This window comes from Streptomyces sp. NPDC048664, assembly GCF_040650555.1.
GTDB lineage: Bacteria > Actinomycetota > Actinomycetes > Streptomycetales > Streptomycetaceae > Streptomyces.
This window is the reverse complement of the sequence record NZ_JBEZHK010000027.1, coordinates 1-56,027: the sequence shown is the minus strand read 5'-3', so window position 1 is coordinate 56,027 and position 56,027 is coordinate 1. Positions and strand designations below refer to the sequence as shown.

The window sequence follows — 56,027 nt, the reverse complement described above, 5'->3', positions numbered from 1 at the left end:
ACCAGAACCCGCAGAACCCGAACCCCTACCAGCAGCCGGGGTACCAGCAGCCGAATCCCTATCAGCAGCCCGCGTACCAGCAGCCGAACCCGTATCAGCAGCAGGCGCCGTGGGGCGCGCCCACTCCCATGGGAGCACCGCAGCCGCCGAACGGTCAGGGAGGCGGAAACCGGACGAAGTTCATAGCCATCGGCGCGGCGACCGCCGTGGTCGTGGCGGCCGGCGTCACGGGTGCCCTGGTGCTCGGCGGCGGCAAGGACGACAACGCCGGCGGCGACAAGCCCTCGGCGCCCGCCAGTTCCGCACGGTCGGCGCCGGCTTCCGCCGCCACCGGCGACGACTCGCGCTCGGCACAGGGCGACAAGCCGACCGTCCCCGGATGGAAGGTCGTCGTCAACCCCAAGTGGGGCACCGCCTTCGACGTGCCGCCGGAGTGGGCGGTGCAGTCGCCGGACACCATCATGGGCTTCGACGACACCAAGAAGAAGTCCGGGAACTCCGCCATCGTCATGTCGGCGCCCGCGGTGCTCAAGGAGAAGTGGTGCACGTCCGACGAGGACAAGGACGGGCGGCTCGACAACACCGCGCTGGCCGTCACGGGCACCAAGGGCGCCGGCGGCGCCAAGGACACCGATCAGACCGCCCTGGTCACGGTGCCATGGTGGGTGTACGGCGGCTACACGCAGCCCGACACGAAGAGCATCACCGTCGACAAGAAGGCCAAGCCGTACACGACGGCGGCCGGTGTCAAGGGCAGTGTCGCCTGGGCCCGTTCCAGGAACACGCCGCAGAAGGGCAAGTGCGACAGTGACGGCAAGGCCATCACGTTCGGCTTCCGCAACTCCACCGGCGACTTCGTCTCCTGGAGCTTCTACGGCGCCACAGGGGTGAAGGACGAGGTCCCGGACGCGACGATCCTGAAGATCCTCAGCACGGTGCGCCTGCACGGCACCCCCACGAAGCAGTGAGCGGACGCCGGGTGCCGTGACGGCGGCACCCGGCCCGGATACCGGGCCTCCGGGCACCCGGCGTCGGACACCGTCAGCCGATGGTGAAGGCCCCGTCGGGCGGCCGCGGCGACGGGACCGCGTTCTCGTCGCGCACGGGTTCGGCCCCGCCGAGGAGTCGCGCCAGCGGGGCGCCGTGCTCGACGCGGGCCGGGAAGGCGTCCGAGGCGGTGCGGCGGGCGACGAGGCCGACGTCCAGCGGCCGGTGGGCGGCGACCAGCACGGCGTTGCCGAAACGCCGGCCACGCAGCACGCCCGGCTCCGCGATCACCGCCAGCTCCTCGAACACCACGGCGAACGTGGCGAGTTGGGAGCGCAGGAACGCGAAGGGCGCGGCGTCGGCGAGGTTCGCGAGATAGACGCCGTCGGCGCGCAGCACCCGGTCCACGGCGTGTGCGTAGGGCACCGTCGTCAGATGGGCGGGGATGCGGGAGCCGCCGAAGACGTCCGCTATCACGACGTCGGCCGAGTCCGGCTCGGCCGACTCCAGCCAGGCGCGCGCGTCCGCCGTGTGCAGCGCGATCCCGGCGTCGGCGGGCACGGGCAGATGTTCCGTCACCAGATCCAGCAGCCCCCGGTCGGCCTCGATCACCCGCTGCCGTGAGCCCGGCCGGGTCGCGGCCACGTAGCGCGGCAGGGTGAGCGCGCCGCCGCCGAGGTGGACGACGTCCTGCGGCTGCCCCTGGGCGGCCACCGCGTCCAGCACATGACCGAGCCGGCGCGTGTACTCGAACTCCAGGTGCGCCGGCGCGTCCAGATCGACGTACGACTGCGGTGCCCCGTCGACCGTGAGCAGCCAGGCCCGCTCGCGGTCGACGTCCGGCAGCAGTCGGGCGGTGCCGTGGTCGACGGCGCGGATGACGGGTACGGGCTCGCTCACCTTGCCATTGTGCCGGGCCGGGAGGAGGCGGAGGCAATCGCGCTCCCCCGCCCCACCCCGTCCCGTGGCCGCCTCAGCCCACGGACGTCACGGTGCCCGCGCCGACCGTCCGGCCGCCCTCGCGGATCGCGAAGCCCAGGCCGGGCTCCAGCGGGACCTCGCGGCCCAGCTCCACCGTCACGGTGACCGTGTCACCGGGCCGCGCCACGGCGGTCCCACCGAGGTCGATGTCGCCGACCACGTCCGCGGTGCGGATGTAGAACTGCGGCCGGTAGCCCGTCGACACCGGCGTCGTACGGCCGCCCTCCCGGGCCGACAGCACGTACACCCGCGCCGAGAAGCGGCGGCTCGGCACGACGCTGCCGGGCGCCGCGACGACGTGCCCGCGGCGCACCGCGTCGCGGGGCACCCCGCGCAGCAGCAGCGCCACGCTGTCTCCGGCCTGGGCCTCCTCCATGGGCCTGCCGAAGGTCTCCAGGCCGGTCACCACGGATTCGACACCGGCGCCGAGCACCTCGACGCGGTCCCCGACCCGGATCGTGCCGCGCTCGACCGCGCCCGTGACGACCGTGCCGCGGCCGGTGATGGTGAGCACGTTCTCCACCGGCAGCAGGAACGGCGCGTCCAGGTAGCGCTCGGGCAGCGGCACATAGGTGTCCACCGCGTCCAGCAGCGCCTCGACGGCCGCGGTCCACCGGGGGTCTCCCTCCAGGGCGCGCAGTCCGGAGACCCGCACCACCGGCACGGAGTCCCCCGGGTAGCCCTGCTCGGTCAGCAGGTCGCGGACCTCCAGCTCGACGAGGTCGGTGAGCTCCTCGTCGCCCGCGTCGGCCTTGTTCAGGGCGACGACGATGTGGTCCACGCCCACCTGCCGGGCGAGCAGCACGTGTTCGGCGGTCTGCGGCATGATCCCGTCGAGCGCGGATACGACGAGGATCGCCCCGTCGAGCTGCGCGGCTCCCGTGACCATGTTCCTGACGTAGTCGGCGTGGCCCGGCATGTCCACGTGCGCGTAGTGCCGGGTGTCGGTCTCGTACTCGACGTGCGCGATGTTGATGGTGATGCCGCGCTCCGCCTCCTCCGGGGCCCGGTCGATCCGGTCGAAGGGGACGTAGCGGGTGCCGCCGCCGCTGCCGCCCCGCTCGGCGAGGACCTTGGTGATGGCGGCGGTCAGGGTGGTCTTGCCGTGGTCGACATGGCCCATCGTGCCGATGTTCAGATGGGGCTTGGTGCGGACGTATGCCGTCTTGGACATGGCTGTACCTCGAAGCCTTCGGTGGTACCGCGTGACGGTCCCGGCGGGATCGGATCCGGCCGGGACGGGGACCCCGGGTTCCGACCGACCCTCCCCCTGCGGGGTCCGCCGGAATGTCCGGGGAGGGTCAGCTTCGGGCGCCGTCGGCGGCGGCCATGAGGAACAGGACGGCAGCCTTCGGGGCATCCGCGGTGGCGGATGCGGCGTGAAGGAAGGCGTACCGGAACATGTCGTGAATCCTCACCGATGCGGCGGGCCGCGTCGAATGGTTTTCCCCCAGGGCGGGTTCGGCTCCGTGAGCGGGACCATACGGCGATCACACACCCGTGTCGGTTAGGGTCGCCGGATGCTCGATGCCGCCACGCGGTTCACCGCCGCGCCGCCCACCGAAGCCCCTGCCCAGGCCGCACCGACCGCCCCGATGGCCGCCGCGGACGTCGTGCGGCCCCGTCTCGCCGAGGCGCTGCTCAGGCCCTGGGCGCGGCTCGCGCTGCTGGTGCTGCTGCTCGCCGCGGCCGCCTCCTGCGTCCTGCTGTTCCAGCCGCAGAGACTGCTGACGCACGGCTGGCCCCCGCAGCTCGGGGGCACCGCGGCGGCTGTCGTCTTCGCGGTGGTGTACGGACTGTGCACGGTGGCGTTCGTGCCGCGGCCGCTGCTCAACCTGGGCGCGGGGGCGCTGTTCGGTTCGGTGCTGGGCACGGGTACGGCACTCGCGGGCACCGTGCTCGGGGCCGGGATCGCCTTCGGGCTCGGCCGGGCGCTGGGCCAGGACGCGCTGCGCCCGCTGCTGCGGGGGCGCTGGCTGGAGGCGGCGGACGGACAGCTCAGCCGGCACGGGTTCCGCTCGATGATGGCGGCCCGGCTGTTCCCCGGAGTGCCCTTCTGGGCCGCCAACTACTGCGCGGCCGTCTCACGGATGCGCTGGAGGGCCTTCCTGTCGGCGACGGCCCTCGGGTCGATCCCGAACACCGCCGCCTACGCGGTCGCCGGGGCCCGCGCCTCCCAGCCCACCTCACCGGCGTTCCTGATCTCCCTGGCGTGCATCACGATCCCGGGGCTGGCCGGCGCCGTGGTGGCCTGGCGCAGGCGCCACCAGCTGCGCGGCGCCTGACCGAAGGGCACCGAAACGCACTGAAGGCCGGCGCGGGTCGGCGCAGGTCAGCGAAGAGCCTCGACGATCATGGCGTTCGCGAGCCCGCCCGCCTCGCACATCGTCTGCAGACCGAACCGCGCTCCCCGCGAACGCAGCGCGTGCACCAGGGTGGTGGTCAGCCGGGTGCCGCTCGCACCCAGGGGGTGGCCGATGGCGATGGCACCGCCGTGGACGTTGACCTTGGCCGGATCGGCACCCGTCCCCCGCTGCCAGGCGAGCACCACACTGGAGAAGGCCTCGTTCACCTCGAAGAGGTCGATGTCGTCGATGGTCAGCCCCGCCTTGCGCAGCACCTTCTCGGTGGCGGGGATGACACCGGTTAGCATGAGGACCGGGTCGGAACCGGTCACGGCGAAACCGTGCAGCCGGGCGAGGGGGCGCAGTCCGAGGCGGGCCGCGGTCTCGCGCTCCATGATCAGTACAGCGGAGGCACCGTCGTTGACGGGGCTGGCGTTGCCCGCGGTGACGTTCCACCCGATCTGCGGGAAGCGCTCGGCGAAGCCGGGGTCGTAGTATGCGGGCTTGAGTCCGGCGAGGACCTCGGGGGTGCTGGAGGGCCGCACGCTCTCGTCGCGCGCGAGACCCTCCAGGGGAGCCGTCTCGGCGTCGAAGAGGCCCGCGTCCCAGGCGGCCGCCGCCTTGTGGTGCGAGGAGAGCGCGAAGGCGTCCATGTCCTCACGGCTGATCGACCACCTGGAGGCGATCAGTTCGGCGCTGATGCCCTGCGGGACCAGGCCGTCCGGGTAGCGCGCGGCGACGCCGGGCCCGAAGGGGTCCTTGCCCGCTGGCACGTTGGACCACATCGGCACCCGGCTCATGGACTCCACACCGCAGGCCACGACGACGTCGTACGCGCCCGAGAGCACGCCCTGCGCGGCGAAGTGCACCGCCTGCTGGGAGGAGCCGCACTGGCGGTCGACCGTGGTGGCGGGAACGGTCTCCGGGAAGCCAGCGGACAGGACGGCGTAGCGGGTGGTGTTCATGGCCTGCTCGCCGACCTGGTCGACGGTGCCGCCGATGACGTCGTCGATGAGCGCCGGATCGACGCCGGACCGCTCCACGAGGGTGCGCAGCGTGTGCGCGAGGAGTTCCACGGGGTGGACCTGGGCCAGGGCGCCGTTGAGCTTGCCCTTGCCGACCGGGGTGCGGACGGCTTCGACGATGACGGCATCGCGCATGGTGCGGGCTCCTTGTTCCGGTGCGCCGGGCGGCGGCTTTCGGGCGCCGTCACGACGGTTACCAGTGAGTAGGAAATCTGGATCCACGATAACGCCGAAGGTTGGAAAATCAAACCCTCATTAGACTGGTCCCATGGCCGCTTCCCGAGACCCCCGCCCCTGCTCGATCGCCGACACCCTGGCGCTCGTGGGCGAGAAGTACTCCCTGCTCGTCCTGCGGGAGGTCTGCCTCGGCAACGGCCGCTTCGACCAGCTCGCGCGCAACATCGGCGCCCCGCGCGACATCCTGGCCGCGCGGCTGAAGCGGCTGGTGGAGGCGGGAATCCTGGAGAAGAGGCTGTACAACGAGCGCCCACGGCGCCACGAGTACCTGCCCACGGCCTCGGGCTGGGAGCTGCAGCCGGTCCTGATGACCCTCATGGCGTGGGGCGACCGCCACCTGCACGACCACGACGACCGCCCCATGGTGATCGAGCACGCCTGCGGTCACACCCTGGTCCCGGTGGTGACCTGCTCCGCGTGCGGGGAGAAGGCCGACCGTGGGAACGTCACGGCCCACCCGCAGGCGCCGGGCTGGACGGTCTCGGGCCCGGCCCCCACCTCGACCTAGACCCCGGCAGGTGGCGAGCCCGGACGGCGAGGACGGGCCAAAACTGCCACGCCGCGCGTACCGCCCCGCCGCTACACTCGGCGCCATGATCACGCCTTCGCCTCAGCACCGGATGATGCCCCGCACTCGGGGCTGCTGAGCACGGACGCGTACCGAATCCGAGGCCCCGGGACGGGGCCTCGACCGCCGTGCGACCGGCCTCGCTCCCGGGAGGAGGTCCGATGAACGCACGACGCCAGTCCCCGGCGCGGATCGGCGGTCGGCTGACTCCGCTGGACGGACGGCTGCCCGCGTCGAGGCCGCTCTTCCCCCGCCTCCAGGACACCCGGCAGGATTGACGGGCACCCCAAGCGCTGGTAAAGCCCCGGTGATGGAATCCCCATCCCGGGGCGCTACGCTGCCGCTGGAGCCCACCGAACCGAAGGCCCCCCGCACACGGCCGACGCCAGGCGGGGCTCCCCTCCCCCGTCCGCGATCGGCGCTTGGACCCACACCACTCCATGTCTTGGCTTGAATCCCTCATCCTCGGACTCGTCCAGGGGCTGACCGAGTTCCTCCCCGTGTCCTCCAGTGCCCATCTGCGGCTGACCGCCGCGTTCGCGGGCTGGCAGGACCCGGGCGCGGCCTTCACCGCGATCACCCAGATCGGCACGGAGTCCGCGGTGCTGATCTACTTCCGCAAGGACATCGCGAACATCCTGTCGGCGTGGTTCCGCTCCCTGTGGGACAAGAGCATGCGGCACGACCACGACGCGCGGACGGGCTGGCTGGTGATCGTCGGCTCGATACCCATCGGCGTGCTCGGGGTGACCCTGAAGGACCAGATCGAGGGCCCCTTCCGCGATCTGCGGGTCACAGCGACGACCCTGATCGTGATGGGCCTGTTCCTCGGCGTCGCGGACCGCCTGACGGCGCGCGACGAGACGGGCGGCAGACATCGGCTGCCGAAGCAGCGCAAGACGCTCCGCGACCTGAACACCAAGGACGGCCTGGTCTACGGCCTCTGCCAGGCGCTGGCCCTGGTCCCCGGCGTCTCGCGCTCCGGCGCGACGATCAGCGGTGGCCTCTTCCTCGGCTACCGCCGCGAGGCGGCCGCCCGCTACTCGTTCCTGCTCGCCGTCCCCGCGGTGCTCGCCTCGGGGGCGTTCGAACTCAAGGACGCGGCGGAGACGGGCCATGTGAGCTGGGGCCCGACACTGTTCGCCACGGTGATCGCCTTCGCGTCGGGCTACGCGGTCATCGCGTGGTTCATGAAGTTCATCAGCTCCAAGTCGTTCATGCCGTTCGTCTGGTACCGCATCGCCCTCGGGGTGGCCATCATCGCCCTGGTCGCCGCGGGCACCCTGAGCCCGCACGCGGCGGAGTCGGGGGGCTGACACGCTCCCGCGCGGGACGGCCGGCCGGCGTACGGCGCATGCCCGCCCCGCCGGCACCCGGGAGGGGCATGGCCGGCGGCTCGCCCAGCCGACTCGCCGGTACACGCCTACGCTGAAGCAGTGGGCTTGTCGATGTCGTGGGGCTGGGAATCGGCCGGTATGGCGGGTGCCGATTTCGCGACCGTCGACGAAGCCGTCACGGCCATGGCCCAGAGCATGGAGCGAGCCGCGTCCCGGCACAGCGCCGCACGGCAGCGGGAGGTGCTGAGGTTGTGCGTCACCCCCATGATCGAGCGCATACGGACCGAGGGGGTGCGGGCACTCGCGGAGGGTCGCAGCTGGTCGGACGAGTGCGAGGGCCTGTACGTGATCATGAACCTCAGAAGACACGGAGGCCGCCCCGACCTCTAGAACAAACACACGGCCGGTCCCTCCTCGATGCACCGGATGATCTGTTCCAAGGGGTCGTGCTGTTCGCTGGCCACTAGCATGCGCGGATGTCCTTGGTGAACCTGCGCCGCTCGGTCCGTGCGGTCGTCCTCGACGAGGACGACCGCGTCCTGCTGTGTCGCTTCGCCATCCCGGAACCGGTCGGCACGGTTGTGTGGGCGGCCCCTGGTGGAGGCGTCGAGCGCGGTGAGACTCCGCTCGCCGCGCTCCGCCGGGAGCTGCAGGAAGAAGTAGGGCTGGCGGTCGAGGCGGACCCACCGCATGTCTGGCACCAGCAGGTCGTCGCACCCGGACACGCGGTCGGCCACGACGGCGTGATCAACGACTACTTCCTTGTCCGCGCTGCGTCGTTCCAACCCCGCGGCACTCTGTCCGACGATGAGCTCGCCGCTGAGAACATCGACGGCTTCCGCTGGTGGTCACTGCGAGACATCGCCGACTACCGCGGTCCCCAACTGTTCTCCCCTCGCGACCTCGCCACACCGTTGGCAGCGCTGATCAAGGGCGGGGTCCCGGCTGAACCGGTGCCACTCGGCCTGTGACCCCGCATCCGACCTCGCCCAACACCCGGACGCAGCCCCTGCCACCCGCCGCAAAGCGTAGATCGCTCGCGCGCATGGCAGGCGTCGGGGCAGTTCGCCCTCCCCCACGCGGGTGCTTGCCTGTACCGATGGAAGGTGCGGCCTCGCCGCCGTCGAAGAGCCTCGATCACCAGCCGGGCGTCGCCTTGCCGCGCATGCGCAAGCCCACGCCCGTGGGCGCGGCCTATGATCGAGCGCCCGGTGAGCAGCGAGGAGAGACCCGCATGAGCGAGCAGTACGAGCGCTACGAGCTGAGAGCGCGACAGCTCCGCATCCTGGCAGAGCTGCATCGCAAGCGTGCCGACGACCTGGAGAGGGCCGCCGAGATGACGCTGGCGACTCGCTCCATGCGCCGCCTCGCCGACCTGCTCACGGAGGCGGAGACACGTCAGCTGGCCGAGCATCCGGATCTGGCCGAGCTGAACATCCAGTTGGAGAGCTTCTACGGGGAGGACCGCCCCGACCCCTCGCGGCCGGGCGACGAACCCCCCGCCTGAGGACGACTCCGCTCGGACGAACGCCCCACGCGCACAGCCGGAATGTCATGTTCAGGCTGACCCGCCGATGGGACGCTTCGGGCTGTAGTGCACCATCTCCCCCATGAAGAACACCAGCAGACGAACCGTCCTCACCTCCGTCGCCGCCGTCGCCGCGAGCCTTCCCACCCTCAACGCGGTGGTGGGCAGCGGCGCCACGCCCGCCGCGGCAGCCGACACGTACAAGTCCAACACCGATCTGTACACCCGCACCGCGGCCAAGGAGGGCACCGACTGGATGCGGCGGTTCCGCATCGGCGCACCGCTGCAGATCACGGACAACGCCCGCAGCACGAGCAGCCCGGTCACCAGCACGGCGGTGCTCGCCCCGCACGGCGGCGGGATAGAAGCGGGTACGAGCGAGCTGTGCATGGCGGTGGCCGGTTACACGCCCTTCGACGCCAACACCGACGCGGCGAGCGCCGCGCTGCCGGGAGAGCCGCAGCGGGACTTCTGGATGTTCGAGGCCCTGGCCAACTCGTCCGCGCAGCACGTCACGGCGACCCACTGCGACGATCCGGCCGCCCTCGCCGCCTGCGCGAACAACCTGTATGCGATCTCCCTGCACGGGTTCGACGACACGACCGTGAAGAAGATCATCATCGGCGGTCGGGACGAGAGGCTCAAGCGCAACCTGCTGGCGGCGTTCACGAAGTACGGCCTGACCTCCTCCACGACCAACCCCGACTGGAGCGTGGCCGTGGCCCTCGCCGGCTCCGACGACCCCATCAACGGTGACGACCCGACCAACATCATCAACCGGACCCGCACCGGCGCCGGCGCCCAGCTGGAGCTCTCCACGGCGCTGCGCCAGGCGATGTTCGGCGACTTCTCCAGCGCGCCGAAGCGCAGGACGACGGCCGGCGTGACGAGCTCGGACAACCCGTCCGCCGACCACTTCTGGAACGGGTTCGTGAACGCCGTCCGCGAGGCGATCAAGAACCACGAACTCGGGCTCGACGCGCTCTAGCCCTCGCCCTCGCTCTTGTCCTTGAGGAGCCCGAGGGGGCACCACCCCGGTCGGCCCGCGACGCGGCCTCGGGCTCCTGAATCAGCCATCTCCTACAGGCCGATGACCCTCCATTTGCCTTCCGCATACACAGGAAGCACACTCTTTGATCACGTAAAGTCCCTGTAAGGCACATGAGTTGCCGACGCCGACCGTCGCGTGACCGCTGTGACCGAATATGGGCAGTCCCATCCATCACAGGAGCGAACATCTGTACGCGCTCCCTTGTGGGTGCGTAGGGTGTGGCCCGCATGACCGGATCTTGACCAGTCCGTGTCGATGCACGTCGAACTGCGGCCGGGGGAAACTGCCGCTCACGGGGGAAGGGTTACATCATCGTGCCGTCACACCTGCCGTCCAGGCATTCCTAGGCGCCGACCCGTACGGTCGCCCCTCCCGCCTGCCTTCGGGCGGGGACCGGACCTCTCTCCTTCGTCGTGGCCGTTCTCCCGGCCCACACCCTTGTCAACGAAGAAAGGGATGCGTCTCGTGCGCTCCAGATCATGGTTCCGGCTGCCCGGAACCCGAAGATCACGCAAACTCGCCCCGGTCCTGACCGCGGTCACGAGCCTGGCCGTGCTGGCGGGTCTGGCGGTCCAGCCGGCCGCCTCCCCGCTTCCCGCCGCCCCCGTGGCCGACAGCTACGACGGATACGACGCCAAGGGCGCCGAGCAACTGCGCCTGGACCAGTGCCTGATGGCCGACGGCCTGCGCAGAGGCGGCCCGAACCTGTACAGCCTGGCCGGCTCCTCCCTGCCGCTGCCGCCGGACCAACTGCACCAGAAAGCGGACCGCACCTACGGCACCGGCCCGTTCGCTCAGGCCTGGGCGAAGGACGACGACGACTCCGACGCCTGGGTGAAGAAGACCGAGGACACCGAACTGTCGTGGCAGAACGCCATCAGCGGGCTGAGTTTCCTCCCCGGTGCTCCCAAATCAGAGAAGATCTACGACAAGACAGGGATGCTCCCCTGGCTCTACCAGTCGTACTGGAAAGCCGTCGACTTGATGTCGCCGTTCTACGACCCGTCACCGCAGGCGGACGACAAGACCAAGAAGGCCGCCCTCGCCGTCGGGAACCCGCTCTACACCAGCGGCGGGACGCGCGAGGAGCAGGACGCCTGGAAGCTCTGGCAGAAGAACTCCGGGGACATCGTCCCGAACCAGATCTTCGTTCCGCGGGTGTTCAGCGACGACGCCCGGGTCTTCCTGGCCTCCGGAGGCTTCCCCAAGACGGCGCCGGCACCGGACTCCCCGGAGTTCCGCATCGCCGTCGAGGACCTGAAGTCCCGCTTCGCGTCGTGCGCGTGGCACGACCCGATCGACCCTGACCGGGTGCTCGGCAAGGAGGTGGCACAGGCGTCCGGCGAGTGGCAGCAGGAGATCGCCTCGCAGGCCGCGCAGCGGCAGCAGATCGTCTCCGCCGGCAGCACCGCCACCAATGCGCTGCGAGACGGCACGTTCGCCCTGGGCAAGATCCTGGGCCAGTCGTGGATCGCGGACTACTCGACCCGTTGGCTGGACTACTACACCGAGGGCGGCCTCGGCTGGATCGGCAAGGGCGACCTGGAGATCCAAGTGCCGGGGGCTGCCGGCAAGTGCCTCGACGTGGCGGGGGGCGGCAAGACCAACGGCACCCCTGTCCAGGTCTACACCTGCAACGGCGGCGCCGCCCAGAGGTGGCAGATGCTGGACTCCTACGACGGCGGCGCCACCTTCGTCAACCCGAACTCCTTCAAGTGCCTCGAGGTGCTGAACGGCAGCAGTACCGACGGCACGAAGATCCAGATCCAGGACTGCGGCACCGCCAAGGCTGCGTCCTGGAGCTTCGACGTGCGCAGCGCCGGGCCGCTGCGCAACGCGAAGACCGGCAAGTGCCTGCACCTGCCGACGTTCGACAACAGCAAGGACGCCGTCCTGTCGACCTGCAACGGCTCCGCCGCGCAGAAGTTCAGGATCGTCCCCAAGACCCACACCGGCAGTGCGCCGGCCAAGGCCGACGTCGACAAGGCGAAGGCGAACATCACCGCCGCGCAGGCCGAGGCGAAGAAGCAGCTCGCGGTCGTCCAGACCCAGTTGGCCGCTGCGCAGAAGGCGGCGACGTCGTCGGACACCGCGCTTCAGGCGGCGTACGGTATCGCGGATGCGGGTGGGGCTCCGCGGGGTCGTGGTCTGCTGGTGGGTCTGCAGAAGAACCAGGTGACCAAGGGTGCGGTGGCCGCGCTCCAGGCGCTGGAGAAGGCGGGTGAGACGGCCGAGGCCGCGACCCGGGCTTCTGCCGGGGACAGTGCGACGATCGCGCAGCGTGCGCTGGCGCAGGCGGCGCAGTCCCGGGCGGAGTTTCGTAAGCAGGCCGCGTTGGCCGCCGAGGCGCAGGCCAAGGCCGCCGCGGACGCGGCGAAGATCCATCGTGACAATGCCCAGCAGGACAAGGAGACCGCGGAGGCCAAGCTGGTCGTCGCGGTGAAGGCCGAGGGGGACGCGAAGGCGGCTGCCGCCGACGCACACGCCAAGCGGCTCGCGGCGGAGGCCGAGGCGTCGACGGCGAAGGCGGAGAAGGACACCGCCGCGGTCAAGCAGGCCGAAGCCTCCCAGCACCGCCAGAACGCCGAGGCCCAGGCCGCCACCGCCAAGACCGCCAAGGACCAGGCAGAGGCCGCCGAGAAGACCGCCGAGTCCAAGCGGGACGACGCCGTCGCGGCCAAGGACCACGCCCAGGACATGCGCGACGACGCCTGGGACGCCGAGCAGAAGGCCGACGCGGCACGCGCCAAGGCGGACGCGAAGGACGCCTACGCCGACTCCCTGGACGCCGGGACCGCGGCCGACGCCGCACGCAGCGCTGCCAACGACGCGGACAAGGCCGCCGACACCGCCGAAGCCGCCGCGACCCAGGCTCGTTCGGAGGCCGATGCCGCCACCCAGGCCGCAGCCGCAGCCGACGCCGCGGCAACGCGCGCCGAGGCGGCCGCCAAACGGGCCCACTCGGACGCGGACGCGGCTCAGGCGGACAAGCTCAAGGCCGACGCAGCGGTGAAGACCGCGACCAGCGCGGCCGCCGACGCCATCACCGCCTCCCAGGCCGCCGCCGCCGAAGCCCGCACCGCGGTCCAACTCGCCGACGAGGCCGAACAGCACGCCAAGGACGCCCGCACCCAGGCCGACGCCGCGAACACCGAGGCGGGCAAGGCACTGGCGGCAGCCGCGAAAGCCGCAGGCTACGCACACGTCACCGCCCAGGCCGCCGTGGACGCCGGCAAGGCAGCCGAACAGGTCGCCGACCCCGCCAACGACGCCATCCAACTCGGCTCCCCCTACGTCGACACCGACTCCACCGCCGGCCTGGTCGTCCTGACCGGACAGGCCTCCAAAACGATCGCCGACCAGCAACAAGCCGTCGCCGACGCCCACGCCAAGAACGCCCAGGCCGAAGCCGACGCCGCCAAGAACATCGCCACCCAAGCCCAAGGCGACGCCAAGGACGCCTACCAACACGCGGCCAACGCCGCCCAGTACGCCGCCGACGCCCGCCTCTACTCCCAACAAGCCCTCGGCTACGCCGCCGACGCCGCCAAAGCCGCCGCAGCAGCCCAAGCCGCACAAGCCCGCACCGTCGACTACGACAACCAGGCCACCACCGACGCCCAAGCAGCCGACACCGCAGCCGGCAACGCCGAAGGCTACGCCAAGGACGCCCGCGCCTCGGCCGACGCCGCCGCACTGGACGCCGAAGCCGCCCGCTCCGCGGCAGCCCAGGCCGAACAGGACGCCAAGGACGCCCGCACCGCAGCCGACAACGCAGCAACCGCCGCCACCGAAGCCGAGCAGGCCGCCAAGGACGCCGACAAGTACGCCAAGGAAGCCCAGGACGCGGCTGACCGGGCTAGCAGGGAGGAGGCCAACCGGAGCGCCTCCCAGGGGGCCGGTACGGGCATTCCCGGCGTGTTCTCCGTTCCCGACGAGTCCACCGTCCAGATCGTCAGCTCCCACCAGATCGGCACATGCCCACCCATGCCTCAAGCGGCCTTCAACGGCTGCGACGCCCAGTACGACCTGGTCGTCACCTACGAGGCCGACTTCTACCTGTGCACCGACGACGGAGCTCAAGCCACGGCGGACGGATGCCCGAAAACGGCGTGGCAGTTCCTTCAGCGGTCGACACTGAAAAACGTCAAGGTTGACGGCTGGACGCACCACTTCACCGGCAAGCAGATCGTCGAAGCCGGCTGGCAGAGCCTCTTCGGTGACACGGCCGGGTCCATCCTGTTCCACTTCTTCGCCGCAGACCTGATGGACTGCTGGCACGGCAGCAAGACCGCCTGCGCCTGGAGCCTCGCCACATATCTCCCCGTCGGGGAGCCTCTGGCCGCCCTCGCCGACGCAGTCAAAGCAGTGGACGCCGCCGCGAGAACCGGCATCGGAGTGGAAGACGCATGGAAGGGTCTCCGTGCCGCTGGTGCTACCGATGCCGCCATCGAAGGAATCGGCGCCAGACTCCTTAAGCAGCTGTACGAGACGTGCGTAAAGCGCGGCAAACCGGCATTTGCGCGCTCCGCAGGCGCAGATGACGCGTGCACGAAGATGATCCCGTACGCCGGCTCGGAATTGGCCGCTGTTGCCTACAAGTTCCGGATAGCCAGCGGACTGCGGTACAGGTTCGGACGGAACATTGCGGTTGCACGAGTTCCGGGCTGGGCTAAGGCCACAGGCGCCAAGGATGATTTTGTCGTCTTTGCGAACATCCCTCAGGGACTCCACTCCGAGGAATTGATCGTAAAGAAGCTGGAAGAAAACGGGTTCAACAAGAGCCAGATCTCGGAACTCTACAGCGAACGCAGTCCTTGCCAGGCCAAGTGCTCTCCCCTCGTGGAAGGCATTCCGGTCACCTACTCGACTCCGGACGGACCTGGCGCGGGCGAAATGATCAAATACATGCTCGACATGTTCGAACGTGGAAAGTTTGCACGCTCCACTCAGTCAAATCTGTCTGAGTGACACTGAGGGGGGCGCCGGAGAGCAGATTCCTTCGGCGCCCCTCCGGGGTGCATGGGAACGCGTCACTGCCGGTGAGAGAAGCGGGTCTCCGACCAAGCGATGGCACTGCGAATTCCCGCATCCGTATCATCAGGGATGACCTCACACCAGGAGATGCCTAGTGACACGCAACGACCCCGAGAGTCGAGCCAACGCCAAGACGCACGCTCACTCGCACACGTCGGAGGAAAACAGCACGGCTGGGCACGACCTCGCAGGTCGGGTCTGCCAAGAACTCCACCGTGCCGGCCTTCCCGCGCATGTCGAGCGTCCGGGGGCGCCGAAGCTGCCTGGCGTCTGGGTGGAAGTGGACAGCGAGGGCAACCACGCCGGAGGCCTCTACGTTCGCTGGAGCGCCCCAGAACTGGCAGAGGCCGGTATGCGAGCAGTGTCAGAACGGCAGGACCCTGCGGCGCCGGAGTGGAAGCGCTATGCCGAGGTTGTTCTGCTCATGCAGACAGCATTGATCGGGATCCTGCGCCTGGCCGGCTTCTCCGCCGTGCGGGCTGACGAGGTCGACGACATCGCCCAGGGTGACGTGTATGTCTATGCCGCGGGCACGAAAGACGCTTGACCAAACTGGAAACGGAGCAGCAACCGCTCCGATCCAGCCTCGTCCACCAGCAGGACGGACAGAGCCGAACTCCACCAAGGCGTGGTACGGCCGCATATTCCTTGCCACTCCAGGTAGCGCACGGCTTCTTCGTGCGCGACCCGCAGCGGCCGTCGTACCGCCGGAAATAAACACAGCCCCTCTCAGCACACGCAGCAACGCGGGACGACGACGTCTCACGAGGCGGTGTCGGGCCTCTTGTCCTGGGGCTGGTCGCCAACGGTGTCGGTGGGAACCATCTCGATGGCGACGCCGACCCTCTGCATCTTGCCGCCCCAACTGATCTCGACCTCGACGACTTCCGAACCGGTGGCCCCGGCGCCGCGCGCGTCGCGGACGAAGGCCTCGAGGTCGTCGAGGTTCATCACCTGCTTCCGCGGTGCCGCGTGCTCGACCTTCTTCAGTGCCATCTGGCGCTCCTTCCGGGGAGAGGTGAGGATCGTACGGCGGCGTGGCCCCAACTCGCCCGCACACAAACGACCGTGACCGAACGCATACCCTGCGCGTAGCCATCCGGTAGCGCGCTGTCAGCCCTTGCCCCTAGGCTGTCGGCATGTTCCCCGACGCAACGCGCCCTGGTTCCGCGCTGTCCGCAGACGACTTAAACGAGCGGATTCGCGCGCTGTGGCTCCGCGCGGGCGGCTCCTTGTCAGCCGAGGAGCGCGAGGAATACGAGCTATTGGTCGTGGAGTGGGCCGCGGCGATACGCGCCCAGGTGATCGAGGCGGCCTGAACGGCGGCACGTCCCGACCGGGCTCACCCCTTCCGCCCACGCCCCCGGGCACCGCAGCCGTCACACACGCCGACCCGGGGTAGCCGACGCCGCACCGCGTCGCCGCCACGACCCTCTCGGCCCGCCCTCGGCCCGGCCCGCCTCGCCCGCCCTCGCGCGGCGCGCGCACACCGCGCCCGTCCGCCGCGATCCGCGGTGAGTCCTTTCCGGACAGACGTGATCGACCTTCGCACCTCGACACGCCGTCGACATTCACGTTTGCACCCGTCCGGCCCTCTGTCATCACTCAGAGGACATGTGCGAAATGACAGTAAAACAGGCGGTCAGTACGTTCGTCGGAGATCGGCTGCACGGCCGGCGTCTCAGCGACAGAAGGAACTGACATGGCCAGACGCACCATCGCCGTGACGGCCGCCGCAGTGAGCGCGGCGGTCCTTGTCACCACCGGCATCACCTACGCCTCCACCCTCGAAGCCACGCACGCCGCCCCGGCCGTCAAGGAGAAGGTCGCGGAGGCGGTCAAGGCCGCCCCCAAGGCAGCCGTCCCCGCCGGCAAGGCCATCCCGCTGTCCGCGAGCCCGCTCGAAGCCGCGCCCCTCGGAAACGGCAGCTCCCAAGGAGGAGGGGACCAGAACCAGGGCGACCACGGCGGGGGCGGCGGCAACAGCGACCGCGGTGGCAACGGCGACCGGGGTGGCAACGGCGGCCACGGCGGCGGGGGCGGCTACGGCGGCGGCCGTGGCGGAGGCGGTGGCTACGGCGGCGGCCACGGAGGCAGGATCTACTTCAACGAGCGCGAGTACTCGGCCTGGTCGGACGGCTGCAACGTCGCCGCGAGCGGACTGGGCTCCAGCAGCTTCAGCATCGACAACGACAGCGACCGGATCGTGGAGGTCTTCCGCGGGTTCACCTGCGACAACGGGGCTCCCGTCGCGACCGTCGGCCCGCACGGCAGCACCTTCGGTGTGGTGACCGGCTCCAACGACAACGGGTACGGGGGCTACTCCGACGGCGGGTTCCGTCTGGGGGGCGTGTTCTTCGACGACGCCGTCGCAGGCAGCTTCCGGGTGGTCCGCCGCGACGAGTGGTGACCGCTCGCCCGCGGCACACGGATCCCCACCGCACACGGATCCCGGAAGCGCACGCGGACGCCGGCCCGCCGGAATCGGGCCGGCGTCCGCGTCTCCCGGAAGAGGCCGTCGCCCCGTACCCGCACCCCAGGGCGGCGCGGAGCAGCCGTCCGTGACCAGAACCCCGCGCACACCCCTTGGCGCCGCACGCGCCGTCCCCAACACTGAGCCGATGACTCAGCGTGCAGAACTCGCCACCCTGATGGACCGGCTGGCCGTCGACGGGCTTGTCACCGAATACGCGGTCACCGTGGACGACGGGGACTGGGACGCCTACCGGGCGCTGTTCACGGCGGACGGGTGCGCCGACTACCGCTCGGCCGGTGGCATCCAGGGGGACGCGGGACAGGTCTCCGACTGGCTGGCGCGGACGATGCGGCTGTTCCCGATGCGCCAGCATCTCATCGTCAACCGCCGGGCCCGTTTCGATGTCCTGGAACACGACGTCGGGGACAGCGCCCGTGTCCAGGCCGACTACGTCAACCCCATGCGGTTCACGGCCGGGCAGGGGCAGGACGGCGAGGCGTCGGAGCCGGACCTCGTGTGCGGCGGCCGGTACGCGTTCGCCTTTCTGCGCACCGACGACGGCTGGCGGCTGCGCGAGGTGGTGGTCCACGAGAAGTGGCGCCGCGCGCCCCTCCCCCGCACTTTTCCACAGCCCCTGTCGTAGATCGTCCGGAGCGCGCAGACTGGAGGTGTGTATCGGGGAGGGAGCGGCGCATGAGGGTGCCCGGAAACTGGCTCGCCGACCGCGGGCGACGTGCGGTCGTCGCCGTCCTCACGGGTGCCCTGCCGGTGTTCGCCTTCCCAGCGCCGTCCTGGTGGTGGTTCGCCTGGGTCTGTCTGGTCCCGTGGGTCCTGCTCATCCGGTCGGCCCCCTCGGGGCGGCAGGCGGCCTACGACGGCTGGCTCGGCGGCTTCGGCTACATGGTGGCCGTGCACCACTGGTTGATCCCGAGCCTGAACGTGTTCACGTTCGTCATAGCGGCCCTGCTCGGGGCCCTGTGGGCGCCCTGGGGCCGGCTCGTGCGGCACTTCCTGGCGGGGGCGCCGACCGGCCCCCGCGTGGGCGCGGCCCTTCTCGTGCTGCCGTCGGGCTGGCTGATGGTGGAGCTCGTCCGCTCCTGGCAGGGGCTCGGCGGCCCCTGGGGGCTGCTCGGGTCGAGCCAGTGGCAGGTGCAGCCCGCACTGCGGCTCGCGTCGGTCGGCGGGGTGTGGCTGCTGAGCTTCCTGCTGGTCGGCGTCAATGTCGCCGTCGCCGTGGTGGTGTCGGTGCGCTCGGCGCGCCTGCCCGCCCTGGCCGGTCTCCTGGCAGCGGTCGCCGCGACCTCCGCCGCATGGGTGTGGGCACCGCGCCCGGACACCGACGGGCGGGTCCGGATCGCCGTCGTCCAGCCCGGCGTGGTGGACGGCGCGGACAGCGCCGCACGACGCTTCGCCCTGGAGGAGCGGCTCACCCGCGAGCTCGCGGGACAGCACCCGGACCTGGTCGTCTGGGGCGAGAGCAGCGTCGGGTTCGATCTCGCCCACCGTCCCGACCTGGCACAGCGCGTCGCGGCACTGTCCCGGGCGGTGGGCGCCGACGTCCTGGTGAACGTCGACGCGCGCCGCTCCGACCGTCCGGGCATCTACAAGAGTTCCGTGCTCGTCGGCCCGGACGGCTTGACCGGTGACCGCTACGACAAGATGCGGCTCGTGCCGTTCGGTGAGTACATACCGGCGCGGTCCGTGCTCGGCTGGGCCACCTCGGTCGGCAGGGCGGCCGGCGAGGACCGCAGGCGCGGCACCGAGCAGGTGGTCATGAACGCCGGACACGGGCTGCGCGTCGGGCCGTTGATATGTTTCGAGACGGCCTTCCCCGACATGAGCCGCCATCTCGCCGAGGACGGCGCGGACATACTGGTCGCCCAGTCATCGACCTCGTCGTTCCAGCGCAGTTGGGCGCCCGAGCAGCATGCGTCGCTGGCGGCGCTGCGCGCGGCGGAGACCGGCCGCCCCGCGGTGCACGCCACACTCACCGGTGTCTCCGCCGTGTACGGTCCGAGCGGTGAGCGCGTCGGCTCCTGGCTCGGTACGCGGGAGCGCGCGTCGACGGTCTACGAGGTTCCCCTCGCGCACGGTGTCACCCCGTACGTCCGCTTCGGCGACTGGCCCGTGTACGGGGCGTTGCTGATCCTGGCCGGGATGTGCGCCGCGGAGGGGTTCGCGGCGTTCAGAGCGCGACGGGTCGCTCCTGTACCGCGGTCACCACGCGCTCGCACAGCTCATGAGTCTCCAGTGCGTCACGGGCACTGAGCACCTTTCCGGCGCGGACGGCGTCGAGGAAGGCGAGCACGGCCTGCTCGATTCCGCGCTGCCGTGCCACCGGGACCCAGTCGCCGCGCCGCCGCAGGGTCGGCTGGCCCTTGTGGTCGACGATCTCGGCCAGGTTGAGCACCTGCCGTTTGGTGTCCTGCCCGGAGACCTCGAGGATCTCCTCGGCGGATCCGCTCAGCCGGTTCATCACGCCCAGCGCGGTGAAGCCGTCGCCGGCCAGTTGCAGCACGACATGATGCAGCAGTCCGCCCTCGACCCTGGCCCGTACGGTCACGTCGTCCACCGGGCCGGGCACCAGGAACCGCAGGGTGTCCGCGACATGGATGAAGTCGTCGAGGATCATGGTGCGGGGTTCCTCGGGCAGTCCGACGCGGTTCTTCTGCATCAGGATCAGCTCGCGGGGGTGCTCGGCGCACTGCACGTAGGCGGGGGCGTGGCGCCGGTTGAAGCCGACCGCCAGCGACACGCCCTGCTCCTCCGCGAGCCGCACCAGCCGCTCCGAGTCGGCCAGTTCGTAGGCCAGGGGCTTGTCCACGTACGTCGGCACCCCGGCCTCCAGCAGGCGGGTGACGATCTCCGGATGGGCGGGGGTGGGCGCGTGGACGAAGGCCGCGTCCAGGCCCTGGCCGATGAGTGCGTCCAGGTCGGTGTGCCGCTGCTCCTGGGGCAGGCGCAGGCTGTCGGCCACGCGGTGGAGCGTGGCGGGGGTGCGCGTCTGGAGGTGCGGTTCCAGTCCCGGCAGCGCCCCCAGCACCGGCAGATACGCCTTCTGCGCGATGTCACCGAGTCCGATGCAGCCGACCTTCACGGGGCGTCTCCTGGGAATTGCCTACGGGTGCCTCGTCCGCAGCATACGGCCGTGCGGGGGGCCACCGGTCGGCGAGGCCGTCGAAGGCGTGCGGCGGCGTCGTCGCGGGGGCCGCGGAGCGCAAAACCTGTGGTCAAGGTGAGGGGGAGTCGGCCAGGATGCCCGCATGGCCATCGAACGAAACGAACCCGCCCAGAACGCCGACGAGCGCGCCATGCTGGAAGGCTGGCTCGACTACCACCGCCTGACACTCGCCCACAAGTGCGAAGGTCTCACGGACGCCCAGCTCAGGACCGCCTCGGTGGAACCCTCCGTCCTTTCCCTGATGGGGCTCGTGCGGCATATGGCGGAGGTGGAGCGGGGATGGTTCCGCAGGGTCCTCGCGGGTGAGGCCCCGGAGCCGATCTACTACTCCGACGAGGACCCGGACGGGGATTTCCACCTCAGCGAGAGCGACACCTGGGAGGAGGCGTACGCCACCTGGCAGCGCGAGATCGAGACGGCCCGTCGCCTCGCGGCCGACGTGGGCCTGGACGACCTGTCGAAGGGCACGGGCAGGCGCACCAAGGAACCCTTCAGCCTGCGCTGGATCTACACCCATATGATCGAGGAATACGCCCGTCACAACGGTCACGCCGACCTGATCCGCGAGCGGATCGACGGGGCGACCGGCGACTGACGTCACCCTCGGCAGGCGCGCGTCCCTCCCTACGGGGCCGTAGATCACCCATGCGGGGCATACTCCGCCTGTCCACTCCCCAAACCGCGTCCGACCCAGCAGAGTTGCGCGGGTGCATCGAACGACGACGACCGCAATGCTCCTGGTCACCGTGGCCGTCTCGGCCCTCACCGGCTGTGTGACCGTGGCGGGCCCCCTCGACCCCGGCCCGCCATCACCCGCTCCCTCGAAGCCTTCGGTGCCACGGCCCGACGGACGCGCGACGCCGCGTGCCGTGCAGGCCCCGGCGCGGGAGGCGCTGGGCATGGTCCCGCCGTCCGGGGAGTCCTCACCCGCCACCGGCGCCGCGGAGGGCGACCGATCCCCACGACCTGATCGACCGGACGAGGAAGCGCCCGACGCGGAAGCTCGGGCGGACGCACACCCGCCGCGAGCCCTGCCCGCAGAGCCGGCCCGACCCGGGTCGGGCACCGGGGTTCCGCCGACCGGGTCAGGGACGGCCCCCAGGTCCTCGGACGTGTGCGCGCTCGGCCGCCGCTACGGCCGGTGGAGGCCCGACAGCCCCGAGGCCCTCGTCTGCGGCCGGGTCTACCGGCGCTGATCCGACGGGAACCCGCCCGGCCCGGACGGGCCCCACCCGAGTGCGCACCGCCCGGCTCTGCCCCGCCCCCCCGGCCCTCACCGGCCGGAACCCGCCGGTCCCGTATCGGCGCGGGAGGGGGCGAGGGCCGGCCCTCAGGGGACACGCGCTGTCACGGGTACTGCCGCTGGGGCCCCAGACCGTCGCCGCCGAGGCCGTCCATCGGCCTGGGCTCGGGACCGCCGCCCCCCGCCGGCCATTCGTCGTCCAGCCGCCGCTCCAGATGCGCGATCGCGGCCCTGACACCGTCGCCGTAGCGGTCGTCGCCGAGGACGCCGACCGCGCCGCGCGCCTGGCGCAGATGGACGTGGGCGGCGTCGGAGCGGCCGAGCTTCACGTAGTCGGCGGCGAGATTGAGGTGCAGCGCGGGGTAGAACGCGCGTGCGGCGAGCGCGCCGTCGTGGCCGGCGGGTCGCCCGTCGGCGCACTCGTCGGCCGCCGAGAGCGCCCGCAGATCCCAGGCGAGCTCGTCGGCCGGGTCGTCCTGCGTGTCCGCCATGTAGTGGGCGAGAGTGCAGCGGTGCAGGGGGTCCCCGTCCTCGCCGAGTTCCGTCCACAGGCGCAGGAAGCGGTCCCGGGCCTCCTCACGGTCGCCGCCGTGGTGCAGCATGACGCTCTGGCCGATCCGGGTCATGACGGCGTCCGGCACCGCCTGCTCCTGTCGCTCCACCTTCGCTGCCTCCGTGCTCGTCGCCCTCCCCCACTACCGGCTTCGCACGAGCGGGGGACGCCCTCCACGACGCTAACCGCCGCCACCCGCTCCCGCGATCAGACGGGCTCCGTATGCGCGCCCGGGGGGCGTTGGGCCAGGACGGTGACGAGGCGGGGCGGCGGGGCCGGGCGGGCGGCCCCGAGACCCCGCCGGCCCGGTCTCAGCCGAGGTGGCCCAGGTCCGGGATCGCCCAGTCGATCGCCTCGTGCCCCTGCCGGGCCACGGCCTGGTCGATCTGGGTGAACGGGCGGGAGCCGAAGAACTTCTTCGCCGACAGGGGTGAGGGGTGGGCACCCTTCACCACGACGTGCCGCGACTCGTCGATCAGCGGGAGCTTCTTCTGCGCGTAGTTGCCCCACAGCACGAACACCGCCGGGTCGGGGCGGGCGGCGACGGCGCGGATCACCGCGTCCGTGAACTTCTCCCAGCCCTTGCCCTTGTGCGAGTTGGCCTCACCCGCGCGCACGGTGAGCACCGCGTTGAGCAGCAGCACGCCCTGTTCGGCCCACGGCATCAGATAGCCGTTGTCCGGGATCGGGGTGCCGAGTTCGTCCCGCATCTCCTTGTAGATGTTCCGCAGCGAGGGCGGCGTCTTCACGCCGGGCCGCACGGAGAAGCACAGCCCGTGCCCCTGGCCCTCCCCGTGGTACGGGTCCTGACCGAGGACCAGGACCTTCACCCTGTCGAACGGGGTGGCGGCCAGGGCGGCGAAGACCTCCTCGCGCGGAGGATAGACGGGACCCTTGGCGCGCTCCTCCTCCACGAACTCCACGAGTTCCTTGAAGTAGGGCTGCTCCAGCTCGTCGCCCAGGACGCCGCGCCAGGACTCCGGCAGCATGGCGATGTCGGTCACGTCAAGTTCCTCCGATGTGCGATCACTTCCAGGCTCATGAACCTACAGGTGACCACTGACAACGGAGTCGTGAACCCGGTCGGGGGGCCTTCACCAGCTGGTCTTGCGGGACAGCTCCCACATCATCATGATCGTCGACGGGTCGAGCGCCCGCTCGCCGCCCGAGATGTCCTCGCTCTCCGCGACGAACTGCTTGCCCTGCCACAGGGGCAGCAGCCGCGCGTCGTCCACCAGGATCCGCTGGGCCTGCTCGAAGTCCCCGACCACCTTGGCGCGGTCGCTCTCGCGGCGGGAGCGGGGCAGCAGCACGTCGGTGATCCGGGGCGACCGGTAGGGCGTGCCGAGCGCGTTCTGCTGCCCGACGAACGGGGAGATGTAGTTGTCGGCGTCAGGGTAGTCGGGGAACCAGCCGCGGCCGAACACCGGGTACTCGCCCTTCTGGTAGCCCTGTACATAGGTCTTCCAGGGGCGGCTCTCGAGGGTGACCTGGAACAGGCCGGAGGCGTCGAGCTGGCGCTTGATCTCCCGGAACTCGGGAGCGGTCTCGGAGCCGTACCGGTCGGTGGTGTACCAGAGGGTCAGCGGCACGCGCTGGCGGATGCCCGCGTCGGACAGGATCGTGCGGGCCTTGGCGGCGCTGGGGTCGCCGTAGTCGTCGAAGAAGCCGGTGGTGTGCCCGGTGAGCCCGGCCGGGACCATGGAGTAGAGCGGTTCGACGGTGTCCTTGTAGACGTTGTGCGCTATCGCGCCGCGGTCCAGGAGCTGGGCCACGGCCTTGCGGACGGCGAGCTTGCCCGCCCACGGGTCCTTCGGGTTGAACACCAGGTAGCTGATCTCGATGCCCGGGTTCTCCACCAGCTGGATGGACGTGTCCGACGTACGGCTCTGCAGGTCCACGATGTCACCGGCGCCGAGCCCGCGGTAGGTGACGTCGATCTTCTTGTCCTTGAGGGCGCCGACCATGCCGGCGGAGTCCTGGAAGTACCGGATGGTGACCGCGTCGTTCTGGCGGTCGGCGTAGCCCTTGTAGCGGGTGTTCCCGGTGAGCCGGGCCTCCTTGCCCTCCTGGTAGGACTGGAGGGTGTAGGGGCCCGAGCCGGTGATCCCGCCGTCCTCGCGTACATGGGTGGCCGGGTAGTCGTCGGGGTCCACGATCGACATGGCGGGGGTGGCGAGGACGAACGGGAAGGTGGCGTCGGGCTCCTTCAGATGGAAGACGACCTCGCGCTCCCCCTTCGTCTCGACGCTTGCGAGGCTGCCCAGCAGGCCTGCCGGGCCACCGGGCACGTCGATCCGCCTGATCCGGTCGATGGAGTACTTCACGGCGCGCGCGTCGAGCTTGTCACCGTCGGAGAACGTCAGTCCGGGGCGCAGGACACAGCGGTAGGCGAGGCTGGTGCGGTCGGTGAAGGCGCAGTGCTGGGCGGCGTCGGGGCCCGGCTCGGTGGCGCCGTCGGGGTAGTTCAGCAGCGTCTGGTAGACGTTGCGGAACAGCTCCCAGGAACTGTCCCAGGACGCCGCCGGGTCCAGCGTGCTCGGCGCGCTGGTGGTGCCCACGACGATCGGCGCCTTGTCGTCAGAGGACTCCGAGGAGAGCGCGCCGCAGCCGGTCACCAGGGACAGGGACGTGATCGCCGCCAGCTGACGCAGACAACGGTTCCGGTGGTACACCCGCGCACTCCTCGATCCGCCGTTCCAAGGGGTTGGCGGCAGACCCTACCCGCAGCCCAGGGCCGAGGGAACCGGGTGCAGGGAGGGCTCTTGATCAGGGAGTCCATGACGTCGTTGTCAGGTGTCCGTTTGTCCGGAAGGCCTGGACACGGGCGCCGCTTGTGTCCAGGCGGCGCCCGTGCCACGGGTTCCGGTTCAGCCGGAACGAGGTCCGGTCGATCCGGGGATCAACCGACCCCGGCGTTCAGGAAGATGCCGCCGTCCACGACGAGCGTCTGCCCGGTGACCCAGTCGGACTGCTCCGAGGTGAGGAACGCGGCGGCACCACCGATGTCGGAGGGGACGCCGAGCCGGCCGAGCGGGTAGGCCGCGGCGGCCTCCGCCTCGCGCCCCTCGTACAGCGCCTGCGCGAACTTGGTCTTCACCACGGCCGGTGCGATCGAGTTCACCCGCACCTTGGGGGCGAACTCGTGGGCGAGCTGCACGGTCAGGTTGATCATGGCCGCCTTGCTGACGCCGTAGGCCCCGATGAAGGGCGAGGCCGAGACGCCCGCCACGGAGGCGATGTTCACGATCGCCCCGCCGTGCTCGCCCTGCCAGGCCTTCCAGGTCTGCTGCGCGAAGCCGAGCGCCGAGATGACGTTCGTCTCGAACACCTTGCGGGCCACGTTCAGGTCGAGCTCGGCGATCGGGCCGAACACCGGGTTCGTGCCGGCGTTGTTGACCAGGAAGTCGACGCGGCCGAAGGCCTCCATCGTGCGCTCCACGGCGATGGCCTGATGGGCCTCGTCGTGGGCCTTGCCGGCGACGCCGATCACCCGGTCGGCACCGAGCGCCTCGACGGCCTCCTTCAAGGCCTCCTCGTTGCGTCCGGTGATGCACACGCGGTCACCGCGGGCCAGGAGCGCCTCGGCTATGCCGTAGCCGATGCCGCGGCTGGCGCCCGTGACCAGGGCGACCTTGCCGGAGGGTTCAGGGGTTGTGGTCATGATGAGTTCCTCGGCCCTAGTCGAGCGGTCCGCCGGCGACGTACAGCACCTGGCCGGAGACGAATCCGGCCTGCTCGCCCGTGAAGAAGGCGATGGCGTTGGCGATGTCGTCGGGCTCGCCGACGCGCTGCACCGGGATCTGGGTGGCGGCGGCCGCCTTGAAGTCGTCGAAGCCCATACCGACACGGTCGGCGGTGGCCTTGGTCATCTCGGTGGCGATGAAGCCGGGGGCCACGGCGTTGGCGGTGATGCCGAACTTGCCGAGCTCCTTGGCCAGGGTCTTGGTGAAGCCCTGGAGGCCGGCCTTGGCCGCGGAGTAGTTCACCTGGCCGCGGTTGCCGAGGGCCGAGGAGGAGGAGAGGTTGACGACGCGGCCGAAACCGGCGTCCACCATGTGCTTCTGGACGGCGCGCGACATCAGGAAGGCGCCCCGCAGGTGCACGTTCATGACGGTGTCCCAGTCCGAGACGCTCATCTTGAACAGCAGGTTGTCGCGGAGCACGCCCGCGTTGTTGACGAGGATCGTGGGCGCGCCCAGCTCCTCGGCGATGCGCGCGATGGCCGCCTCGACCTGCGTCTCGTCCGAGACGTCGCAGCCCACGGCGATGGCCTTGCCACCGGCGGCCGTGATCTTCTCCACGGTGTCCTTGCACGCGGCCTCGTCGAGGTCGATCACCGCGACGGAACGGCCCTCGGCGGCCAGTCGTACGGCGGTGGCGGCGCCGATGCCGCGCGCGCCGCCGGTGACGATCGCGACCCGCTGCTCAGTGGTGGACATTGCTGCTTCTCCTCGCCCTTGGAAAGCCTGGAACGCCTTCAGAAAGTCCGCTGCTGGAAAGTCTGCGGCTCCCACGGTACGCCCACGGGTGAGCGACCGCTTAGTACCTTCAGCAGACGAGACGCTAGAAGCCCTGGCACCCGGTGTCAACGGTGCATCCGGCCCATGTGATCCATTACCTCACGAGGAGGTCCAGCAACCGCTCCGCCTCGGCCGCCGGATCGGCGGTCAGACCGGTGTGCACGGGCCCGGGCTGCACGACCGTCGAGCGCGGCGCGATCAGCCAGCGGAAGCGGCGCCCGGCGTCGTCGGAGGCCGCCTGACCGGCTGCGGCTCCCCCGGCGCACACTCCTTCGACGGCGCCGAGCGCGGCACGCACGCCCGCCACGTCCGCGCCCGGGTCCAGCGCCAGCAGCCTGCTCTCGTCCAGGTGGGTCCGGGCGGCGACGTACGACCTGGCCCGGCAGTACACCAGCACGCCCGCGTTGATGCACTCGCCTCGCTCGACGCGCGGCACGACCCGCAGCAGTGCGTACTCGAAGACGTCACGCCCGCTCACTCGCCCCTCCCGGTGCTCTCGTTGTTCTCGCCGCTCTCGACGCCCCGGATCCGTTCGTGGATGTCGGCGGCGCGGGCCAGCAGGGGGCGCGCGTAGGCCCTGCGCAGTTCGTCGGGGCCGGCGAAGCCGGGCTCGCCGGTCAGCCACGCGTCGGGGATCGCGGCGGTCACCTCGGCCAGCAGTTCCTCGGTCACCAGCGGCGCCAGCTCGGCGGCAGCTCCCGCGACGTCCGGGCCGAACGGGGCCAGGGCGTGGTCGCGGGCGTCGTAGGGGCGGGCGGCGGAGGCTTCGGCGCCGGGCCAGTTGTGCTGCCAGATCATGGTGGCACCGTGGTCGATGAGCCACAGCTCCCCCTGCCGCATCAGCAGGTTGGGGTTGCGCCAGGAGCGGTCCACGTTGTTCACCAGGGCGTCGAACCAGACGATCCGGCCGGCCTCGGCCGGGCCCACCGTGAAGGCGAGCGGGTCGAAGCCGATCGCGCGGCTGAGGAAGTCCATGCCGAGGTTCAGTCCGCCGCTCCCCTTGAGCAGGCCCTGCACCTCCTGGTCGGGCTCGCCAAGGCCCAGCACCGGATCGAGGTCGACCGTGACCAGGGCGGGCACCCTCAGGCCCAGCCGGCGGGCGAGTTCCCCGCATACGACCTCGGCGACGAGCGTCTTTCGGCCCTGTCCGGCGCCGGTGAACTTCATGACGTACGTCCCGAGGTCGTCGGCCTCGACGAGCCCCGGCAGCGACCCGCCCTCACGCAGCGGCGTGATGTAGCGGGTCGCGATGACTTCCTTCAGCATCGCCCCAGGTTACTGACGCGTCCACGGGCCCGGGGCACCGCCCGCCCGACGGTTGTGTCCCCCTGACAGGCGAACGGCAGGCGTGTTTGACGGACCGCTCCCCCCGAAGGGGTCAAGATCTCGACGTTGTCTGAACGGCCTTCGGCCCCGGTCCGTACCACCTGGCGACCGGGCAGATCTGCGCAGACATCCGCACACTTCCGTGGAAGGGAACGTCAGCATGACCAGCGAATCGCTCCAGCCCGTACCAGGACCGGCCCGCCGCACGGTCATGGCGGCGGTCGGGGCCTCGGGCCTCGCCGTCGCGCTGACCGCGTGCGGCAACGACGACATGTCCTCCTCCGGCTCCACCGCCCCGAGCAAGAGCGCCGCGGGCGACGACAGCACGCCCGGCGGCGCCGCGCAGGGCAGCAGTTCCCCCGAGGGGGACTCGGGCGGCACGGTGCTGGCGAAGACGACCGAGATCCCCGAGGGCGGCGGCAAGGTCTTCGCCGACCAGGGAGTGGTGGTGACCCAGCCGTCCGCGGGTTCGTTCAAGGCGTTCTCGTCCAAGTGCACCCATCAGGGATGCGCGGTCAGGGACATCGCGAACGGGGTGATCGTCTGCCCCTGCCACATGAGCGAGTTCTCCGCGACCGACGGCAGCGTGCAGAAGGGCCCGGCGAACCAGCCGCTGGCCGCCGCGAACATCACCGTGGCCGGGGGCGAGATCAAGCTCATGTGACCGGATCCGGATCCGGCGCGCCCGATCGGCTCTCCTGTCGCGGTGCGAGGCAGGAGAGCACCTCGTCCGTCGTCGCGACGGTGGCGACCAGCGCGAGGGTGTTGCGGATCACCGCGGGTGTGTAGTCCGCGGGCACGCCGGCGACGGCGTCGGCGGGCACGACGACGGTGTAGCCCAGGTTGACCGCGTCGAACACCGTGTTGGGGATGGCGACGTTGGCGGAGACGCCCGTGACGATCAGCGTCCGGCAGCCGAGGTTGCGCAGCAGCGCGTCGACGTCGGTACCGGCGAGGGGCGACAGGCCGTGCAGCCTTCGTACGACGAGGTCGTCGGGCGCCACCTCGATGGGCTCGGCCACCCGCACCGCCGGGCTCCCGGACAGTTGCTGGACCCCGAGGCGTTCGGCCGCGCGGAACAGGCGCGCGTTGCGGCTGGCGCCCCGCCCGTCGGGGCGGCGCTCGGCGATCGCGTGGATCACCTGCGTCCCGCCCTGGTGGGCCGCGGCGACCAGCCGGGCCACGTTGGTGAGCGCGCCCGAGGAGCGCGCCTCGGCGGCGAGTTCGGGCAGCGCGCTGTCCGGGCCCACGACGCCCTGCTGGCACTCGACGGTGAGCAGCACGGTGGAGGGCGGGTCGAGCAGTGCGCGGAGGCGTTCGTACGACGGCATGACACTCCTTACGGGAGCGCGTTCGACAGGGGAACGACTGTTGCGGCCGGACGGCGGACGGCTCATTCTTCTCTGACGCAGTGTCAAACAAAAGGAGCGAGGGGGACTTCATGGCGGACACGCAGCGCCGGGGCCGGAAGATCATGATGACGGCCGGGGAGCTGGACGAGTTCCTGACCACGGAGCGCACCTGCCGGGTGGCGACCGTGTCGACCGACGGCTTCCCCCATGTGTCCGCCCTGTGGTTCGCCTGGGACGGGGTCTCGCTGTGGCTGTACTCCGTGGTGCGCAGCAGGCGTTGGGCCGACCTGCGGCGGGATCCGCGCATCGCCGTCGTGGTCGACACGGGTGAGGAGTACGACCAGCTGCGGGGCGCGGAGCTGTCGGGGACGGCCGAGTTCGTGGGCGAGTTCCCCCGCACCGGGGAACTGTGCGCCGAACTCGACGTCCCGGAGATTCTGTTCGCCCGCAAGAACTTCGGCCTCGAGGAGATGCCCCACGACGGCCGTCACGCGTGGATCCGGCTGACGCCCGAGAAGGTCGTCTCCTGGGACTTCCGCAAGCTGGGCTCGGCCTGAGGCTGTCGGTCGCCGGTGGCGCGCGGCACGGTCGCCCGCCCGACCTCTCGGCTGCGCTGCAGAGGGAGCGGCCCTGGCCACGGGCCCGGTGCCGGTGTCCGGACGGAGGCATCCGGACACCGGCCCCCTCCCGCTCGCCCGCTCAGCCGTAGCTTCGGGCCGGACCCGGGCCCGTGGCCGCGGTGATCGCGTCCGCCAGTCGCTCGATCTCCTCCTCGGCCAGCCCCGAGACGGTGATCCTGATGCCCTGCGGCGCACTCATCCGGAAGCGCGCGCCGGGGGCGACGGCCCAGCCCGCGTGCAGCAGCCGCGCCACCGCGCCCGTCTCGTCCGGCACGGGAACCCACACGTGCATCCCGCTGCGCCCTCGGGCGGTCACGCCCCGTCGGGCGAGCCCTTCGATGAGCGCGCCCCGTCGCCTGCCGTACTCCGCCGCGACCCTCCGCGCGTCCACGGTGCCCTCGGCCCACAGCCGTGCCACGGCCCGCTGGAGGATCAGCGCGACCCACCCGGGGCCCAGCCGCTGACGCCCGCGCACCCGGTCGACGGTCTCGGCGTCCCCGGTGAGCACGGCGAGCCGGAGGTCGGGCCCGTACGCCTTGGCGGCCGAGCGCATGAAGGCCCAGTGCCGGGTGGTGCCGGCGAGGGGGTTCAGCGGCACGTCGACGATGCCGTGACCGTGGTCGTCCTCGATCAGCAGGGTCTCCGGGTGCTCCCGCAGCACGGCACGCAGCGCACGCGCGCGTGCGGCACTCACCGCGGCCCCCGTCGGATTCTGCGCCCGGCAGGTGACCACCAGGGCGCGCGCCCCGGCGCGCAGCGCGTCGCGCACGTCGTCCGGCAGCGGCCCCTCGTCGTCGATGCCGACCGGCAGCGTGCGCAGCCCGAGCGCCGGGACGAGATCGAGGGTCCTGCCCCACCCCGGGTCCTCGACGGCCACGGCGTCCCCCGGTCTGAGGTGGACGGCAAGGAGGCGCTCGACGGCGTCGAGCGATCCGGAGACGACGGCGACAGGGCCGTCCGGCACCCCGTCGGCGTCGAGATCGGATCGCGCGATCCGCGCGAGGTCGGGGTCCACGGCGCCATCGCCGTACAGCACGGGGTCCCGGTCGGCCCGCGCGGCCGCCGCGGCGAACGCCGGCGCCAGCGGCGGCAGCAGCGCCGGATCCGGATTGCCGTTCGACACGTCGCGTACACCGTCGGGCACCTCCACCCTGATGCTGTCCCGCCCGGTCGTGGCGGGCGCGGGCCGCACCCGGCTGCCGCGGCGTCCGGCGGTCTCGATGACCCCGCGCTCACGCAGGATGCGGTACGCGGCGGCGACGGTGTTCGGATTCACTTCCAGTCGCGCCGCCAACTCCCTCATGGGGGGCAGCACTTGACCAGGATCCAGCGCGCCGGACCCCACCGCGCGTTCGACGCTGGCCGCGATCTCGGCTGCACGTCGCCCTTCGATCCGATAATCTTCTAGCACAAAGCTTATTATGCACTAGTGCAATCGGGAGTGTCCATGCAGGGAACCCGGCCGTCGACGTCGCCGCCCGCCACCTACACACCGAGCGAGCGCACCGTCCCCACACGCTCCGCCGACCGGGCGTCGTACGACAGGGAACTGGTGCACTCGATCCTCGACGAGGGCCATGTGTGCCATCTCGGCTTCGTGCGCGACGGCGCGCCCGTCGTGCTGCCCACGCTGTACTGCAGGATCGGCGAACGGCTCTACGTCCACGGCTCGACGGGTTCACGCCCGCTGCGTGCGGCCGGTGAGGCGGATCCGGGTCTCGCCGTGTGCCTGACGGTGACGCACGTCGACGGTCTCGTGCTGGCCCGTTCGGCCTTCCACCACTCGATCAACTACCGCTCCGTGGTGGTGCACGGCACAGCCCGCCAGGTCACCGACCCGAAGGAGAAGTCGACCGCTCTGGACGCGCTGGTCGATCAGGTGGTCCCGGGCCGCTCGCGTGACGCGCGGCCCGCCGACAAGAAGGAACTGGCCGCCACGGCCGTGCTCCGGCTCGACCTGGACGAGGTCTCCGCGAAGGTGCGCACCGGCGGCGTGAACGACGACGCCGAGGACCTGCCCCTGCCCCACTGGGCCGGCGTGGTCCCGGTCCGCACGTCCTACGGCGCCCCGATCCCCGATCCCGGCCTTTCGCCCGACACCGCACTGCCCGACTACCTGGGAGCACTCCGATGCTGATCCGCCCCTTCGACGCGATACGCGACGACAGCGAGTGGCAGGACTGGCTCGCCGCCCACGACTTCGGGCAGCTCGTGGTGAACGGCCGGCCGGGCGAGGCGCCGTACGCGCAGCCGACGCACTTCCTCTACGACGCCTCCCGCGGCGAGGTGGTGACCCATCTGGCCCGACCGAACCCGTTGTGGCCCGCCCTGGAGGCGAACCCGGACGTACTGCTGAGCGTGGTGGACGACCACGTGTTCGTGCCCGGTCCCTGGCAGGCCGCCGCGGACATCCCGCCCGAGCACGGTGAGCCCACGAGCTTCTACGCGGCGGTCCAACTGCGCTGCACGGCCCATGTCATGGACGATCCCGCCGAGAAGGCGGAACTGCTGAACCGCCAGGTCGGCCACTTCCAGCCCGAGGGCGGTACCGCGCGGGTAGCGGCGGGTGAGGAGCCCTTCAGCCGCAAGCTGGCCGCCCTGCGCGGCCTAAGACTGGAGGTGACGGAGGTCCGGGCGAAGTTCAAGTACGCCGGGAAGCGTTCCGGGCAGGTCCGGGAACGTATCGCGGACGAACTGGCCCGGCGGGACGGCCCCCGTGACGACGTCGCGCGTGCGCATCTGCTGCGCAGGCACGGGGCGGGAGGGGCCGCGGGTCCGGCCTGAGGCCCGCGGGCGAGCGCGCGCGTCCACCCCCAGGCCTCAGGCCGACCGCGAGGGCTCGGAAGGCCGCGCGCCCCGCGACGACCCGGTGGGCCCTGCGGGCTGCGGAGGGAGCGCGTCCTCCTCGGTGAGGGTGCGGATCGCCGACTGCTCCAGCCCCACGCCGCCGCTCGCCACCGGTTCGGCGGGAGCCTTCACCGGAGCCGACGACTGCGCCGTGAACGCGCCCACCAGGACGATCGCCCCTCCGATCAGCTGGGGCACGGAGAGGTGCTCGCCCAGCAGCACCCAGGCGAGGACGGTGGCGATGACGGCTTCCAGGCAGGCCACGACACCGGCGACCTGGGGCGAGAGCCGGCGCACCGAGAGCACGCCGGTGATGTACGCGAGCACGGTCGCGACCAGCACGATCCAGGCCAGCAGCAGCGCGGCGGGTACGGCCGCGCCGTGCAGTCGCGCGGTACCCGCGAGGACGGACCAGTCCAGGTTCCAGGGGCGGGCGACGACGGTCAGGACGGCGGCGCCGACGAGCAGGCCGTATGCGATGACGCCGAGCGGGTCCGGGGCCTTCTCGCCCGCCGCACCACCCTGGTCCGACAGCACGAAGTAGCCGACCTGGCAGCAGGCGGCGCCGAGCGCGAGGAGCAGCCCGAGGGCGTCGAAGCTCAGACCCGACCACACCTCCACGACGCAGGCGAGTCCACCGACCGCGAGGATCACCCCCACCGCGGCCGCCCGCGACACGGGCCGGCGCTGCACGAAGCGCACCCAGCCGAGCAGCAGCGCGGGCCCCAGGTATTCGACGAGCAGCGCGACACCCACGGGAATGCGGGAGATCGCGGCGAAGTAGCAGGCCTGGACACCGGCCACGGCGAGCAGGCCGAACCCGGCGAGCAGGGCGGGGCGACTGCGGGGCAGTTCCCGGTGCCGTACGGCGAACGGCAGCAGCACGAGCGCGGCGCCCGTGACCCGCAGCCACACGACATGAAGCGGGTCGAGCCCCGCCTCGATCAGCGGCTTGGCCGCGACACCGGAGCCACCGAAGGCGACCGCCGACAGGAGAGCGAGCCCCAGCCCGATGCTCCTGCCGCGATCGCTCCCACTGCCTTGAGAGGTCTGCACCGGCACATCATGGCAGGACTCGACATGAGCGTCACCCTTGATTGCTCCTGTCTCAGCGGCTGGACCGCCCCCCTCCGGCCGTGCGACGTCCGCCATCTTCTGACGGTTCATCAGTATTGAATATTGAGGCCCGCGCGACTACGTTCCGCACACCGCAGCTGCGCCCGGCGCAGCGCCCGACGCGAAGGGGTGGTCGCATGGCCGAAGTCAGCGCGGAGGCACGCATCGCCGCGCCCGCCGAGAAGGTCTGGGCCCAGCTCACGGACTGGCCCGCGTACGGCCGGTGGAACGCGACCCACACGAGCTTCCCCCGGGGCGGCCCCGACGCGCTGGAGGTGGGCGGGACCTTCGAGGAGAACATGAAGCTCATGGGCTTCCCGGCCGAGGTCCTGTGGACCATCGAGGAACTGGAGCCGGGGCACGTTCTCGCCATCCGCGGCAAGGGCCCGATGGCGGTGAACCTCGCCACCCGCTACACGCTGACACCGCAGGACGGCGTCACCTCGGTGCGCATCGACGGCGAGTTCACCGGCGCGGCGGTCTCCCTGATGGCCGCCAGACTGAGGGACTCGGCAACGGCCGCGCTGACGGAGTCGCTGCGCAAGCTCGGGGCACTGGTGTCCTGACGAGCCACTCCCCCTCGGGCCGCCTACCCGTCGGCTCCCCGCGGCCCCTCGGACATGAGGGCGCCCCGCGGCATCGTGTCTCGTCGCCGCGGGGCGCCACCCCGCTTCCCCCGGGGCCGGGCCGACCGTCAGTCCTCGTCGGCGAGGATCAGGTACAGCTTCTTGCGCGCTTCGTTGATGACCGTGAGCGCCTTGTCGCGCTGCTCCTTGCTGCCGGTCTTCCAGACCTGACCGAACGCCTCCATCAGACCGAAGCCGGCCTGCCGGATCTCCTGCAGGGCCTCCCAGTCGACCCCCTTGGAGGCCTCCTCCCAGGGAGCGTCGGCCCCCTCCTCGGCCGCCTCGCGGCCGGTCTCGGTGAGCGCGAAGAGCTTCTTGCCGCCCTCGCTCTCACTGCTGATGAACCCCTCGTCCTCCAGCAGCTGGAGGGTCGGGTAGACCGAACCCGGGCTGGGCTTCCACGCGCCGCCGCTGCGCTCGGCGATCTCCTGGATCATCTCGTAGCCGTGCATGGGCCGGTCCTTGAGCAGCGCCAGGATCGACGCGCGGACATCTCCACGCCGCGCCCTCCCCCTGGGCCCGCCCCGACCGCGCCCACCCCACGGGCCACCGGGCCCGAAGAACCCGGGCCCTCCGAAACCGGGACCGCCCGGGCCGCCGGGTCCACCCGGCCCGAAGGGGCCGAAGGCCGCCCGCCGCCCGTCGAAGCCGCGCCGCCCACGGGGTCCGTGGTGTCCACGACGCTCGTGCCCCTCGAATCCAAAGCCTTCCGTACGGGAACGCATCGCCATCACTCCATTCACTCGTTGATCGATCGCGATGCCTCAACGATATATCGGACCTGTTCTCACGACAACCCCTCGGACGGACGCCTCGCCGGAGCAGGCGGGGCGGACCGTCGAAACGCGCCCGCCGCGCAGCACGCAGCCGTCCGGACCTGCCGTGTTTTACTGCACGTCATGGCCCTGCTCCTGCTGGACCTCGACAACACCCTGGTCGACCGCGACGCGGCCATGCGCGCAGCCGTCGTCGCCTTCCTCGCCGAACACGAGCTGCCCGCCGCCGACCTCGCCTGGGTGATGGCCGTCGACGGCAGCGGCTACACCGCGCGGGACGACGTCGTGGCCGCCCTCACCGACCGCTACGGCGGCAAGGTGCCGGATACCGCCGTCGACGCCCTTGTCGACGACGGCGGCGCCGGCCGCGTCACCCTGGCCCCGTCGTCGCGCGCGGCGCTGGGCAGAGCGCGGGCGGCCGGCTGGGCTTGTGCCATCGTCACCAACGGCCCGACCGGGCAGCAGCGGGCGAAGATCCGTCGCACCGGGCTGGACCGGCTCGTCCAGGGCTGGGTCATCTCCGAGGAGATCGGCCACAAGAAGCCGGAACCGGAGATCTTCGAGGCGGCGGCCGCCGCCGTCGGTGTACCCCTGCGGGGCGCCTGGGTGATCGGCGACTCGCCGCACGCCGACATCGCGGGCGCCGGAACACTGGGGCTGCGAAGCGTGTGGGTGACGGACGGGAGTCCCTGGACGCAGGACGCGTACCGGCCCACCCGCATCGCCGGCGACGTCGCCTCCGCGATCGGACACGCCATCGGGGCCACGGGGTAGGTGGCCGCCAGCACGACCGGGGCGAAGCCAGAGACTGCGAATTGGCCTTGTCCTCCCACCCGCACGAGCCTCTAGCGTCGGTGCATGCGGATTCGAATCGTCGATGCCTTCACCGACCGCCCCTTCGCCGGCAATCCGGCCGGCGTCCTGCTGCTCGACTCCTTCCCCGACGACGCCTGGCTCCAGGACGTGGCCCGCGAGGTCAACCACGCCGAGACCGCGTTCGCCCACCCGTTGCCCGACGGCGGCGAGGCGGACTGGGCCCTGCGCTGGTTCACGCCCACGACCGAGGTCGCCCTGTGCGGCCACGCCACGCTGGCCACCGCCCATGTCCTGCACACCACCGGAGCCCAGCGGGGCCCCGTGCGGTTCGCCACCCGGAGCGGCGTGCTCACCGCCACGCCCCGCGAGGACGGCTCCCTCACCCTGGACTTCCCCACGGCGCCGCTCACCCCCGTCGAGATCCCCGAGCAGGTGACCGAGGCCCTCGGCGCACGGCCCGTCAACGCCGTCGACACCGGTCCCCACATCGGCGACCTGATCCTCGAACTCGCCGACGAGAAGACGGTCGTGGGTCTCGTCCCCGACCACAAGGCGCTCGGGCGCCACTCGCAGCGCGGCATCATCGCCACCGCACGCGCCGAGGACCCCGGCAGGGGCTACGACTTCGTCTCGCGCTGCTTCTTCCCGAACGTCGGCATCGACGAGGACCCGGTCACCGGCAGCGCCCACACCGCGCTGGCCCCCTACTGGTCCGAGCGCCTGGGGCGCCCCGACCTGACCGGGCTCCAGGCCTCACCCCGCTCCGGCCTGGTGCGCACGGAACTGCGCGGCGACCGGACACTGCTCAGCGGCCACGCGGTCACCGTCATCGACGGCGAGCTGCTCGGCCAGGGCGTCGCGCCCGGATCAACCTGACCCACACGAGGGACCCGCTCGACCGCCGGGCCCTAGGCGGTCGGCAGCCAGCCCACCTTGCCCGCCAGCAGCGCGTATCCGACGAACGCCCCGATGTCGAGGAGTGAGTGGGCCACCACCAGCGGCCCGACCCTTCCCCAGCGCCGGTACAGCCAGACGAAGACCACGCCCATCGCCATGTTGCCGAGGAAGCCGCCGATGCCCTGGTAGAGGTGGTACGAGCCGCGCAGTACCGCGCTGGCCACCAGGGCCGTGCCGGCCGTCCAGCCCAGTCGGTCGAGCCTGCGCAGCAGATACCCGACGACGATGACCTCCTCCAGGACCGCGTTCTGCACGGCCGACAGGACGAGGACGGGGAACTTCCACCACACGGCGGGCAACGCCTCCGGCACCACCGTGAGGTTGGCGCCGAAGCCGCGCGCGGCGAGGTAGAAGGCGATGCCGGTGGAGCCGATCACCGCGGCGACGGCCGCCCCTCGGCCCAGGTCGGGCCAGGGGCGGGTCCGGTCGAAGCCCAGCACGCGCAGCGACGCGCCCTCGCGCATCAGGAAGTGCGCGACGAGCACGACCGGCACCAGGGCCGTCGCGATCCCGAAGAGCTGCCAGGCGAGGTCGAGCCAGGGCCGGCCGGGCGCCGCGGAGGCGTTGAGGGTGGCCGCCTGGTCCTTCAGACCGCCCGGCTTGGTGACCGAACCGACGAAGCTGATCAGCGCGGACACTCCGCTGGCGCCGAGCGAGAGGCCCAGCACCAGCAGTGTCTCGTCCCGGAGAATCCTTCGCGTCGGCCGCTGATCCGGATGGGCATCCGCCACCGACTCCGCCTCCACCTGCACTCCCGCCTCCCTTGAACGATCCCGCATCGTCTCATCTTCGCCCGGCGGGGGCTCCGAATGAAGTGACGAAGATCGCCGTAAAGGCGGACGGGCAGGCCAAGAGCAAGGGCAAGCACTCGACCGAGCTCGCCCGACCCGGGCAGGCGGCCGCGGCGGCTTCCGGCCGGGCCGGGGCCGCCGCGTCGGCTCACCCCAGCGGCACCGGCTCGGGGGACCCGACCGGCCAGGTGTGCACCGGCTCACCCACGTACATCAGCTCCCGGTACCTCCTGGTCGTCGCGGCCAGCGCGGCCTGCCGGTCCAGCCCGCTCTCCAGGGCCCGGTGGAAGGTGGCGGCCTGCCAGCTCGCCCCGTTCGTCCGGCGCCGGCACCGCTCCTCGATCACCGAGAGATACAGGTCCCGGTCGGCCCGTTCGACACCCCAGGCGTCGAGTCCCGCCTCCGCCAGCGGCAGCAGCTCGTCGCGCACGAGGTCGACGGCCTCCACCTCGCTCACCCCACCGTGCCGTCCGCGCCGCGGCCAGCGCAGCCGGGCCTCGATGCCGTGGCGGCAGGCGGTGTCGAAGTTGGCCGCGGCGGCCTCGAACGGCAGCCGTGTCCACACCGGGCGCGGCTCCTCGGCGAGCGCGCGCACGAGCCCGTAGTAGAAGGCGGCGTTGGCGATGACGTCGATGACGGTGGGGCCCGCGGGCAGCACCCGGTTCTCCACCCGCAGATGCGGAACCCCGTCCGCGATGCCGTACACCGGCCGGTTCCAGCGGTAGATCGTGCCGTTGTGCAGGACCAGCTCGGCCAGCTTGGGGATCCCGCCCTCGTCCAGGACGCGCAGGGGGTCCTCCTCGTCGCAGATCGGCAGCAGCGGCGGGAAGAACGTCAGGTTCTCCTCGAACAGCTCGTGCGCCGAGGTGATCCAGCGTTCACCGAACCAGGTGCGTGGCCGCACGCCCTGTGCCTGCAGTTCCGGGGGCCTGGTGTCGGTGGACTGCTGGAACAGCGGCGGACGGGACTCGCGCCACAGCTCGCGTCCGAAAAGGAAGGGGGAGTTGGCGCCGACGGCGATCTGGACCGCGGCGACCGCCTGGGCGGCGTTCCACAGATCGGCGAATCGCGCCGGCGTGACCTGGAGATGCAGTTGGACCGACGTGCAGGCGGCCTCGGGCGCGATCGAACGCGAGGTGCACTCCAGGCGCTCCACCCCGTCGATCTCCAGCCTGAAGTCCTCGCCGCGCGCGGCCACGATCTGATCGTTGAGCAGGGTGTAGCGATCGACGGCGGAAAGATTGGAGGAGACGAGATCGTCGCGGTCCAGGGTGGGCAGAATGCCGATCATGACGATACCGGCGGCCACCTCCTGGGCTTTCCGGTCGGCATAGCCGAGCGAGGTGCGCAGTTCCTCGGCGAGACGATCGAATACCCGGCCTCCCAGTCGGTGCGGCGCTATGTTGACTTCCAGATTGAACATGGCGAGCTCGGTCTGGAAATCACGGCTCGCGATCTTTTCCAATACCTGCGCGTTCATCATCCGCGGCATACCGTCGGACCCTGCGAGATTCAGCTCGATCTCCAGCCCCATCAGATTCCTGGGCCGATCGAACCTCTCCTCCTCCAGCAGTCGCATGAAACCCGCCAGGCACTTCCTGAGCTTGTGGCGGTAGCGCTGGCGATCGGACAGGTCGAACGTCCCTGCCACGACCTTCTCTCCCATCGAAGCGTCCTTCCTCTTGATGGGCAGGCCGATGATCGGCCGCTGCTGTCCTGGGTCACGATGGATGATGCCCCGGCAGCGCGATCGATAACGTCCCGAGCGCGGCCGTCACGCGCTAGTGTGGCGGCACGGGCCCGACGGCACATTCACGAGGCATGCGGCACTGTGCAGTTTCCCCCGAACGCCGTGTCGTCAAAATCACCGGCGACAACCGGCCGACCGCCGCCGCCGAGTATGTCGAGGTCACGGGCGCGGACCCCGAGTAATACCAGGAAGAATATCTCTTCACGCCGTCCTGATATCGCCTTGCGCGACCCACGCAGGACGTCTAGACGAAACAATGCATGAACGCGCGTCATATAAACTTTGCGCACGGGGTAGAGAGTTGGCACTCGCGGTCCTGAGCCATCTCGTCACAGCGCCGCCATTCATCCGGGCACCCTCACCCGGCACACCTCCGGCCCCGAGAGCTGACAGCGCCGTCCGCCCGCCCCACCCCTTTCTGGCTCCACCGTGCCTGTCGAATGAGAGGCGACCCACCATGCATCTGCATGTCCCCCCGGCTCCCGCGCCCGCACTCCGCTCCGTCCTCGCGGCGCTCGCTTCCCCCACCGCGGTCCGCGAGGCCCCCATCCCCTCCCTGCGCGGTGCCCAGGGACCTGTGACACCCGAACTCCCCCTGCCGGTGCACGTTCTGGACCGGATCGCCCCCGCGGGCGCGGCGATCACCCGGTTGGCGGGATGGAGATTCCTCCTGCGCCGCGGCGGGCACGCCGTGGCCGCCGCCGAGACGATGCTGACCCCGGACGGCTGGGCGTTCTCGCACTTCTTCGAGGGCCCCTACGTCGCCTCCACCGAGCGGGCTCTGCGCCAGGCGGAGACGATGGCGCAGCCCCACCAGGCCCGGCTGCTGTCCGTGCCCGAGCTGTACATGCTGACGCTGTGGCTGCACGGCGACCGCGACGCCGACGGCGCGACGGGCCAGCCCGCCGCGACCGACCTGCTGGTACCGCTCGCGCCCGCACCCCCGGGCATCGCCGCCCACCGCCCGCACTCGGTCGCTGACCTCCTCCCGGTGCTCACCCTGCGGGTCACCAGAGCCGCCACGATGCTCGGCTCACCCGCACCCGCGTAGCCACCCCGGGCACGACCCCGCGGCCCGTGTGCCCCGCCGCTCCTGAGGACGGCGGGGCACGGTGCGTCCACGGAGCGACACGTCTGTCGCCCATTCGTGCTCTCTCGCACTCTTACGAGGGACAAAGCACTGGTCGGCCCATACGGGCTAGTTCTTTTTAGTCATGCCGAACCACCCAAAGTAGCCGCCGAGTTGGATTGAACCGTCCGCGCGGGTGATGCGTCATGAATGTGAGAAGCGGTGCCGCGAAATCCCTGCGGATTGACGCCCGTGGGGCAACACTGGGTTCGACACCGAAGCATCAGCAACGGGGAGCGGCCATGAGCGACCGGAAGAGCCGCACGACGCACACGCCAGCCATACCAGCCGTCCCACACACGCCAGAGCGAAAGATCGCATCCATCATGTGCCAGCACCAGCCGCCGTGCCCGACCGCCGAATCCGCCGACCGGGAGTCCGCCCGCCTCGTGGCGCACCACCCGGAGCAGGGATGGAGCCTGCTGTGCAACGGCGTTCTGCTGTTCGAGGACACCGGTGAGCTTCTGCCCGACGGCCAGATCATCGCCCCGCACCGCCCGATGGGCACCGGCCAGGTGATGACGGCCGCGTAAGGCGGCGGAGCGCGGGGGACGTACGACCGCTCCCCCGCCAAGGGCGTCCGACGCCCTGGACAGACCAGGGGCCGGCCCGGAGACGCACTCTCCGAACCGGCCCCGACGCATGTCCGAGGTCGACTACTCCTCGTAGGCGTCCAGCGGCGGGCAGGAACAGACCAGGTTGCGGTCGCCGAACGCCTGGTCGATACGGCGCACCGGCGGCCAATACTTGTCGGCGGCCGAGACACCGCTCGGGAAGACGGCCTCCTCCCGCGTGTACGCGTGCTCCCACGTGCCGCCGAGCGCCGCCGCGGTGTGCGGAGCGCCCCGCAGCGGGTTGTCCTCGTCGGGCCACTCACCCGAGCCGACCTTCTCGATCTCGGCCCGGATGGCGATCATCGCGTCGCAGAACCGGTCGATCTCGGCGAGGTCCTCGGACTCGGTCGGCTCGATCATCAGCGTGCCGGCCACCGGGAACGACATCGTCGGCGCGTGGAAGCCGTAGTCGATCAGGCGCTTGGCGACGTCGTCGACGCTCACCCCGGTCGCCTTGGTCAGCGGGCGCAGGTCGATGATGCACTCGTGGGCCACCAGGTTCCCGGGGCCGGTGTAGAGCACGGGGAAGTGCGGCTCGAGGCGCTTGGCGATGTAGTTGGCGGACAGCACGGCGATCTGCGTGGCCGCCTTGAGGCCCTCGCCGCCCATGAGCCGCACGTACGCCCAGGAGATCGGCAGGATGCCCGCGGAGCCCCACGGCGCGGCCGAGATCGGGCCCACGCCCGTCTCGGGGCCCGCCGCGGGCTGGAGCGGGTGGTTCGGCAGATACGGCGCGAGGTGCGCGCGCACGCCGACCGGGCCGACGCCCGGGCCGCCACCGCCGTGCGGGATGCAGAACGTCTTGTGCAGGTTGAGGTGCGAGACGTCGCCGCCGAAGTGGCCCGGCTTGGCGAGCCCGACCAGCGCGTTGAGGTTGGCGCCGTCGACGTACACCTGGCCGCCGGCCTCGTGGACGGCCGCGCAGATGTCGGCCACGTGCTCCTCGAACACGCCGTGCGTGGAGGGGTAGGTGATCATCAGGACCGACAGCTCGTCGCGGTACTGCTCGATCTTGGCCCGCAGGTCCGCCACGTCGATCTCGCCGTCGTTCGCGGTCTTCACGACGACGACCTTCATGCCGGCCATCACGGCGCTCGCCGCGTTGGTGCCGTGCGCGGAGGACGGGATGAGGCAGACCGTGCGCTGCTCGTCGCCGTTGGCGCGGTGGTAGCCGCGCACGGCCAGCAGACCGGCCAGCTCGCCCTGGGAGCCGGCGTTGGGCTGGAGGGAGACCTTGTCGTAGCCGGTGACCTCCGCGAGCCGCTCCTCCAGCTCACGGATGAGCGTGAGGTAGCCCTGCGCCTGCTCGGCGGGCGCGAAGGGGTGCAGCTGTCCGAACTCGGGCCAGGTGACCGGCTCCATCTCGGTGGTCGCGTTGAGCTTCATGGTGCAGGAGCCCAGCGGGATCATGCCGCGGTCAAGCGCGTAGTCGCGGTCCGCGAGGCGGCGCAGATAGCGCAGCATCGCGGTCTCGGAGCGGTGCGCGTGGAAGACCGGGTGCGTGAGGTAGTCGTCGGTGCGCAGCAGGTTCCCCGGGAGCGCGTCCTCGGTGCCGGCGTCCAGGCTCTCGGCGTCGGCCTCGACGCCGAAGGCGGTCCACACGGCACGCAGCTGTGCGCGGCCGGTCGTCTCGTCGCAGGCGATCGACACATGGTCGGCGTCGACGAGGCGCAGGTTCACCCCGCGCTCGCGTGCCGTGGCCACGACGGTCTCGGCGCGGCCGGGCACCCGCACGGTCAGGGTGTCGAAGTAGGCGCCGTGGACGACCTCGACGCCGCCGGCCGTCAGGCCCGCGGCGAGTATCGCGGCGTAGCGGTGGGTGCGGCGCGCGATGGTCCGCAGCCCCTCGGGACCGTGGTAGACCGCGTACATGCCGGCCATCACGGCGAGCAGCACCTGGGCGGTGCAGATGTTGCTCGTCGCCTTCTCGCGGCGGATGTGCTGCTCACGCGTCTGCAGGGCGAGGCGGTACGCCTTGTGCCCGTCGGCGTCCACGGAGACGCCCACCAGGCGGCCGGGCAGGCTGCGGGCGAACTTCTCCTGCACCGCCATGTAGCCGGCGTGCGGGCCGCCGAAGCCCATCGGTACGCCGAAGCGCTGCGTCGTGCCGACGGCGATGTCGGCGCCCAGCTCGCCCGGCGAGGTCAGCAGCGTCAGGGCGAGCAGGTCGGCGGCGACCGTGACGACCGCGCCGAGCCCGTGGGCCTGCTCGACGAGCGGCCTGATGTCGCGTACGGCACCGGAGGCGCCCGGGTACTGGACCAGTACGCCGTTGATCTCCCGCTCGGCGACCTCGGCCGGGATGCCGTCGCTCAGGTCGGCGACGACGACCTCCACGCCGGTAGGTTCGGCGCGCGTCTGGATGACGGCCACCGTCTGGGGCAGCGCGTCCGCGTCGACCAGGAACAGGCCCTTCTTGTTCCGGCCCATGCGCCGCGACAGCGCCATGGCCTCGGCGGCGGCCGTGCCCTCGTCCAGCAGGGAGGCGCCGGAGGTCGGGAGCCCGGTGAGCTCGGCGACGACGGTCTGGAAGTTGAGCAGGGCCTCCAGGCGGCCCTGGGAGATCTCGGGCTGGTACGGCGTGTACGCGGTGTACCAGGCGGGGTTCTCCATGACGTTGCGCAGGATCACCGGCGGCGTGAAGGTCCCGTGGTAGCCGAGACCGATCATGGAGTCGAGGACCTGGTTGCGGTCGGCCAGGGAGCGCAGCTCGGCCAGCACCTCGGCCTCGGTGCGCGCGCCCGGCAGGTCCAGGGCGTCGGTGCTCTTGATGACGTCGGGGACGGCGGCGGCCGTGAGCTCGTCCAGGGAGCCGTAGCCGACGTGCGCGAGCATCTTGGCCTGCGCCTCGTGGTCCGGGCCGATGTGGCGCTGCTCGAAGGGGATCCCCCGTTCGAGCTCGGAGAGCGGGATGCGGTGGGCGGTCATTACGGAGGCCTCCTGGTCAGACACGACCTTCGAGGGGCACCACGGCGCGGGCACCCCGACGGCCTCCCCCTCTGTCATCTCGACCTGAGAGCTTCACCGGCCCGCCGTGAGGCGTTCCGGCTTTCACCGTCGGTGAGAGCGGAAACCGTCGGAAACCGCCCTGCTTTCCAGAGTGACCTCGTCCGTGCGGTACGTGTGCCTGAGAGATTCCGGGGAGGGTTTGCTCCTTCGGCGCCTCCGGTTGGTTCCGAAGGACTCTCCCGCGCGGGGTCGTCAGCCGTTTGCCAGCGTACCAGCGGGTGCAACCAAGGACCCGGGGTGCGACCTGGAGCTTTCGAGTGGCCGCCGTGCCGGATGTGCTCTTTTGTAGTGGTTGTGAATGAGTTGCGATCAGTTGGAGGGACCGTGAAGACCGATATCGATCCGCGGAATCTGATCGGCCGCAAGGCGTTCGACCGCAACGGCAACAAGATCGGCACGGTCGACGAGGTCTACCTCGACGACGCGACCGGGGTACCGGAGTGGGCGGCGATACGGACCGGTCTGTTCAGCCGGGACGCGTTCGTCCCCCTGGAACCGAGCGAGGTGGTCGAGGGGGCGCTGTACGTCCCCTTCGAGCGCGCGCTGATCAAGGACGCACCCGACTTCGGCGTAGGACGCCATCTTTCCCCGGAACAGGAACTGCAGCTGTACCACCACTACGGGCTCGACGTGTCCTCGCCCACTCCCGCGCCGGACCGTGACTTCGGACGTCTGGCGGGGTCGGACGAGGCCTGAGGCGTCGGCGTGACGAGCGGCAGCGGATCGGCCGGTTCCAGACAGGGGTCGTCGGTGCGGAACGTGCGCACCCGCCCCGGCGCCGAGTCGGGCGTCTCGAAGCGTACGGTCACCCGGCCCAGGCCGCTTCCCTGCACCCACCCGTGCCCGTGCTCGCTGTGCCGGACGTCGTGGCCCGCCCGCCACACGTGCTCGGCCGGTGCCGGCGGCTCGTCCGCGATGTCCCCGGCCGTCCGCCGCGCGCTCTCCGCCGCCTCCCGATGCTCCTCGCCGACCGCCGCGCCCGCCGCCTCTTCGCCCCCTCCCCCCGCCGTCCCTCCCGTCGCACGCCCGACCGGGCCCGGCTCTCCCTCCGCCTCCCCCGCGCCGAGACGTGCCTGGGCGAAGAGGTCCTCCTGCGTGTAGTCGGCCAGCCCGCTGACGCCGACGCCCAGCAGCCGTACCCCGCCCGTCGTGTCCACCGCGTCCAGCAGTCTCGCCGCGGCCTCCCGCACCACCGCCGGATCGTCGGTGGGCCCGCGCAGGGTCTCCGACCGGGTCAGCGTCGAGAAGTCGTAGCGGCGGACCTTCAGCTGGATGGTCCGCCCCGACAGGCCGGCGTCCCGCAGCCGGCGCACACACCGCTCCGCGAGGTGCTGCACCTCCAGGCCGACGCGCATCCGGTCGTGGATGTCCACGTCATAGGTGTCCTCGACGGACACCGACTTCGCCTCCCGCTCGGCCACCACCGGCCGTTCGTCCCGGGCCAGCGCCATCGCGTGCAGCGCGTGTCCGTGCGCCTTGCCGAGGAGGCGGACGAGTTCGTCCTCGCCGGCCTCGGCCAGGTCGTCGACCGTGGTGATCCCGGCCCGCCGCAGATGGTCGCCGGTGGCGGGGCCGACCCCCGGGAGCGTGCGCACCGGCATCGGGCCCAGCAGCGCGCGCTCGGTGCCGGGGCGTATCACCACCAGTCCGTCCGGCTTGCCCTGCTCGGAGGCGATCTTGGCGAGCATCTTGGAGGCAGCCAGGCCCACCGAGCCGGTCAGCCCGGTGACGGCCCGGATGTCCGCGCGCAGCCTGGCCCCGGTCAGCCGCGCCGACTCCTCGTCCCAGGCCGCCCCGCCGGCCTCGAGATCCACGAACGCCTCGTCCAGGCTCAGCGGCTCCACCAGCGGGGACAGCTCCCGCAGCAGCCCCATCACCTGCTCGCTGATCTGCCGGTAGAGCCCGAAGCGCGGTACGAGGCAGGCCGCGTTCGGCGCGAGCCTGCGGGCCTGGGCCATGGGCATGGCCGAGTGCACTCCGAAGGCGCGTGCCTCGTAGGACGCTGTGGCCACCACACCGCGCGGGCCGAGCCCACCCACGATCACGGCCTTCCCGCGCAGACTCGGCTTGGACGCCTGCTCCGCCGAGGCGTAGAAGGCATCCATGTCGAGGTGCAGGATGGTGGGCACGGATCTCACATGTCCGATGCTGCCCTACGCCACTGACAACGGGGGCGCGCCGACGGGCGCGCCGACGGCGGCGCGGCCTCGACACGGTGGTGGCACGGCCGGCTGCCGCGCCACACCACGTCTCACACGGCGCGGTTGCGCCGCCGCGCCAGCTCGTCCGCCGGGTTGTCGCCGACGATGGTCTCGCCGGTGTCCACCCGCTCGCCGTGCAGCTGGGACAGCGCGCTCTCCACGTCCCGCCGGACCACGCCGACGGCGATCCCGAAGATGCCCTGCCCGCCCTGGAGCAGGGCGTGGACCTCGTCCGGTGACGTGCACTCGTACACCGTCGCGCCGTCGCTCATCAGCGTCATCCGATCCAGGTCGCCCAATCCGCGCTCCCTGAGGTGCTGGACGGCGGTGCGGATGTTCTGCAGTGACACACCCGTGTCCAGGAACCGCTTGACGACCTTCAGGACGACCACGTCCCGGAAGCTGTACAACCGCTGCGTCCCCGAGCCGTGGGCAGGGCGCACACTCGGTTCCACGAGCCCGGTCCTCGCCCAGTAGTCCAGCTGGCGGTAGGTGATGCCCGCCGCGGCGCACGCCGTGGGGCCGCGATAGCCGACCTGGTCAGTGTCGCCGAAAGCCGCGTCCTCGTCGCTCGGCACGACCAGGGGCCGCCGCGGGGCGGAGCCGGTCGCGCCGCCGTGAAGCGGGTGCGGGCCGTTCTCCCCCAGACTGCGTCCAGGGGCTCCCCCCGCCGTGCCGCCGCCGCTCATTCTCACGCCGACCTCCGTCCTCGAACTGCCTTCTCGACGGTAGGCAGTCACCAGGGGTGCGTCAACGATCGCCACACTCGGCACGCCGAGTGATAATCACCCTAAGGGTGGTTTCCCGTGCCCATCCGCGGGGAAAGGCTAGCCGAATGCGGCGCCCCGGTCCGTGAGACAGGCGCACTGGCCGCGGGCACATGCCGGATCGCGTGCCCCTCGCCCGCCATCGTGCGGCAGACCCGGCCGTCACTGGTTGCTGGTGCCGAAGTCCTCGGGCGAGATCTGGTCGAGGAACTCGCGGAACTTCTCGACCTCGTCCTCCTGCTCGTCCGGGATCGCGATGCCCGCGTCGTCCAGGACTCCTTCGCTGCCGTAGATCGGCGTTCCGGTCCGCAGCGCCAGCGCTATGGCGTCGGAGGGGCGGGCGCTCACCTCGACACCGCTCGCGAAGACCAGCTCCGCGTAGAAGACGCCTTCGCGCAGGTCCGTGATGCGTACTTCCGTGAGCTCCTGGCCGACCGCCTCCAGCACGTCCTTGAACAGGTCGTGGGTCAGCGGTCGTGCGGGGGCCATGCCCTGCTGGGCGAAGGCGATGGCGGTCGCCTCCCCCGGGCCGATCCAGATGGGGAGGTAGCGATCGCCTCCCACTTCGCGCAGGAGCACGATCGGCTGGTTGGAGGGCATCTCGACCCGGACACCTACGACATCGAGCTCGTTCACACAGCAACCCTAGGCCGTGCCCGGGACGTTTGGGTAGTCGGGCACAGAACGGCCCACCTGTCCGCCGACGGCGAACACCGCGATCAGGACCCGGTTCAGCGCCGATGAAGGTCGGGCGAAGCCTTGGTGAACCACCGGCCGAGAACACGCTCAGGGCAGTCGAAGACCCAGCGCGGACTGCACCAGGGCGGTGTGCAGCTTCACCGAGAGCCCCGCCAGCTCCCTCGTCCGGGCCTCGGCATGCGCCCTGGTCTGCGGATTGCGATGCAGCCGCAGCGGGGCCACCACCTGGTCCACCAGCCCGGCCTCTCGGTCCGCGGCGGCCTTCATCACCCGTAGATGGCGTGGCTCGATCCCGTGTCTGCCCAGTTCGGCCACCAGAGTGGCCACGGTGACCGTCTCCGGTTCGTACCCTCCGCCGGGCAGCGGCGCGACAAGGCCGTACGACTCCCACTCCGCGAGCTGCTCCGCGCTGATCCCGGCGGCGGCGAGCAGGTCCTCCCGGCCGAGCCGTGACACCGTGCCGGCCTCGGACTCGGGCAGCGTCTCGCCCAGCCCTTCTCCGTCTCCCCCGTCACGCGGACGGCCCAAGGTGGGCAGCCGTACCTCCTCGCCCCGCTCCACGGCGTCGAGATACTCGCGGATGACCTTCAACGGCAGGTAGTGGTCCCGCTGCATCCTCAGCACCTGACCGAGCCGCTCGACGTCGCGCACGCCGAACTTGCGATATCCCGCAGGGGTGCGCTGCGGATCGATCAGTCCCTCGGTCTCCAGAAAGCGGATCTTGGAGATGGTGACCTCGGGGAACTCCTCGCGCAGCACGTTCAGCACGGTGCCGATGCTCATCAGCCCGCCGTCCGCGGCGGTGCCGCTGCCGGCACCGCCGCTCGGTGTGTGAAGCATGAGGCCTTCCCTGGGGTCTCCCCGGACGGAGTCTGGGGGAGGGTCAGATACTCCGCTGATTCGCGAAGAAGACCAGCCTGTACTTGCCGATCTGAACCTCGTCGCCGTTGGTGAGCGCGACCTGGTCGATGCGCTCACGGTTCACATAGGTGCCGTTGAGACTGCCGACGTCGGCGACCGTGAAGGATCCGTCCCCACTGCGACGGAACTCCACATGCCGACGTGAGACGGTCACATCGTCCAGGAAGATGTCGCTCTGCGGATGACGCCCCGCCGTGGTCAGGTCACTGTCGAGCAGAAAGCGGCTGCCCGAGTTGGGACCGCGGCGCACCACCAGCAGCGCCGAACCGAGCGGCAGCGCGTCGACGGCCGCCTGCGCCTCCGGAGACAGCGTCGGCACCGGCGTCTGGCCGGTCACCTCGGCGTCGTAGGCCTCCAGGCCCGAGATCGAGATCGTGGAGGTCGTCTCCGACGCGCGCTCCGGGACCGCACCGGGGCGAAGCGGCGCACCGCAGTTGGAGCAGAAGCGGCTGTTCTCCGCGTTGCTGTGACCGCACCTTGTGCACACCTGGGCCGACATGTCCCCGAAACCTATGGGGCCGGACGCGGCGGGGTCAACCGACGACGCGCCGTGACCACCTGAAATGCCGCCACCCGGACCAGCGACCTGGTCCCGGAACAGCGGACGCTGACCCTCGGCTTCTCCCGGCTGTGCGCGATGGCGGGCGGTCGCGTCGACCCCGCCCTCTCGCGCGCTCTTGCCGAACAACTTCGCAAACAACTTCACGGGCGATTCCCCTTGACCGAAACAGACCCGCCCGTGGGGCAGGACGAACCCTGACTGTGTACACCGGCCGACCCGGACATCTTCACAACGTCCGTAGCCACCGGACAGTTTCCACCACGCACCACCCAATCGGTGCGTCGACCCCCCGCAACCTGATGCCCCTGCCTGACCGCCTCCACGCACCCCCGGTTCACTGCGAGGACGACCGAGCGTAGTCAGGCCGCTTCGCTGCTCGCAAGGCATCCACGACGATCTTCGTCGAACTCTCCACGGTGACCGTGGCCTGCTCCTTCTCCAGCGTCTGCACAACTCCTCCAGGGATGTTCAGTGCCGGCTCCAGGTCCTGCGGCTTGCCGATGACTTTGAAACGGTAGGGCTGAGCGATCTTGTTCCCGTCCACGCTCACGCCCTTGCCCGAGTCCGCGAGATAGGTACCGGCCACCACCCGCACTCCGTTCACCTGGATCGCCTCCGCACCCGCGGCGCGCAGCTCCTGGATCGCGTCGAGCAGCATGTCGGCCTGGACCGCTCCCTTCGTGTCCTGGACGGTCATCGTGATGCCGGGGCCCTGAGCCGCCAGGGTTCCCGCGAGGATGCCGAGTTGCTTCTCCTTCTCGGCGGTCTGCCTCCGGGCCTCCTCCGCCCGGTCCGAACTGTTCTCGAGCTCGGACCGCTGGTCCTCAAGCCCCTGCTTCTCGTCCTGAAGACGCTGGGTACGGTCATCCAGTTCATCGAGGATGCGCACAAGATCCTCTTGTCGCGCGCCGCGCAGCGCACTGCTGCCGTCGCTGTTCGAGGCGACCTGCACAGCGAGTCCGAACCCCAGACCGAACAGCAGCACGGCGACGATGAGTTGGGCTCGCGACGCGCGCGGCGGCCACAGCCCCTCCACCAGACGCTGACGGCCGCTCTGCGTAGGCGCGGCGGCGCTCCCGCCCCCGTCCGGCTCCTGGGGGCCGTCGGGTGTGCGCGGAGCGTCGGGTGTGCGGGGAGGAGCGTCGGCGTCCGCCGCGGGCACCTCCTGCGGCAGTTCCCTGCGCAGCCACGGGTCAGGCGTCCCGGACGGCTCGCCCGACTCGCCCCGCGCGCGGGGCTGCCCGTCGCCGGTCGGCCGCTGCGGCTTCGCCGGCTCGTCCTGAGGCCGCCCGGGCGTCATGTCGTCGTCGTTCATCGGCCTCACGCCCGGAACACATGCCGGCGGATCGCGGCGGCGTTGGAGAAGATGCGGATGCCGAGGACGACCACCACACCCGTGGACAGCTGCGCGCCGACGCCCAGCTTGTCACCCAGGAAGACGATCAGCGCCGCCACCACGACGTTCGACAGGAACGACACGACGAAGACCTTGTCGTCGAAGATGCCATCGAGCATGGCCCTGAAGCCACCGAACACGGCGTCGAGGGCCGCCACGACGGCGATCGGGAGATACGGTTCGACGACGGCGGGAACCTCCGGCCGGACCAGCAGACCGACCACGACTCCGACGACGAGGCCCAGTACGGCGATCACGATGTGCCCTTCTCTGTACTCGGTTGTGCTGTACGTACGATCACACTCGGTGCGGCCGGCAGCCGGACGTCGCCCTGGACGGAGATGGCGGTCCGGATCCCGTAGTTCTCCTGGAGCGCGTGCAGGTACAACCCGTCGGCGCTGTTCTGGAACCTGGTGCTGAGCCGCTCCCCGTCCCCCACCGCCAGCACCGTGTACGGCGGTACCAGGGGCCTGTTGTCGACCAGTATCGCGTCACCGGCGGCCCGGATCGCCGAGAGCGCGGTCAGCCGCTGCCCGTTGATCGCGACGGCCTCGGCCCCCGACTCCCACAGCCCGTTGACGACGCGCTGCATGTCGCGGTCGCGGACGCGTCCGGTGTCGGAGAAGTCGGCGGTCTCCCGCGGATTCCCGTTCCCACCCGAGGTCGCCTCTTTGGCGTCGTTCACGACGAGCTTGACGCCGGGACCGTGCACCGCCACGGCACCGGAGAGGATGTCGACGAGATCGGTCTCGTCGCCGCTCTTCTTCAGCGCCTCACGCTGTCGCGCGCTCACGTCGTCCCGCAGTGTGTCGACGGTGCTCTCCAGCTTGTCGGCCGCCGTGGTCTCCCGCTGGATGCGGTCGATGAGTTCCTGACGTTCCTTGGCGACCGTCGGGGCCGCCACACGCGCCTGCGCCGCGCCCAGTGTCACCACGAGAGCGGCGAGCACCAGCCCCGCCGCGAGGCCGAGCTTCGCCCGCACCGTCTTCGGCATGCCGCCCGTGCCCGCGGCCTTCTTCCGGGTAGCCGCCTCGGCGTAGCCGTCGTCCAGGCTGTGGTCCATGACGTTGGTGAGCAACGACATGGACGCGTCCGGACGCGCGGAGCGTACGGGCGTGCTCCGAACGGGGGGTGGCTGCGGCATGCAGCACATCGTCGCACGTTACGCGCGCATACTCCGAATGGCCCCACCGGCGTGCCGGACGGGCACCCCCGAGGGCACCCGTCCGGTACGTGTGTGTCCCGCGGATCCGCGCGCGGCGACGCGGTGCGACGGCTACCGGCCCGCGCTGTCCACGATCGCCGCCCACTCGTCCAGCAGGGCCTGCGCGGAGGCGTCGTCGGGTCCTTCCGCCCACAGATGGGTGACGGCCTCGGACGGGTCGGGGAGCACGAGGACCCAGCGGCCGTCGGCCTCCACCACGCGCACTCCGTCCGTCGTGTCCACGAAGCGGTCGCCGGCCGCCTCCACGACCCGGCGCATCACCAGGCCCTTGACGGCCCAGGGGGTCGCCAGATCCCGCTTAAGGACGTGGGCCCGCGGAATCCGCGCGTCGATCTGGCTGAGCGTGAGCTGGGTCCGCGCCACCAGGCCGATCAGTCTGACGAAGGCGGCCGTACCGTCGAAGACGCTGCTGAACTCGGGGATGATGAACCCACCGCGCCCGTCCCCGCCGAAGATCGTCGACTCCTCCCGGCCCACCCGGGTGAGGTCGTCCGGCGAGGTCGTCGTCCACTCGACCTGCGTGCCGTGGTAGGCGGCGACCTGCTCGGCGATGCGGGTCGTCGTCACCGGCAGCGCCACCTTCCCGCTGCGGCGCTCCGCGGCCACCAGGTCCAGCATCACCAGGAGCGCCCGGTCGTCCTCGACGATGCGGCCCTTCTCGTCCACGAGCGACAGCCGCTCGCCCACGGGGTCGAAGCGGACGCCGAAGGCGGCCCGCGACGAGGCCACGATCTCGCCGAGCCGCACCAGCCCCGCGCGCCGGGTGTCGGCACTCTCCGTGGGCCGGGCCTCGTCAAGGCCGGGGTTGATGGTCAGCGAGTCCACGCCGAGCTTGCCGAGCAGGCTGGGCAGCACCAGGCCCGCGCTTCCGTTCGACGCGTCCACGACCACCTTGAGCTCGGCTTCGGCCGTGCCCGAGGTGTCGACGCTTCTCAGCAGCGAGCCGGTGTAGGAGTCGAAGACGCTGGACGGGAAGTACAGGTCGCCGATCTCGCCGGGGAAGGCTCGACGGTACTCCTGCCTGGCGAAGATCCTGTCCAGCTTCCGCTGCCCGGCCTGGGACAGGTCTCCGCCCTGGCCGTCGAAGAACATGATGTCGACGGAGTCCGGCACACCGGGCGACGTCCTGATCATGATGCCGCCGGCGCTGCCTCGCGCGGTCTGCTGGCGGGCGACCGGCAGGGGTACGTTCTCCAGGTCCCGTACGTCGATGGCACTGGCCTGAAGCGCCGAGATGACGGCGCGTTTCAACGCCCGGGCACCACGGGAGTGGTCGCGCGCCGTGGTGACCGTGGACCCCTTCTTCAGCGTCGTGGCGTACGCGCCGGCCAGGCGCACGGCCAGTTCGGGGGTGATCTCCACGTTGAGGATCCCGGAGACGCCGCGGGCGCCGAAGAGGTGCGCCTGGCTGCGGGACTCCCAGATGACGGAGGTGTTGACGAACGCGCCGGCCTCGATGGTCTTGAACGGGTAGACCCGCACATTGCCCTGGACGATCGATTCCTCGCCGATGAGGCACTCGTCGCCGATGACGGCGCCGTCCTCGATGCGGGCGGCGCGCATGATGTCGGTGTTCTTGCCGACCACGCAGCCGCGCAGATTGCTGTGCTGGCCGACGTACACGTTGTCGTGGACGACGGCGCGGTGGAGGAAGGCCCCGCTCTTCACCACGACGTTGGATCCTACGACGGTGTGTTCGCGGATCTCGGCGCCGGCCTCGACCTTGGCGTAGTCACCGATGTAGAGCGGTCCACGCAGGACGGCGTCCGGGTGGACCTCCGCGCCCTCCGCGACCCATACGCCCGGGGAGATCTCGAAGCCGTCGATCTCGACGTCGACCTTGCCCTCCAGGACGTCGGCCTGCGCCTTCACATAGCTCTCGTGCGTGCCGACGTCCTCCCAGTAGCCTTCGGCGACATAGCCGTAGATCGGCTTGCCTTCCTTCATCAGCTGGGGGAAGACGTCGCCGGACCAGTCGACGGGCACATCGGGGTCGACGTAGTCGAAGACTTCGGGCTCCATGACGTAGATGCCCGTGTTCACCGTGTCCGAGAAGACCTGGCCCCAGGTCGGCTTCTCCAGGAAGCGCTCGACCTGTCCCTCCTCGTCGACGATGGTGATGCCGAATTCCAGCGGATTGGGCACACGTGTCAGGCAGACGGTGACCAGTGCGCCTTTTTCCTTGTGGAAATTGATCAGTTCGGTGAGGTCGAAGTCGGTCAGAGCGTCACCGGAGATGACGAGGAACGCGTCGTCCCTGAGTGCTTCCTCCGCGTTCTTCACACTCCCGGCGGTACCGAGTGGCTTCTCCTCGTTGGCATACGTGAGCTCCATGCCGAGCTCTTCGCCGTCGCCGAAGTAGTTCTTGACGAGTGAGGCCAGGAACTGCACGGTGACGACGGTCTCGTTGAGCCCATGCCTTTTGAGCAGCCGCAGCACATGCTCCATGATCGGCCGGTTGACGACCGGCAGGAGCGGCTTGGGCATGCTTGAGGTCATCGGACGAAGGCGGGTGCCTTCGCCTCCGGCCATCACGACGGCCTTCATGTCGGAAGCGTCCTCCTCTAAGAGACGACGGTTCAGCCGACTTCACCCGTCATGATTGTCCCGCAGATTCCCCGCGCGGGCCATCGAGCCGCTGCGGTCGCCCCTGGGCAGGCTCAACCGGTCGAGGTGTCCGCCCTGACAAGGCGCCGGACCTGAACCACGTAGAGGACTCCTGCCCACCAGTACAGGGTTGTACCCCATCCGGCGAAGGCCCATCCGAAAATGGCAGCCAGTGACGCGATCCAGCCGCTTCCGTCGCTGAGCAGCAGCAACGGGAAGGCGTACATCAGGTTGAACGTGGCTGCCTTGCCAAGGAAGTTCACCTGGGGCGGCGGATAGCCGTGCCGTCTGAGGATGCCCACCATGACCGCCAGGACCAGCTCCCGGGCCACGAGGATCCCGGTCAGCCAGAGAGGAAGGATCCCCCGCCAGGTGAGTCCGATCAGGGTCGAGGCGATGTAGAGCCGGTCGGCGGCCGGGTCGAGGAGCCGGCCGAGGTTGCTGATCTGGTTCCAGCGCCGGGCGAGCTTGCCGTCCAGGTAGTCGCTGACGCCGCTCAGCACCAGGATGAGCAGGGCCCAGCCGTCGCAGTTGGGTCCGCCGAACTCGGGCCAGAGGATCAGCCACAGGAAGAAGGGCACGCCGACGAGCCGCGCCATGCTGAGGATATTCGGGATGGTGAGGACCCGGTCCGTCTGGACACGCGTCTCCTGGACCTCCACCCGGGGGCCTCCTGTGGAAAATGAGCCAATGATGCCCCCTGACCCTACCTGCCCGGTTCGCCGACCGGTACAGAGGGGGCGGCGGAAAGGGCCGTAAACGCAGAAGACCCCGCACCATGAGGTGCGGGGTCTTCCCACAATTTGTTCGGCGGCGTCCTACTCTCCCACAGGGTCCCCCCTGCAGTA

General features: G+C 70.8%; 54 protein-coding genes and 1 riboswitch (1 of these 55 running past the window's edge). Of the genes, 25 read left to right on the top strand and 29 right to left on the bottom strand.

Features of this window, described 5'->3' with window-relative positions; translation table 11 throughout:
• On the top strand, window positions 1-968 hold the 3' portion of the coding sequence (locus AB0C59_RS25980; RefSeq protein WP_363008584.1) for a hypothetical protein. Its footprint begins 46 nt before the window's first position; 968 of the gene's 1,014 nt are visible here — the last part of the coding sequence; its start codon lies off the left edge, out of view; it ends in the stop codon at window positions 966-968.
• Between the two features lie 73 nt (window positions 969-1,041).
• Here AB0C59_RS25980 and AB0C59_RS25975 read toward each other — a convergent pair whose 3' ends face one another.
• Window positions 1,042-1,887 (bottom strand): fused MFS/spermidine synthase, encoded by an 846-nt coding sequence (locus AB0C59_RS25975; RefSeq protein ID WP_363008582.1) that lies wholly within the window; start codon window positions 1,885-1,887, stop codon window positions 1,042-1,044.
• Between the two features lie 73 nt (window positions 1,888-1,960).
• Complete coding sequence (gene tuf, locus AB0C59_RS25970) at window positions 1,961-3,142, bottom strand: elongation factor Tu (RefSeq protein WP_363008580.1); 1,182 nt, start codon at window positions 3,140-3,142, stop codon at window positions 1,961-1,963.
• A 421-nt stretch (window positions 3,143-3,563) separates the two neighbouring features.
• On the opposite strand from tuf, the gene AB0C59_RS25965 reads away from it, so the two are divergent.
• Window positions 3,564-4,253 (top strand): VTT domain-containing protein, encoded by a 690-nt coding sequence (locus AB0C59_RS25965; RefSeq protein ID WP_363008704.1) that lies wholly within the window; start codon window positions 3,564-3,566, stop codon window positions 4,251-4,253.
• Between the two features lie 47 nt (window positions 4,254-4,300).
• Here AB0C59_RS25965 and AB0C59_RS25960 read toward each other — a convergent pair whose 3' ends face one another.
• Entirely contained in the window at window positions 4,301-5,473 is a 1,173-nt protein-coding gene (locus tag AB0C59_RS25960) for a thiolase family protein (RefSeq protein ID WP_363008579.1), read from the bottom strand.
• Between the two features lie 133 nt (window positions 5,474-5,606).
• On the opposite strand from AB0C59_RS25960, the gene AB0C59_RS25955 reads away from it, so the two are divergent.
• The 8 genes from AB0C59_RS25955 (at window position 5,607) to AB0C59_RS25920 (ending at window position 15,643) form a co-directional block, all read left to right on the top strand.
• Window positions 5,607-6,083 carry a helix-turn-helix domain-containing protein gene (locus AB0C59_RS25955; protein ID WP_363008577.1) on the top strand — a complete coding sequence of 159 codons (477 nt, stop codon included), beginning with the start codon at window positions 5,607-5,609 and terminating at the stop codon, window positions 6,081-6,083.
• A 500-nt stretch (window positions 6,084-6,583) separates the two neighbouring features.
• Window positions 6,584-7,459, top strand: coding sequence for an undecaprenyl-diphosphate phosphatase (locus tag AB0C59_RS25950; protein ID WP_363008575.1), 876 nt, complete (start codon window positions 6,584-6,586; stop codon window positions 7,457-7,459).
• Window positions 7,460-7,618: 159 nt separating this feature from the next.
• Window positions 7,619-7,870, top strand: coding sequence for a hypothetical protein (locus tag AB0C59_RS25945; RefSeq protein WP_363008574.1), 252 nt, complete (start codon window positions 7,619-7,621; stop codon window positions 7,868-7,870).
• A gap of 86 nt (window positions 7,871-7,956) precedes the next feature.
• Window positions 7,957-8,451 carry an NUDIX domain-containing protein gene (locus AB0C59_RS25940; protein WP_363008573.1) on the top strand — a complete coding sequence of 165 codons (495 nt, stop codon included), beginning with the start codon at window positions 7,957-7,959 and terminating at the stop codon, window positions 8,449-8,451.
• A 263-nt stretch (window positions 8,452-8,714) separates the two neighbouring features.
• Complete coding sequence (locus tag AB0C59_RS25935; protein ID WP_363008571.1) at window positions 8,715-8,987, top strand: hypothetical protein; 273 nt, start codon at window positions 8,715-8,717, stop codon at window positions 8,985-8,987.
• Window positions 8,988-9,090: 103 nt separating this feature from the next.
• Window positions 9,091-9,996 (top strand): poly-gamma-glutamate hydrolase family protein, encoded by a 906-nt coding sequence (locus tag AB0C59_RS25930; protein ID WP_363008569.1) that lies wholly within the window; start codon window positions 9,091-9,093, stop codon window positions 9,994-9,996.
• 519 nt (window positions 9,997-10,515) lie between these two features.
• Entirely contained in the window at window positions 10,516-15,030 is a 4,515-nt protein-coding gene (locus AB0C59_RS25925) for a ricin-type beta-trefoil lectin domain protein (RefSeq protein ID WP_363008567.1), read from the top strand.
• A 160-nt stretch (window positions 15,031-15,190) separates the two neighbouring features.
• On the top strand, window positions 15,191-15,643 hold the full coding sequence (locus AB0C59_RS25920) for a hypothetical protein (protein WP_363008565.1): 453 nt from the start codon (window positions 15,191-15,193) through the stop codon (window positions 15,641-15,643).
• 215 nt (window positions 15,644-15,858) lie between these two features.
• On the opposite strand, the gene AB0C59_RS25915 is transcribed toward AB0C59_RS25920, so the two are convergent.
• Entirely contained in the window at window positions 15,859-16,092 is a 234-nt protein-coding gene (locus AB0C59_RS25915) for a hypothetical protein (RefSeq protein ID WP_363008563.1), read from the bottom strand.
• 143 nt (window positions 16,093-16,235) lie between these two features.
• On the opposite strand from AB0C59_RS25915, the gene AB0C59_RS25910 reads away from it, so the two are divergent.
• The 4 genes from AB0C59_RS25910 (at window position 16,236) to lnt (ending at window position 19,840) form a co-directional block, all read left to right on the top strand.
• Complete coding sequence (locus AB0C59_RS25910; protein ID WP_363008561.1) at window positions 16,236-16,415, top strand: hypothetical protein; 180 nt, start codon at window positions 16,236-16,238, stop codon at window positions 16,413-16,415.
• A 383-nt stretch (window positions 16,416-16,798) separates the two neighbouring features.
• Window positions 16,799-17,506, top strand: coding sequence for a hypothetical protein (locus AB0C59_RS25905; protein WP_363008559.1), 708 nt, complete (start codon window positions 16,799-16,801; stop codon window positions 17,504-17,506).
• A 211-nt stretch (window positions 17,507-17,717) separates the two neighbouring features.
• Window positions 17,718-18,215, top strand: coding sequence for a nuclear transport factor 2 family protein (locus AB0C59_RS25900; RefSeq protein ID WP_363008557.1), 498 nt, complete (start codon window positions 17,718-17,720; stop codon window positions 18,213-18,215).
• Between the two features lie 50 nt (window positions 18,216-18,265).
• Entirely contained in the window at window positions 18,266-19,840 is a 1,575-nt protein-coding gene (gene lnt, locus AB0C59_RS25895) for an apolipoprotein N-acyltransferase (RefSeq protein ID WP_363008555.1), read from the top strand.
• On the opposite strand, the gene AB0C59_RS25890 is transcribed toward lnt, so the two are convergent.
• Window positions 19,758-20,669 (bottom strand): Gfo/Idh/MocA family oxidoreductase, encoded by a 912-nt coding sequence (locus tag AB0C59_RS25890; RefSeq protein WP_363008553.1) that lies wholly within the window; start codon window positions 20,667-20,669, stop codon window positions 19,758-19,760. The genes lnt and AB0C59_RS25890 overlap by 83 nt on opposite strands.
• A gap of 166 nt (window positions 20,670-20,835) precedes the next feature.
• Here AB0C59_RS25890 and AB0C59_RS25885 point away from each other — a divergent pair, with 166 nt between their 5' ends.
• Window positions 20,836-21,348 carry a DinB family protein gene (locus AB0C59_RS25885; RefSeq protein WP_363008551.1) on the top strand — a complete coding sequence of 171 codons (513 nt, stop codon included), beginning with the start codon at window positions 20,836-20,838 and terminating at the stop codon, window positions 21,346-21,348.
• 752 nt (window positions 21,349-22,100) lie between these two features.
• Here AB0C59_RS25885 and AB0C59_RS25880 read toward each other — a convergent pair.
• From AB0C59_RS25880 to AB0C59_RS25850, 7 genes are all read right to left on the bottom strand, one after another.
• Entirely contained in the window at window positions 22,101-22,622 is a 522-nt protein-coding gene (locus tag AB0C59_RS25880; protein ID WP_363008703.1) for a hypothetical protein, read from the bottom strand.
• Between the two features lie 238 nt (window positions 22,623-22,860).
• Window positions 22,861-23,553, bottom strand: a complete 693-nt coding sequence (gene ung / locus AB0C59_RS25875) for a uracil-DNA glycosylase (protein ID WP_363008549.1) — start codon at window positions 23,551-23,553, stop codon at window positions 22,861-22,863.
• Between the two features lie 90 nt (window positions 23,554-23,643).
• Complete coding sequence (locus AB0C59_RS25870; protein ID WP_363008547.1) at window positions 23,644-25,224, bottom strand: ABC transporter substrate-binding protein; 1,581 nt, start codon at window positions 25,222-25,224, stop codon at window positions 23,644-23,646.
• 227 nt (window positions 25,225-25,451) lie between these two features.
• Window positions 25,452-26,213, bottom strand: a complete 762-nt coding sequence (locus AB0C59_RS25865) for an SDR family oxidoreductase (RefSeq protein WP_363008545.1) — start codon at window positions 26,211-26,213, stop codon at window positions 25,452-25,454.
• A 16-nt stretch (window positions 26,214-26,229) separates the two neighbouring features.
• Window positions 26,230-26,991 (bottom strand): 3-oxoacyl-ACP reductase FabG, encoded by a 762-nt coding sequence (gene fabG / locus AB0C59_RS25860; RefSeq protein ID WP_363008543.1) that lies wholly within the window; start codon window positions 26,989-26,991, stop codon window positions 26,230-26,232.
• A gap of 175 nt (window positions 26,992-27,166) precedes the next feature.
• Window positions 27,167-27,550, bottom strand: a complete 384-nt coding sequence (locus tag AB0C59_RS25855; RefSeq protein WP_363008541.1) for a DUF3037 domain-containing protein — start codon at window positions 27,548-27,550, stop codon at window positions 27,167-27,169.
• Window positions 27,547-28,338: a HipA family kinase gene (locus AB0C59_RS25850; RefSeq protein WP_363008539.1), complete on the bottom strand. Its 792-nt coding sequence runs from the start codon at window positions 28,336-28,338 to the stop codon at window positions 27,547-27,549. The genes AB0C59_RS25855 and AB0C59_RS25850 overlap by 4 nt, the downstream gene beginning before the upstream one ends.
• Window positions 28,339-28,558: 220 nt before the next feature.
• On the opposite strand from AB0C59_RS25850, the gene AB0C59_RS25845 reads away from it, so the two are divergent.
• Window positions 28,559-29,062 (top strand): Rieske 2Fe-2S domain-containing protein, encoded by a 504-nt coding sequence (locus AB0C59_RS25845; RefSeq protein ID WP_363008537.1) that lies wholly within the window; start codon window positions 28,559-28,561, stop codon window positions 29,060-29,062.
• Here the strand turns inward: AB0C59_RS25845 and AB0C59_RS25840 are convergent.
• A complete protein-coding gene (locus tag AB0C59_RS25840) occupies window positions 29,055-29,729 on the bottom strand; it encodes a cysteine hydrolase (RefSeq protein WP_363008535.1) in 675 nt (224 codons plus the stop codon). The genes AB0C59_RS25845 and AB0C59_RS25840 overlap by 8 nt on opposite strands.
• Window positions 29,730-29,839: 110 nt before the next feature.
• On the opposite strand from AB0C59_RS25840, the gene AB0C59_RS25835 reads away from it, so the two are divergent.
• Window positions 29,840-30,307, top strand: coding sequence for a pyridoxamine 5'-phosphate oxidase family protein (locus AB0C59_RS25835; protein ID WP_363008533.1), 468 nt, complete (start codon window positions 29,840-29,842; stop codon window positions 30,305-30,307).
• Window positions 30,308-30,449: 142 nt separating this feature from the next.
• Here the strand turns inward: AB0C59_RS25835 and AB0C59_RS25830 are convergent, their stop codons facing one another.
• The gene (locus AB0C59_RS25830) at window positions 30,450-31,781 is read right to left on the bottom strand and encodes an aminotransferase class I/II-fold pyridoxal phosphate-dependent enzyme (protein ID WP_363008531.1); all 1,332 of its coding nucleotides are present in this window, start codon (window positions 31,779-31,781) and stop codon (window positions 30,450-30,452) included.
• A 36-nt stretch (window positions 31,782-31,817) separates the two neighbouring features.
• Between AB0C59_RS25830 and AB0C59_RS25825 the strand changes: the two genes are divergently transcribed.
• Both AB0C59_RS25825 and AB0C59_RS25820 read left to right on the top strand, forming a co-directional pair.
• Window positions 31,818-32,507, top strand: coding sequence for a pyridoxamine 5'-phosphate oxidase family protein (locus tag AB0C59_RS25825; protein WP_363008529.1), 690 nt, complete (start codon window positions 31,818-31,820; stop codon window positions 32,505-32,507).
• Window positions 32,501-33,154 (top strand): FMN-binding negative transcriptional regulator, encoded by a 654-nt coding sequence (locus AB0C59_RS25820; protein ID WP_363008527.1) that lies wholly within the window; start codon window positions 32,501-32,503, stop codon window positions 33,152-33,154. Before AB0C59_RS25825 ends, AB0C59_RS25820 begins: the two co-directional genes overlap by 7 nt.
• Window positions 33,155-33,190: 36 nt before the next feature.
• On the opposite strand, the gene AB0C59_RS25815 is transcribed toward AB0C59_RS25820, so the two are convergent.
• Entirely contained in the window at window positions 33,191-34,279 is a 1,089-nt protein-coding gene (locus tag AB0C59_RS25815) for an EamA family transporter (protein WP_363008701.1), read from the bottom strand.
• Between the two features lie 191 nt (window positions 34,280-34,470).
• Between AB0C59_RS25815 and AB0C59_RS25810 the strand changes: the two genes are divergently transcribed.
• Window positions 34,471-34,899, top strand: coding sequence for an SRPBCC family protein (locus tag AB0C59_RS25810; protein ID WP_363008525.1), 429 nt, complete (start codon window positions 34,471-34,473; stop codon window positions 34,897-34,899).
• Between the two features lie 128 nt (window positions 34,900-35,027).
• On the opposite strand, the gene AB0C59_RS25805 is transcribed toward AB0C59_RS25810, so the two are convergent.
• The gene (locus tag AB0C59_RS25805; protein ID WP_363008523.1) at window positions 35,028-35,684 is read right to left on the bottom strand and encodes a PadR family transcriptional regulator; all 657 of its coding nucleotides are present in this window, start codon (window positions 35,682-35,684) and stop codon (window positions 35,028-35,030) included.
• Between the two features lie 174 nt (window positions 35,685-35,858).
• Between AB0C59_RS25805 and AB0C59_RS25800 the strand changes: the two genes are divergently transcribed.
• Together AB0C59_RS25800 and AB0C59_RS25795 are read left to right on the top strand one after the other, a co-directional pair.
• Complete coding sequence (locus AB0C59_RS25800) at window positions 35,859-36,509, top strand: HAD-IA family hydrolase (protein ID WP_363008521.1); 651 nt, start codon at window positions 35,859-35,861, stop codon at window positions 36,507-36,509.
• An 84-nt stretch (window positions 36,510-36,593) separates the two neighbouring features.
• Entirely contained in the window at window positions 36,594-37,427 is an 834-nt protein-coding gene (locus AB0C59_RS25795) for a PhzF family phenazine biosynthesis protein (protein WP_363008519.1), read from the top strand.
• Window positions 37,428-37,459: 32 nt separating this feature from the next.
• Here AB0C59_RS25795 and AB0C59_RS25790 read toward each other — a convergent pair whose 3' ends face one another.
• Both AB0C59_RS25790 and AB0C59_RS25785 read right to left on the bottom strand, forming a co-directional pair.
• On the bottom strand, window positions 37,460-38,260 hold the full coding sequence (locus AB0C59_RS25790) for a type II CAAX endopeptidase family protein (protein WP_363008699.1): 801 nt from the start codon (window positions 38,258-38,260) through the stop codon (window positions 37,460-37,462).
• Window positions 38,261-38,447: 187 nt separating this feature from the next.
• Complete coding sequence (locus AB0C59_RS25785) at window positions 38,448-39,965, bottom strand: glutamate-cysteine ligase family protein (RefSeq protein WP_363008517.1); 1,518 nt, start codon at window positions 39,963-39,965, stop codon at window positions 38,448-38,450.
• A 541-nt stretch (window positions 39,966-40,506) separates the two neighbouring features.
• Here AB0C59_RS25785 and AB0C59_RS25780 point away from each other — a divergent pair.
• Together AB0C59_RS25780 and AB0C59_RS25775 are read left to right on the top strand one after the other, a co-directional pair.
• Window positions 40,507-41,100: a hypothetical protein gene (locus AB0C59_RS25780; RefSeq protein WP_363008515.1), complete on the top strand. Its 594-nt coding sequence runs from the start codon at window positions 40,507-40,509 to the stop codon at window positions 41,098-41,100.
• Between the two features lie 404 nt (window positions 41,101-41,504).
• Window positions 41,505-41,711 (top strand): DUF5999 family protein, encoded by a 207-nt coding sequence (locus tag AB0C59_RS25775; RefSeq protein ID WP_363008513.1) that lies wholly within the window; start codon window positions 41,505-41,507, stop codon window positions 41,709-41,711.
• Between the two features lie 123 nt (window positions 41,712-41,834).
• On the opposite strand, the gene gcvP is transcribed toward AB0C59_RS25775, so the two are convergent.
• Window positions 41,835-44,720: an aminomethyl-transferring glycine dehydrogenase gene (gcvP, locus tag AB0C59_RS25770; protein WP_363008511.1), complete on the bottom strand. Its 2,886-nt coding sequence runs from the start codon at window positions 44,718-44,720 to the stop codon at window positions 41,835-41,837.
• A 177-nt stretch (window positions 44,721-44,897) separates the two neighbouring features.
• Window positions 44,898-44,993, bottom strand: a riboswitch (glycine riboswitch).
• A gap of 132 nt (window positions 44,994-45,125) precedes the next feature.
• Between gcvP and AB0C59_RS25765 the strand changes: the two genes are divergently transcribed.
• Window positions 45,126-45,497 carry a PRC-barrel domain-containing protein gene (locus AB0C59_RS25765; RefSeq protein WP_363008509.1) on the top strand — a complete coding sequence of 124 codons (372 nt, stop codon included), beginning with the start codon at window positions 45,126-45,128 and terminating at the stop codon, window positions 45,495-45,497.
• Here AB0C59_RS25765 and AB0C59_RS25760 read toward each other — a convergent pair.
• The 10 genes from AB0C59_RS25760 to AB0C59_RS25715 form a co-directional block, all read right to left on the bottom strand.
• Window positions 45,419-46,939, bottom strand: coding sequence for a DNA polymerase IV (locus AB0C59_RS25760; protein WP_363008507.1), 1,521 nt, complete (start codon window positions 46,937-46,939; stop codon window positions 45,419-45,421). The two genes, AB0C59_RS25765 and AB0C59_RS25760, sit on opposite strands and share 79 nt — an antisense overlap.
• A 113-nt stretch (window positions 46,940-47,052) precedes the next feature.
• Window positions 47,053-47,697 (bottom strand): MerR family transcriptional regulator, encoded by a 645-nt coding sequence (locus AB0C59_RS25755; RefSeq protein WP_363008505.1) that lies wholly within the window; start codon window positions 47,695-47,697, stop codon window positions 47,053-47,055.
• Window positions 47,698-47,931: 234 nt separating this feature from the next.
• Window positions 47,932-48,405: a bifunctional nuclease family protein gene (locus tag AB0C59_RS25750; RefSeq protein ID WP_363008503.1), complete on the bottom strand. Its 474-nt coding sequence runs from the start codon at window positions 48,403-48,405 to the stop codon at window positions 47,932-47,934.
• Window positions 48,406-48,555: 150 nt separating this feature from the next.
• Window positions 48,556-49,308 (bottom strand): MerR family transcriptional regulator, encoded by a 753-nt coding sequence (locus AB0C59_RS25745; protein ID WP_363008501.1) that lies wholly within the window; start codon window positions 49,306-49,308, stop codon window positions 48,556-48,558.
• Between the two features lie 43 nt (window positions 49,309-49,351).
• Entirely contained in the window at window positions 49,352-50,224 is an 873-nt protein-coding gene (locus AB0C59_RS25740; protein ID WP_363008499.1) for an FHA domain-containing protein, read from the bottom strand.
• Between the two features lie 61 nt (window positions 50,225-50,285).
• The gene (locus tag AB0C59_RS25735; protein ID WP_363008497.1) at window positions 50,286-51,266 is read right to left on the bottom strand and encodes a DUF881 domain-containing protein; all 981 of its coding nucleotides are present in this window, start codon (window positions 51,264-51,266) and stop codon (window positions 50,286-50,288) included.
• Window positions 51,267-51,271: 5 nt separating this feature from the next.
• Complete coding sequence (locus AB0C59_RS25730) at window positions 51,272-51,604, bottom strand: small basic family protein (protein WP_360977542.1); 333 nt, start codon at window positions 51,602-51,604, stop codon at window positions 51,272-51,274.
• Window positions 51,601-52,500: a DUF881 domain-containing protein gene (locus tag AB0C59_RS25725; RefSeq protein WP_363008495.1), complete on the bottom strand. Its 900-nt coding sequence runs from the start codon at window positions 52,498-52,500 to the stop codon at window positions 51,601-51,603. Before AB0C59_RS25725 ends, AB0C59_RS25730 begins: the two co-directional genes overlap by 4 nt.
• Before the next feature lie 123 nt (window positions 52,501-52,623).
• Complete coding sequence (locus AB0C59_RS25720; RefSeq protein ID WP_363008493.1) at window positions 52,624-55,119, bottom strand: mannose-1-phosphate guanyltransferase; 2,496 nt, start codon at window positions 55,117-55,119, stop codon at window positions 52,624-52,626.
• A 113-nt stretch (window positions 55,120-55,232) separates the two neighbouring features.
• Window positions 55,233-55,841 (bottom strand): CDP-alcohol phosphatidyltransferase family protein, encoded by a 609-nt coding sequence (locus tag AB0C59_RS25715; protein ID WP_363008491.1) that lies wholly within the window; start codon window positions 55,839-55,841, stop codon window positions 55,233-55,235.
• Window positions 55,842-56,027: the final 186 nt, after the last annotated feature.

Coding starts and splice junctions, on each gene's coding strand:
- tuf (WP_363008580.1), bottom strand. CDS start 3,142: ATGTCCAAGACGGCATACGTCCGCACCAAGCCCCATCTGAACATCGGC.
- AB0C59_RS25965 (WP_363008704.1), top strand. CDS start 3,564: ATGGCCGCCGCGGACGTCGTGCGGCCCCGTCTCGCCGAGGCGCTGCTC.
- AB0C59_RS25960 (WP_363008579.1), bottom strand. CDS start 5,473: ATGCGCGATGCCGTCATCGTCGAAGCCGTCCGCACCCCGGTCGGCAAG.
- AB0C59_RS25955 (WP_363008577.1), top strand. CDS start 5,607: ATGGCCGCTTCCCGAGACCCCCGCCCCTGCTCGATCGCCGACACCCTG.
- AB0C59_RS25950 (WP_363008575.1), top strand. CDS start 6,584: ATGTCTTGGCTTGAATCCCTCATCCTCGGACTCGTCCAGGGGCTGACC.
- AB0C59_RS25945 (WP_363008574.1), top strand. CDS start 7,619: ATGGCGGGTGCCGATTTCGCGACCGTCGACGAAGCCGTCACGGCCATG.
- AB0C59_RS25940 (WP_363008573.1), top strand. CDS start 7,957: ATGTCCTTGGTGAACCTGCGCCGCTCGGTCCGTGCGGTCGTCCTCGAC.
- AB0C59_RS25935 (WP_363008571.1), top strand. CDS start 8,715: ATGAGCGAGCAGTACGAGCGCTACGAGCTGAGAGCGCGACAGCTCCGC.
- AB0C59_RS25930 (WP_363008569.1), top strand. CDS start 9,091: ATGAAGAACACCAGCAGACGAACCGTCCTCACCTCCGTCGCCGCCGTC.
- AB0C59_RS25925 (WP_363008567.1), top strand. CDS start 10,516: ATGCGTCTCGTGCGCTCCAGATCATGGTTCCGGCTGCCCGGAACCCGA.
- AB0C59_RS25915 (WP_363008563.1), bottom strand. CDS start 16,092: ATGGCACTGAAGAAGGTCGAGCACGCGGCACCGCGGAAGCAGGTGATG.
- AB0C59_RS25910 (WP_363008561.1), top strand. CDS start 16,236: ATGTTCCCCGACGCAACGCGCCCTGGTTCCGCGCTGTCCGCAGACGAC.
- AB0C59_RS25905 (WP_363008559.1), top strand. CDS start 16,799: ATGGCCAGACGCACCATCGCCGTGACGGCCGCCGCAGTGAGCGCGGCG.
- AB0C59_RS25900 (WP_363008557.1), top strand. CDS start 17,718: ATGACTCAGCGTGCAGAACTCGCCACCCTGATGGACCGGCTGGCCGTC.
- lnt (WP_363008555.1), top strand. CDS start 18,266: ATGAGGGTGCCCGGAAACTGGCTCGCCGACCGCGGGCGACGTGCGGTC.
- AB0C59_RS25885 (WP_363008551.1), top strand. CDS start 20,836: ATGGCCATCGAACGAAACGAACCCGCCCAGAACGCCGACGAGCGCGCC.
- AB0C59_RS25880 (WP_363008703.1), bottom strand. CDS start 22,622: ATGACCCGGATCGGCCAGAGCGTCATGCTGCACCACGGCGGCGACCGT.
- AB0C59_RS25865 (WP_363008545.1), bottom strand. CDS start 26,213: ATGACCACAACCCCTGAACCCTCCGGCAAGGTCGCCCTGGTCACGGGC.
- fabG (WP_363008543.1), bottom strand. CDS start 26,991: ATGTCCACCACTGAGCAGCGGGTCGCGATCGTCACCGGCGGCGCGCGC.
- AB0C59_RS25850 (WP_363008539.1), bottom strand. CDS start 28,338: ATGCTGAAGGAAGTCATCGCGACCCGCTACATCACGCCGCTGCGTGAG.
- AB0C59_RS25845 (WP_363008537.1), top strand. CDS start 28,559: ATGACCAGCGAATCGCTCCAGCCCGTACCAGGACCGGCCCGCCGCACG.
- AB0C59_RS25840 (WP_363008535.1), bottom strand. CDS start 29,729: ATGCCGTCGTACGAACGCCTCCGCGCACTGCTCGACCCGCCCTCCACC.
- AB0C59_RS25835 (WP_363008533.1), top strand. CDS start 29,840: ATGGCGGACACGCAGCGCCGGGGCCGGAAGATCATGATGACGGCCGGG.
- AB0C59_RS25825 (WP_363008529.1), top strand. CDS start 31,818: ATGCAGGGAACCCGGCCGTCGACGTCGCCGCCCGCCACCTACACACCG.
- AB0C59_RS25820 (WP_363008527.1), top strand. CDS start 32,501: ATGCTGATCCGCCCCTTCGACGCGATACGCGACGACAGCGAGTGGCAG.
- AB0C59_RS25810 (WP_363008525.1), top strand. CDS start 34,471: ATGGCCGAAGTCAGCGCGGAGGCACGCATCGCCGCGCCCGCCGAGAAG.
- AB0C59_RS25805 (WP_363008523.1), bottom strand. CDS start 35,684: ATGCGTTCCCGTACGGAAGGCTTTGGATTCGAGGGGCACGAGCGTCGT.
- AB0C59_RS25800 (WP_363008521.1), top strand. CDS start 35,859: ATGGCCCTGCTCCTGCTGGACCTCGACAACACCCTGGTCGACCGCGAC.
- AB0C59_RS25795 (WP_363008519.1), top strand. CDS start 36,594: ATGCGGATTCGAATCGTCGATGCCTTCACCGACCGCCCCTTCGCCGGC.
- AB0C59_RS25785 (WP_363008517.1), bottom strand. CDS start 39,965: ATGGGAGAGAAGGTCGTGGCAGGGACGTTCGACCTGTCCGATCGCCAG.
- AB0C59_RS25780 (WP_363008515.1), top strand. CDS start 40,507: ATGCATCTGCATGTCCCCCCGGCTCCCGCGCCCGCACTCCGCTCCGTC.
- AB0C59_RS25775 (WP_363008513.1), top strand. CDS start 41,505: ATGTGCCAGCACCAGCCGCCGTGCCCGACCGCCGAATCCGCCGACCGG.
- gcvP (WP_363008511.1), bottom strand. CDS start 44,720: ATGACCGCCCACCGCATCCCGCTCTCCGAGCTCGAACGGGGGATCCCC.
- AB0C59_RS25745 (WP_363008501.1), bottom strand. CDS start 49,308: ATGCTTCACACACCGAGCGGCGGTGCCGGCAGCGGCACCGCCGCGGAC.
- AB0C59_RS25735 (WP_363008497.1), bottom strand. CDS start 51,266: ATGAACGACGACGACATGACGCCCGGGCGGCCTCAGGACGAGCCGGCG.
- AB0C59_RS25725 (WP_363008495.1), bottom strand. CDS start 52,500: ATGTGCTGCATGCCGCAGCCACCCCCCGTTCGGAGCACGCCCGTACGC.
- AB0C59_RS25720 (WP_363008493.1), bottom strand. CDS start 55,119: ATGAAGGCCGTCGTGATGGCCGGAGGCGAAGGCACCCGCCTTCGTCCG.